A 57,671-nucleotide genomic window follows, 5' to 3' on the forward strand; every position below is an offset into this window, starting at 1 on the left:
AAGTTCGCTGGTCTATTCTGGCCGCATAAGCAATCCGGAAAAATGAAATCAGACAATACCTATCTCGCCAAAAGGGGTAACCGCTACTTACGTTATTACTTAGTTGAAGCCGCCAACTCCGTAAGACGTTATGAGTCCGATTATCGGGCATACTATCAAAAGAAATACGATGAAACCCCTAAACATAAACACAAACGTGCCATTGTCTTAACCGCAAGAAAACTTGTGCGTCTGGTGGATGTCCTACTACGCAACCACCAACTTTATACGCCACCAAAGGAGCGGATAAAGTAAATAACACGAATGTTATTTGACGACTTCCTTTGAACGTTCCTAAAAAAATTGCTTTTTTAGGGGCTTAGTTCAGTGCGCTCAAAATTCACTTTTCTTGGCAAATATTTATTGTTTTTCCACTTGACTATATACCACTAGACTTATACTACTTTAATTCATTATACAAACCCCCTCTCGTATTCACAAATACTTTACTCTCTTTAAGTCAAGAATTGAAAAAATGACAAACTCCTCACTATATAAGTTGAAGTTATAGAAGCATTAACTTTTATTAAGTAGTATTTATCAAATATACCCTTTACAATATAAATGTAGGAAGCGTTTACAGCTTCGCATTCGTTTAAAATTAATTAAAAATGGAGGAATTGATGCATGAGTCAAAAGAAAGAAGAAATTTTAAGAGAATTATATCCAGAAGATATGTTTGAGTATGGAAAAGGTTTAACAGAAGGAGAAGTTGAAGTCTTACAACATACTCGTCAAATTATTGAAAAAGAAATTCGTCCAGTAATAAATGAACATTGGGAAGCAGCGACTTTCCCATTTGATGAATTTTATAAATTAGCTGATGCTGGTATAATGAATCATCCAAAATTATTTGAAGGAAGAGAAGACGCTAGAAAACCTAGTCAATTATACAACTTCTTTTTATATTACGAACTTGCTCGTTTTGATGCTTCGATTGCTACCTTCTATACGGTTCATGGTGGATTAGGTTACAATACCATTTTAATCGGTGGAGATGAACGTCAAATCAAAGAATTTGCACCAAAAGTGGCTAACTTTGAATGGCAAACCTGTTTTGCTTTAACAGAACCGGATCATGGATCAGATATTGCAGGTGGTTTAGCAACAACCGCTAAACGCGATGGAGATCACTGGATTATCAATGGTGAAAAACGTTGGATTGGCGGAGCAGACACTGCAGATATTGTACCTGTTTTTGCGAGAGACGTTGAAGATGGAAAAATTAAATGTTTTATTATTCGTAAAGGTGCTGAAGGATATGATGCGAAACCAATCCCTCAAAAAGTATCTCTACGTGCCGTTCAAAATGGCCATATCACTATGAAAGATGTCGTTGTTCCAGAAGCAGATCGTTTACAAAATATTAATGGTTTCTCTGATGTTGCAAAAATTTTAGTAAATACTCGTGCAGATGTTGCACATATCGCAACAGGCGTTACAGGCGGAGCATTTGTAGCTGCTCTAGATTATGTGAAAGAACGTGATCAATTCAGCAAGAAATTAGGTCAATTCCAAATCATTCAAGAAAAATTAGCTCGTATGCAAGCCAATACGGTTGCCGCTATTGGTTACTCAGCCCGTCTGGCAGAAATGTTAGAAGAAGGCAATTTCGATATGACGAACTCTTCTCTATCTAAGATGCATAATTCTCTAGTGATGAGAGAAACGGTGGCACTCGCTCGTGAAGTTGTTGGAGGTAATGGCATTACTCTGGCTACAGATGTTGCGCGGTTCTTTGCGGACGCAGAATCGATTTATACTTACGAAGGAACACATGAAGTGAATGCATTAATTGTTGGCCGTGAAATTACAGGTTCCAGTGCTTTTGTTTAATTCATTTATACATCTTAGTTATTTATACGATTTTAATATTGCTTTCTTTACAGACAATGAAAGGCATAGTACTCTATTGTTAAACCTTTTATGCAGCACAGCTTTTTGTATAAAATACTGAGTGACAGTCACGGTTTATTATAAAGATAAAAAAGAGCAGGTAAAATGGTTGATCAATATATTTTTCATAATATGACCTTTTCATGGCTAGATGGTCCCATGCTAAACACAGACGGTGGAACTTTATTTGGACCCGTCCCTCGAGCGTTATGGGGACGATATTATCCATATAACGAGTATAATCAAATGCCGTCAACTGTAGATCCTATTTTAGTTCAATATGAAAACAAGAATTACTTAATTGATGCGAGTTTAGGGGTAGACAAATTAACAGATAAAATGAAAAAAATAGCAGGAATGCAATCAGAAGGTAATATTAAAGGAAGCCTTCAATCTCTAGGACTAACCAGAGAAGATATTGATGTCGTGATGATGACACATATGCATAATGATCATGCGGGCGGCTTAACCTATTTAGATGGTGAAGAAATAAAATCAACTTATCCAAACGCGGTTATCTATGTCAATGAAAAAGAATGGAACGATGTAAGAAAGCCAACAGCTCGAACAAAGAATACTTACTTAAAAGAAAATTGGGAACCGGTTAAAAATCAAGTCCAAACATTTACTAAACGACTGGAAGTGGCTCCAGGAATGACTATGGAACATACGGGCGGACATAGCCGAGGGCATTCTATTATTCGTTTTGAACAAAACGGTGAAACTCTGTTGCATATGGCCGATATTTTACTCTCCTTTGTACATACAAACCCTCTATGGGTTGGTGGTGTAGATGATTATCCGATGGACTCTATTTATGCCAAGGAAAAATTAATGAAGGAAGCTTTGGCAAATAATTATCGTTTTCTTTTTTACCACGACCCTTTTTATCGTGTTGTAGAATACACGGAGGATGGGAGAAATATTCAGTATGCTTTAAAATGTTCAAAGGAATCCCCCATCCCAATGACGGAAAAACAAGATAAAACACATCAAGTTGTGGGCAAATTGGAAACATCCACTTGAGCATTTTAAATGCAAAAACCACGGAAAACCTGTAATCGATAGGTTTCTCCGTGGTTTTTATTTTAACTATATAAAAAATGTTTATTCAGTAACTGGAACCACTGATCCTTTCCAAGTTTCTAAAATGAAATCTTGAGTTTCGTCTGATCGAAGAGCTTCTATTAGATTGGCAATAGCTGGATTGTCGGCATCTTCAGAACGTACGGCAATGATATTTGCATAAGGAGAAGAAGAACTTTCAATCGCCAGGGAGTCTTCTAGTGGATTTAAATCATGATCAACCGCAAAATTTGAGTTAATAAATACCACATCACCTTCGTCATTTTCTAAAAGTGTTGGCATTAAGGCCGGATCATATTCATATTCAAACTGTAAATCAAGGGGATTTTCTGCAATGTCATCGAAAGAGGCGGTGGTTAAATCTACGCCATCAGCTACAGTGATTAAATCTGCTTCTTCTAAAATAGCTAATACACGCCCATAATCCGGCGCATTGCTACTGACAAGAATCTTTGCTCCTTCTTGTAAATCTTCTAAACTTTCATGACGATCAGAATACGCAGCAATTGGCTCTATATGGATGCCTCCTGCATTCACAAAATCATAGTGATTCTCTGCAATAGCGTCTTCAAAGAAAGGACCATGTTGAAAGTAATTAGCATCAATATCGCCTTCTTCAAGGGCAACGTTTGGAATTACATAATCGTTATAGCGTTCAATTTCTAAAGTAATTCCCTCTTCTTCCAATTTAGGAGTTACAAATTCTAAAATTTCTGCATGTGGGACATTTGAGGCACCAATCCGTAGCGTAGTCTCTTCAGAAGTTGCTGCATCCGTTTCTGTTTCTTGGTCATTTCCACAGGCAGCTAGTAAAAAGCCAGCTCCTAATACAACCGTTCCTTTAATCCAATTTTTATAATTCATCATCATTTCCTCCTATACAATTTTCCTTCTATTAAGATCTTTTATCTACATTTTTTACTAGAATATCTCCTGTTATTTGAATAATAAATACTATAATTAAAATGAAGACTGTCGCAACTAATGTAACGGTCGGTTGACTTCTTTGAAAACCTTCCAGATAAGCAAGATTTCCAAGTCCTCCTGCCCCAATCACTCCAGCCATTGCTGTATAACCCACAAGAGAAATCGCTGTGGTCGTTATCCCCGCTACAATCGAAGGCAAGCTTTCAGGAAGCAATACTTTAAAAATAATTTCTAATTTACTGGCTCCCATCGATTCGGCAGCCTCAAGCACTCCTCGATCAATTTCACGAAAACCCGTCTCTACTAATCGTCCAAAGAAAGGAGCAGCTGCTATAATAAGAGCGGGTATCCCGGCGACTGGTCCGGTGATTCGACCCACAATTTCTTTTGTGAACGGAAGAAGCAAAACAATCAAGATAATAAACGGGATGGACCGAAAGACATTCACAAAAAAAGCCACAAGACGATTAATGATTTTCGAAAATAGACTTTTCTGTTCCTGCGTTTCAAACAATAAAAGCCCAATAACAAGGCCTAAGAAAAATACCGCAACCACCGAAGCAAAGGACATAAACACTGTCTCTTTTGTCGCAGCCCACACTCTGAGCCAATTTACTTCAGAAAATTCCGTATATTGTTCGAAAATATTCTGCCCTACATTAACGTTCCAAATCATGTTCAATCACCTCTACTTCTACTTTCATTTGTTTGAATTTTTCAATCGCTTGTTCAATCGCTGTTTTATCTCCCAATAATTGAACATATAAAGAGCCCAACATCACGTCCTGCGTAGTTTGAATATTTCCTTGAATAATATTAATATCAATCTCAAATTCTCGAATAATTTTTGAAAGAATCGGCGACTGCGCATCCCCATTATGAAATTTTAACTGCAACAACTTTCCGTTCGGATATTGCTCAATCAGCTGCTCCAATATTTTATCCGTATTTTCGTTTTTTGGATCCGTATCTTGGCGAATAAAACGCTTCGTAATCGCCTGCTCAGGATGCTTAAAAACCGTGACAACTTCCCCTTCTTCGACAACACGACCATGATCCATTACCGCAACGCGATGGCATATTTTTCGAATCACATTCATCTCATGAGTAATCATTACAATCGTTAGATTGAGTCGACGATTTATATCAAGCAGTAATTCTAAGATGTTATCCGTAGTTTGTGGGTCCAATGAGCTTGTCGCCTCATCGCAAAGGAGAACTTTTGGGTCATTTGCGAGTGCTCTGGCGATTCCTACTCGCTGTTTTTGTCCCCCAGATAACTGAGAAGGATACGCCTCCTCTCTGCCTTCCAAACCTACCAATTGAATTAATTCTTCTGCTTTCTTTAGCCGTTCTTCTTTTGGAACATTCGCAATCTCTAAAGGAAAAAGAACATTTTCTTTTACCGTTCGGCTCCATAATAGATTAAAGTGTTGAAAAATCATCCCAATTTCTTGTCGGGTAGTTCGTAATTCACGATTCGTCAATTTATTTATATTTTGCTTGCCTATAAAAACATCCCCTGAAGAGGGCAACTCCAGACCATTAAGCATTCGAATTAATGTACTTTTTCCTGCTCCCGAATAACCAATGATTCCATAAATTTCTCCTGTTTGGATAGATAAAGAGACATCATCAACGGCTTTAATCGTATCTTCTTTATTTGAAAAGACTTTATTTACATTTTTTAGATTGATCATCCTTTTATTCCTTCCTTTAAACTTAAAAACAAAAAAAGCTTCCGTCCCCGAGATTTCTCTATAAAATCTCAAAGGACGAAAGCCTGTCTTCCGTGTTACCACCTTTATACGTTGCCTCATTACTAAAACAACCTCTACCAGTACGTAAATAATTTATTATTTAGATACCGAGGCACGTTATCGGGTGCTGCCGGGATTAGCTTGCGACAAATCGTTCACCAATCCTTCTCAAAGACCATTTTCCATTCCTTCCCCATAACCTCTCTCACCAAACAAGGCTCTCTGTGTATAGTTTCAAAATGTACTTTTCTTCTCAATGTGTTTAAATGATTTAATTATACGTTAATTTATTTCAATTCCTGTAAGTTGAAAGTATCTTATCAAAGATACAAATAGCTGTCAACTTCTTTTTGCGTTATCCTTTTAAATTGTATAGAGGACGAATATATTCTAAAACTTCAATTGTCGGTTCGGCAAGTTCCAGAATCTTTTTCTGTTCATTGTATGCTGAAGGGGCTTCATCCAAGGTCCTCTTCGAGACAGAGGTTGAATATACATCTTTCATCATTTCTTGATATTTTTGATAAGGAATTCTTTTTCTGGCTTGTGTTCTTGACATGGTTCGACCTGCCCCATGAGGAGCTGAATGATTCCAATCTTCATTTCCTTTTCCTTTGGCAATTACTGAGCCATCTCTAGAGTTAAAAGGAATAACTAGCCTCTCATCTTCCTTGGCTGAAATAGCACCTTTTCGGGCAATCATAGTATCTAAATCTATATAATTATGAACGGAATCAAAGCGGCTTCTTTGTTTTAACTGGTTACTTTCTAAAATCGCATCCGCCATCGCGTTACGATTCTGTAAAGCATATTTTTGAGCTAAACCTAGATCATGTAAATATTCTTCCATTGCTTCGCCTTCTAGATGTCCTTCCCCTTTTCGCTCTGAAGGATTCAAATCATCCGCTAAATCTTGATAGATAGTGGCAACGGTGTGTCCAATATTTCGACTACCGGAATGAATGAGTAAATAAACTTTCCCATCATCTGTAGCTTCTAAACTAATAAAATGGTTTCCGCCTCCTAAAGAACCAATCGAAGTGTAAAAGGCTTCTCTATCTAACTGATCTGAAACAATAAAATCTTCCAATTTTAGATCCGGCGAGTCTTTATAGCGACCATGTCGATTGAAGCCTAAGGGAACTTGCTGTCTCGCATTACGATCAAATTTTTTGAGAAACTTTGGATCTGAAGCTTCTTTTTTATTTAACTCTAATTCGGTTACTGAAACACCACAACCGATATCCACGCCGATAAAAGACGGAACGATTTTATCCTCCACGGTCATTGTTGTACCTACTGTAGAACCTTTTCCATAATGAACATCCGGCATAAAGCGAAATTTACTTTCTTCAAATTCTTCTCGGTTCATCATGTCTTCAATTTGACGGTAAGATGACTCATCAATATCTGGGTTAAAAACTTTGGCTGAGTTATATTCACCACGAATATTTATTGATTTCGACATCTATATTTTTCTCCTCCTTGTTTCTCTATAATTCTTCTCTCATCTCTTATTGTAGCCTATTTGAGTCGACGTTTGAAATATTATCCTTTAAAAGCCTATTATCACTTTGTTTAAATCATCTGAAGTTCTCTATCTATTTCCTAACTCTTCTAGAAAATAGATTAAAGCTTTATTACTTAAAACCGAGTCTAATTTTAGAAAATAGACGATTTTTTCTAAATCATGTACACTATAAAGTAAGTGGAAATAGAAAGGAAGATTTTAATGAAGCCGATTGTTGGAGTTTCTGGATATGTTATGACAAAAGTTTCAAATAATTTATTGAACTTCGATATGAATATTGTCCCAAAAGAACTTACAGATGCATTGAAAAAGGCTGGAGTGACACCGATTGTTTTACCTTTATCGAAAGCTGAAGAGGCAAAAGAGTATATAGATCAAATAGATGCTTTGGTTTTAGCAGGCGGTGAAGATGTAGATCCCCTGCTTTTTTATGAAGAACCTCATCCTAAAATTGGAGAAATTGAACCGGAAAGAGATGACTTTGAACTTGCTTTGATCGAGGAAGCTTGGAAGCAAAAGAAACCTATTTTTGGTATTTGCCGTGGATTGCAGCTGTTAAATGTCGCCTCAAAGGGAACTTTATATCAGGATGTTTCAAGTTATGAGAAATTAGAAGTAAATCATATTCAAAAAACACCTTGGAAACATGCAACACATTCTATTCTGATTGAAGAAAATTCTTGGCTGAGTGAAGCTTTAGGCACAGAACAAGTCGTTAATTCTTATCATCATCAAGCGATTAAAGATATTGGGGATGCTTTCCGTCCAGTTGCTTGGTCAAAAGATGGACTGATAGAAGCGATTGAAAGTATTGACCGGAATCAAAAAGTGATGGCTGTCCAGTGGCATCCGGAACTTTTAGTGAAAACCATTCCTGAAACGATGAAGGTCTTTAAGCAATTTGTAGATTTGATTAATATTAAATAACCGCTAAGGGTCATCAACAAAAAGCTGAGAATCGAATGCTTATGCATCCATTCTCAGCTTCTTTTTTTAATCTGTTTTATCCTTCTTATAGTTTTTCTTCACCAAACCACGGATCATCGCTCAAATCTTCAGAATCATAACCTGCAACATCTGTTAATTCGACAATCCAATTTTCTGCACGATCGGTTGAATTTAATAATTCTGTATCGTCTTCTACTTCTTTATGGACATCTTTAACCGTTCCGGAAAGAGGGGAAACAATTTCTGTCACTGCTTTTGCGCCCTCTACACTTAATAAATTTTCATCTTTTGTTAAGTGACTGTCACGCTCAATGTCAGGAAGTTCTGCATACATAACGTCCCCTACATCATCTTGGCCTTTGACAGATAAACCTAGACAATAAGAATCTTCCAATTTTTCTACCCATAATCCACTTTTCGTATATTTTATTGTCATTCAAATTCTTCCTTTCAGAATAGAATAGAGTGATTCATCCATTAATTAACTTTATAAATTTTTCGCTTTAGAAGAATGGTGTCAGATTCATTTGGATAACCAGGCCACTTTCTTTTGGCTCTTTCTTCTTTTTCATGGACTTGCATTTCATAATCAGGTACCGATATATTATTCTTTAGTTCAAAAATGAGGGTATTGATTAATGCCCCAAATAAAATCACGGTGTTTGCCAAGAATAAAAAGAGCATTAAGACGATAAATCCACCTAATGTTTGATTTGTAATCGCATCCCCACCCATCAATCGACTAATTAAAGTAAAGGTTTGCGAAAGAATCATCAAACCAACAGACGCAAAAACAGCTCCTGGAATAGAATATTTTATTTTTAAATGATGATTCGGTAAGAATTGGTAAATAATGATCGTTACAATAATTAAAATAAGCGGTAATGTAATCCATCGTGCATGTAATAAACCTTGTAGAAAAGGGATTTCAATCTCAAAGTAATCCCGCACAAAATTTAAAATCTGTTCGCCAAAGACAAAGACAACTAATGCACTTCCAACAAGGAGTAAAATAGCAATCATAATGACTAAAGATAAGATCCGGGCAATAATAAAGTTGTTTTTAAGTTTAACGCCATAAACCTCATCTAAAACCCTGCGCAATGTAGAGAAAACATTACTCGCTGACCAAATGGACGCTAACAACCCAATTGAAATCGCTCCACCACTTGCACTTGCTAGATAATCTTTGACAATCGGAACAAGCATCGTCGTCACATCCGGTGGGAATGAGCTTTCAATAAATGAAATGGCTTGATCCGGGCTGAAAGGCAACAAGGGAATAAGATTCGCTAAGACTAATAATAAAGGAATTAAAGATAACAACAAATAATAAGCCATAGCCGCCGCACCTTGCATGACATTGGCTCGCTTCCAATTTTCCATTATAATTTTTGTAGCATGAACGATACTTCCTAATTTGCCGTTAGAAAGAACCTTTTGGTCGTGTTTCATAGAAAATAGCCTCCTTTAACTGTTTCATAAAGAATACTTTCTCACACATAAAATTATTTATGTAAGTTATATTCAGCAATAATTGAACGCACAGCATCTTCGATGGACACGGCGGTTCCTTTACGGCCATTTTCGTAAACGACTTGATAATGGCGATCTTCTTCTCCTCGAAGGACCTCACCAATTTTTTGGTCTTTAGCCAGAACTTCTAGTTCTGTAACCGTATCACTGTCATTTTTTCCAGCAATAATACTGATTTCTTCTTCTTTTTTCTTACGAGCCACTAGACTCCCTACTCTCTATTTATAAATCTATAGTATAACAATACGGCAAAGTTTGATTTGAAGCAAGAAAAAAAGCCCTCTAAAAATTTAATTTTAAAAAGGCTTTTTCTTAATCGAACTAAAATGATGGTTTATTCTGTTGCTTCAACAATTTCTAAAATTTCTTCTGCATCTAATGAACTATCACATTTGACGACCATCCCTGCAGTCTCTGACGAATATAGAAGGCCCGGAACGGTGGGAACATCATATTTTTCACGTAATTCATTCACTTCTTGTTCATACTCTGGATGTTGGGCATGCACATAATGGATCTTTAGGTGATGTTCCTTGGCTAAAGGGCCTAATGTTTTTACAAAACGACGACAATAAGGGCAAGTTTCTCGACCTATATAAACGATATTCCCCTCTTTTGCTTCTAGTAATTCATCTGCTTCTTTAGGTGTCGTTTCTTCAAATGATTTGGCTTCACCTAAATATTGATCAATTTCTATCTCAAGATCTTTATCTTCCATTTGTATAACCTCCTAAATGTATTTCTATTTTTATTATAATACAAGTAGGATTCAGATATAAGTATTTCGTTTCAAATCTATTTTTTAGTCAGTCAACGTCCAATGTTCCTTAAATAAATTCGAATCCATCTCTTTTAATGAATCAGAAATCACTGGTTTAAATTCCATCCATTTTAAAACATCTTCTTCCAAATCTAAACCAGGAGCAATTTCGATTAAACGCATTTGCCCCTTTTCTGTAAAATCAAAAACAGCGCGATCAGTCACCACCAAAATATCTTTGTCTTTCTCCCGAGCATATTTGGCTGAAAAAGTGACATATGGAAGTTTTTCGACAAATTTTGGTTGAACACCCTCTTCTTCAATAACCAAATGCCCATCTTTTATTATTGTTTTTCCTTTCACAACAAAAGTACCTACAAAAATAATCTTTTTAGCTCCATGAGAAATATCTATCATTCCTCCCGGCCCAAAAATATGATCTCCTAATTTTGTTGTATTCATATCACCCGTTGCATTTAATTGTCCAAAACCTAGAACGGCTACATCTAAACCTTCCCCATGGTAAAAATTAAACATATCTTCCGTATGAATGACCGCATCTGCATTATAATTCGGCGCATAATCAATTCCTGTGGCGGGAAGTCCACCAATAGATCCCATATCTGTATTCAAAGAATATTCCTCAATGACTTTGGATTCTGCTAAAATCTCCCCAACATAAGCAGCAATCCCATTCCCTAAATTTACTATTGCACCTTTAGTAAGCTCTTGACTCGCTCTTCTAACAATTGCTTTTTTAGGAGATAAAGGCATATTTAATTGAGTAACTAAAGGAACTCGTATTTCATTAGATAAGGCGGGGTTATAATAAGTACCAGCCGTCTGCATATGGTATTTTTCTTCAGCAACAACGACATAATTGACAAAAGCACCTGGAACAAAGATGTCTTTTGCGGGAAAGATGTGTTCTTCAACCATTTGTTCAACCTGGGCGATGACGACACCTCCTGCATTATGTGCGGCCATAGCTAATGAGAGAGACTCAAGTTTATGCGTTTCATGTTGAATCGATAGGTTTCCCTTTTTATCTGCATAGGTCGCTTTAATAAACGCTACATTTATAGGTAGAGGTTTATAATGTAACCATTTTTCTCCATTTAATTCAATTTCACTTACGATATCTTCAGCTGCTTCGGCTTTTTGGTTCAACTTTCCTCCTTCATTTTTAGGATCAACGAAAGTATCTAGCCCTACTTGACTGAAAACTCCCGGGCCTTTTCCAGCGGCATTACGATATAACTTTCCAATAATTCCTTGAGGGAGTTGAAACATTTCAAATTGATTCACTTGTGCTGCTTGATTCGCTAATGGAGATGTTGCAATATGAGAGGCTACGACTCTTTTTAGAAGTCCAGGTTCAATCAGGTGATCCAAGCCTCTTCCCTCACCTACTCCAATTCCAGCTGTTGTGCTGAATGTAATGTTTTTAGGCTGCTGATGTTTTTTATAATACTCACCTAAACCAGCCAATAATTGTTCAGGCAGCCCGCCAATTCCAAATGAAGTCGTTCCAATCGTTGCTTCGTCTGGAATATGCTGCATGACTTCGATATATGAGCGTTCCTTACTTTTCATTTTGCACCTCTTAACTTTACTTGGTCTTTTAAATCACTTATTCATTATGAATCATTTATAACGTTTAAGCAAATGCTCCTTTACCCGTTAAATGGCGGCCAATAATTAAACTATTGATTTCATGCGTTCCTTCATATGAATAAATGGCCTCGGCATCTCCAAAGAATTTTGCCACTTTATGTTCTACAGTAATTCCATTTCCTCCGCAAATCTCACGACCTAGAGCTGCTGTCTCTCGTAATAAGCGAGCATTTTGCATTTTGGCTACTGAGGCTGGGACTTCTGCAAATTCTCCAGCAGCTTGTAATGTTGCTAAACGGTAAGATAACCCAATCCCAGTAACTGTGTTTGCTTCCATTCGAGCCAGCTTTTCTTGAATTAATTGAAACTTTGTAATTGAACGACCAAATTGTTCTCTTTCTTTTGCATATTCCAAGGCATATTTTAGTGAACCGGCATGTGTTCCAGATGTAATATGCGTCACATCCGCTCGTGTAGTGTATAAAATTCTAGACACATCTTTGAATGATGTAATATTCGGTAAACGATATTCATTTTTTACTTTTACATGATCTAGAGTAATATGTCCGTTTTGGACGAGACGTAACGCAATCTTGCCATCAATCTTTTCTACGCTTAATCCCTCACTATCTCCCGGAACTAAAAAGCATAGAATCTCATTGGTTTCCGGATTTTTCGCAAATATGGGAAGAATATCAGCTGTTGCTGCTCCACCAATCCAACGTTTTTCGCCATTGATTACCCAAGTATCTCCCTTTTTAACAGCAGTCGTGGCTAAACCACCTGCAATATCGGAACCATGATCGGGCTCTGTTAAACCAAAGCATGTTTGCATTTCAAAAGAAGCAAACTTCGGCCCATAATACGCAATTTGTTCGGGCGAACCTCCTTGTAATAATGTCGTATAGCCAAGGCCTGCATGGACCGCAAAAAAGGTCGCTAGTGATGTATCTGTCCGTGCTAGTTCATACAAGCGAAATAGATTGAAATATTCACTTACCTTATGTTCTCCTTCTCTACCTTCAAATAAATCGGGATGATTCATTAAGCCTAAATCTGTGATAGCTTTAAACTCTTCAAAAGGAAAGGTTTCGTTTTTCCAGTGTTCTTCAATCACCGGTTCAAGTTTTGTTTCTAAAATTTCTCGTAATTTAACGAGTAAATCAACTTCTTTTTCTGTTAGCTTTTCACTATATCTTAACAAGTCTTCAGGATAAAGTTCCTGTAGTATTTCTGCTTTATTCATTTGGTCTCATCCTTTTTGCAGGCTTAATTTATTTACAAGCTGGTTCATATATTCATGTGTTTCATAAAAATCACGAACAATCTGTTCAACAAGTTCTCTAGCCGGAGTAATTTCATGAACACGTCCAATTCCTTGCCCCACACTTAATTGGGCTTCATCATACTTGCCTTCTTTCATTTTTTCATAAGAGCGAATCCCTGATATAAGGGGCATTAATTCTTCTAAAGTAGCTCCTTCTGCTTCTTTTGCTAGAATCTTTTGTGCAAATGGATTATTCGCAACCCGCATCGCATTATTTAGTGATTTCATAGTTAGAACCGTTCCATTTTCTGGAACCGTTAATAACGCTTGGCGATAGGCCTCGGAAGCATTCACTTCTGGTGTAGCTAAAAAGCGAGTTCCCATTAATACCCCATCTACCCCTAGAGACATTGCTGAATACATACTTTTTCCATCAACAATTCCTCCACTCGCAATGACTGGAACGTCCAACTCTTCGACAGCTTTTGCCCAAAGAATCTGACCGGCTACTTGATCAGAACCTGGGTGTCCGCCCCCTTCTGTTCCTACCAAGACAATAATATCCGCCCCATCTTTTTGTGCGGCTTTAGCATGTCGAATCGAAGTGACTTTATGCATAATCGGAATACCCGCTTTTTTAATGGGCTCAATAAATTTTGCCGGTCGCTGTCCAGAGGTTTCAATCACAGGAACTTCTTCTTCGATTAACACATCGATATAATCAAAAATAACCTCTGGAACCACTACTTCCGGAACCAAAGAAATATTAAAACCAAATGGCTTATCCGTTAACGCTTTCATTTTTCTGATTTCTTTACGAAGTTCTTCTGTGTTTGGAAAGGCCATTGAAGGAATCAAGCCTAAACCACCAGCATTTGAAACTTCTGAAGCTAGTTCAGCCAAAGACATATATTGCATGGAGCCTTGAATAATTGGATACTCAATACCGAGCATCTCTGTCAGTCGTGTTTTAATCATTTTATTTCTCCTCTATTTTTTAAATTTTAAATTTCTAGAATTCTTCTAAAAAGTCATATCTTAATGTGTGATCATCAAAATGGAAATTCTCTAAAATTGAATTAAACACAAAAGATTCCACTGGAGCGTAAACTTTCTTTTTCGGGCGAGCGAGTACGGGGATATAAGAGATGGGATCTTCAAATCTTTTTTCGACCACTCCAATATGCTCTACTCTTGAAATAAATTGACTGAAATAAATAGTAGGTAAAATTGCCATGTGTCTGTTATCTACAACAGATTCAATCATGTAATCCCAGGAAGCTGAAGTAAAGAGTAAATTATCTTTTGCTTTTTTAGTTTCTAGTTTTTTATTCACTAGGTGATAGACTTTATCTTTCTCATTATAAGTAGCAAAGGGATAGTCATTGAGATCGCTCCATTTAAGCAAACGTTTCTTTGAAAGTGGGTGGTTAGGATCCATAAAAGCAACAATTTCTGTACGCATTAATTGGTACACTTCAAAGTCTTCTGGTTGTAACTCTGCTGGTTCTACTAATATCGCTGCGTGAATGGTTTGATCCATGAGCATTTCTCTTAATTCAAGCGTCCCTGCTTCGACAATTTCTATATAAGCGTCTGGGTTATCTAAGATAAATCGAGGGATAAACTTCGTAAAAAACAAGCGTAAAATTGTTGGATGCATTCCGATTTTAATGGTCCCTTTTTGTTGGGAAGATTCATCTTTTAACGTGTTTTCTAAATTATAATATTTATCTAAGACGAGTAAGGCTGATTGATAAATTTTTTCTCCAGAAGGCGTTAAGGCAACAATTTTTCCTTTCCTTCGAACAAATAAATCGACTTCATATTGATCTTCAAATCCCTTAACAAATTGACTAATAGCGGATTGGGATACATAGAGTTTTTGGGAAGCAACCGTAATATTATAGTTGGATTGTACAATTTCTACTAGGTATTTCATTTGTGTAATGTTCATTTTTTTATGCCTCCAAGCAAAATAGTTGTATCTCTATTTTAGCATAATTATGGAGAATTATTTTTTAAAGTCCGGTTTTCTCTTACTTAAAAAGGCGGCTACTGCTTCTTTATGTTCTTTACTTTTTGAACTTTTATGCATATATTCTGCTTCTTTTTGATTGAATGCTTCGATTTCAGGATAAAACATTTCTGCCATTAAAGCTTTTTGATAACCTATGGCTTCCGTTGGTGCTTGAACAAGCTTTGTAGCTAGTTGATTTGCCGCTTCCTCAAGGTCTTCATCGAGAACCACGTCATAAGCTATTCCGTACTCTTGTGCAAGAGTTGCCGTAATGGGTTCATTTAACATCACGTGTTTTTTTGTTTGAAAGGTACCAATTGCTTGGTGAAGGGTATAAATTAAAGCCGTATCTCCTGGAAAAGCCATATTAATAAAAGCAGGAATAAGTTGGCTATTTTCTCCCATCAAAATAAAGTCGCAAGCCATGGCTAACCCTAAGCCGGCTCCTGCAGCCACACCGTTAATAGCTGCAATTACGGGTTTTGAATTTTTCTTAATACTTTTAACCATTTGTCCGGTTAAGAGTACATTTTCTTCACTAATATTTTCTTCATTATCAATCATCTTTTGGAAGAAACGGATATCTCCCCCCGAACAAAAATATTTCCCTGTTCCCGTTAAGATAGCGACATCAATTTGTTCATTTTCATTTATTTTATGCATCACATCAATTATCTCTTCATACGTTTCTTCTGAAAAAGCATTTCCATATTCAGGACGGTTAATTGTAACGATCGCTATATGATTTTTTTGTGTATATAATATTGTTTGATACATTTTATTCTCCTTCAATTGATAAAAAACAAAGGCTATTTCATCCTTCTCCAATGAAATAGCCCATCGTTTATTTATTCTTTATGATTCATTGTGAAGATATTCAAATATTCCTGCTGCTCCCATACCTACACCAATACACATTGAAACGAGTCCATATTTTGAATCTGGTCGTCTCGACATTTCATTGAGTAGACGAGCTGTTAAGATAGCTCCAGTTGCGCCCAGCGGATGACCTAAAGAAATCGCTCCACCATTCACATTCGTAATATCTGTATCAATATTCAATTCACGAACAGAAGCTAAAGCTTGTGCAGCAAACGCTTCGTTTAGTTCGATTAAATCCATATCTTTTAGTTCTAAATCAGCTAACTTCAATACTTCAGGAATCGCATAAGCTGGACCAATTCCCATTAGCTTAGGATCTACCCCCACTGCCTTAAATCCGACAAAGCGTGCGATGGGTTTAATGCCAAGCTCTTTTACTTTGTCACCAGACATTAAAATGACAAATCCTGCTCCATCACTAATTTGTGAAGAAGAAGCGGCCGTTACTGTCCCATCCGCTTTAAAAATAGTAGGAAGTTTCGCTAAGGTTTCCATCGACGATTCCGGACGTATTCCTTCATCTTGATCAAACATTTCTTTCGTTATTTTGGGTCCATTCTCTGTATAAGTGACTTTATTAATCTCAACTGGGATAATTTCATCTTTTAAGCGGCCTTCGTCTTGGGCAGCTTGCGCTCTTTGATGACTTTGTACTGCAAAAGCATCTTGATCTTCACGAGAGACCTTGTACTTCTCTGCCACATTTTCTGCCGTTAGTCCCATAGGTTGTGAGACACCTACATCTTCTTTTTGAAGTGTGGGATTATTTGTCGGTTCATTCCCACCCATTGGAACGGCACTCATAAATTCAACGCCACCTGCCGCTACAACTTCCGCTTGTCCAGCCATAATTGAGTTGGCAGCAAGCGCTATCGTCTGTAAGCCTGAGGAACAATAACGGTTAACCGTTTGTCCAGGGACAGTATGTGGAAGACCAGCTAATAAAGCAATCGTTCGTGCAATATTTTGCCCTTGCTCTCCTTCTGGAAAGGAGTTCCCCACAATCACATCCTCAATGGAAGCTGGATCAAAATCACCTTCTACTCGATCAATAACACCTTTTAATACTTGTCCAGCAACATCATCAGCTCTTGTATGAGCATAAGCGCCTTTAGGATTTCCTTTTCCCGTTGCTGCACGTCCATAAGCAATTATATAAGCATCTTGCATATCTATTCATTCCCCTTTTATTTTCTGAATCGTGACTGTTTTATAATTAGTTTCGTAGTGGTTTTTTCTTCGTTAGCATATGAGAAATTCGTTCATAAGTCTTTTGATTTTTACTCAAACGAATAAAGTTTTCTTTTTCTAAATGCTGAATCCAGTCTTGATTGACAGAGGTTCGTTTAGGAACTAGTCCACCCGCTAATATTTCCGCAACCGCTAAGCCAATTTCCATATCATAATCACTAATAAAGTGACCAAGTCTCATGGCCTCTAATTGACCTTCCACTAATGCTTTAAAATCTTCACCTAAAGCTTCAAACGTTACTTTCGGTCTTGGAATATAATTTGTTCGGGATAAAAAGTCCGCTTTTTCTAAAGCAACTTCTACTCGTTTATCGCCATTTGCAATAATGGTATCGGATTCTTTTAAATATAAGTGTCTTTGAGCTTCATAAGCATTCATCGCAACTTCAGCTGAGGCCACTCGGGTAACCACTTCACTCATCGTTTTAATTTTATTGGCTTTTTGATCTGGTCCTGTTGATACACGCTCAGCAAGTTCAGCTAACCCTCCACCACCAGGTACCAATCCAACACCGACTTCCACTAATCCAATATAACTTTCTGCAGCTGCTACGACAGCAGGGGAAGCTAATAAGATCTCTGCTCCTCCACCTAAAGCACGTCCTTGTGTTGCAGTAACAATAGGTTTGGTTGTATAACGAATTCGATTCACTGCTTCGTGCAATTCAGAAATCGTTGCTTCCACAAGCTCATCTACTTTATCTTGTTCGATTGCCATCTTCATCATGTAAAGATTGGCCCCCACACTGAAGTTTGGCCCTGGTGAGTATATAACCATACTGGTATATTCTTTATTTTCTAACTCATCCACTGCATCAATGATGTCTTGTGACAAGCCATCTGTAATGGTGTTATTTGGTGTTTGGAATTTAAATAGCAATTGATTATTTTTTGTTTTACTTAATCTTGAATCTTCTCGGTTCCAAATATCTTCTGCTATAAATTCTTGAATAGGGGTCGTTTTTTCTAAAATTTCACCTTTTTCATAAAATGGTTCTTCACGATTAGCTACCCAATCTGGCAAGTCGCCTAATTCCTCTTGGATACGCTCTTTTACTCGTTCATAACCCATTAAGTCCCATAATTGGAATGGACCTTTTTTCCAATTAAAGCCCCAAACCATTGCACGGTCAATCTCTTTATAATCATCGGTTGCTTTCGGAACATTATGTGCAGCATAATAAAAAGTGCTACGCAATGTTTCCCAAAGAAGCTTTCCAGCTCCCTCTTCCGCATTAAATATGATGTCCATATTTTCTTTAAGATCTCTACCGAATTTTTCTAAGATTTCTAATTCTGGTTTAGAAATTTCAGTATATTCCATAGTTTCTGGGTTGATTACAAGTTTCTTTTTATTTTCTTTCTTATAGAAGCCATGCTTTGTTTTATTTCCTAAAGCACCTTCTTTATATAATTGACCAATTAACTCTGCTTGGTTGAAGAAAGGTTGTTCAGATGGATCACGCATTAACCCACCGACTACAAACATTGCAACATCAAGTCCTACTAAGTCGGCTAGCGCATAAGTACCCATTGGACGACCGATGACTTTACCAGTTAGTGCATCAATTTCAGCAATTGAGTAACCCTCTTTTTCACCGCGGAACATAATATCAGACATAGCATGCGTTCCTGTACGGTTCGCTACAAAAGCTGGTACATCTTTCGCATGAATGACACCTTTTCCTAATGTATCTTCAGTGAATTTAGTTACCTGCTCGATCACTTCTTCGCTCGTTTCAGTATTTGGTATTACTTCAACTAATTTCATAAAGCGTGGTGGGTTAAAGAAGTGTAAACCTACAAAACGCTGTTTATCTTCTTCAGAAAACACTTTCGCAATGACATTAATTGGAATACCTGAAGTGTTAGTAGCTAAAATTGCATTCTCTTTTGCAACTTTTGCAACGGTACTCCAAACTTCATGCTTGATTTCAACATCTTCTTTTACGGCTTCAATGAAAATATCTGAATCCGATTTTTCACTTAATTGCTCCGTATAATTTCCATAAGTTAAGTTTGCCGCATGATCTGAATTAAACAGCATACTTTTCTTTGGGTTCGTTATGCGATCATACCCTGCTTTGGATAATTTATTTGGATTTTCTTGATCAATCACTACATCTAATAATTCGACTTTGAGTCCTGCATTGACTAATAGTGCAGCGATTTGACTTCCCATTACGCCTGCACCTAAAACTGTTGCTTTTCTAATTATCATTCTGATTCCTCCAGAATTTTTTATTTCTTTTCATCTATTGTTTTTGTATGGTTACAGGCGAATCATCATGGCATTAATGATTCGCCAGCAAATTAATCCTTTTTATTCAATTAATTGAATGCTGCTTTTCCAGTTAGCGCACGTCCAATTACTAATGCATTTATTTCATGCGTTCCTTCATAAGTAAAGATAGCTTCCGCATCTGAGAAGAAACGAGCGATATCATAATCTACTACAATCCCATTACCTCCACAAACTCCTCGTCCCATGGCTACAGTTTCTCGTAAACGAAGGGCATTAGACATTTTACCAATCGACGTTACAATCTCATTGTAATCGCCATTCTCTTGCAGTTTTGCGATTTGTGCAGATAAGGCCATCGCATTTGTTAAATTGGCTTGCATCATAGAAAGTTTTTCTTGAACGAGTTGGTAGTTAGCAATGGTTTTTCCAAATTGTTCTCTTTCATTGACATATTTTAAGGTCGCTTGTAAAGCACCCGCCATAGCTCCGGTGGCCATAAAGGCTACGCCTGCTCGCGTTGAATAAAGTACTTTCGCGATATCTCTAAAGCTATTAATGTTTTGCAGACGATTTTCTTCTTTTACTTCTACATCTTTTAAGTGGATGTTACAGTTTGGTACAATTCGAAGAGCGATTTTGTTGTCGATGACATCAATGTCTACCCCTGCTTGTTCTCTTTCAACAATAAATGCTTTTGGTTTATTGGTTTCTACATCTCGTGCAAATATTGGAATGACATCTGCTACATTCGCGCCACCAATCCAACGTTTTTCACCATTTAAGATCCATTTATCTCCTTCACGTCTAGCTTCTGTTTCTAAGCCCCACGCTACGTCAGATCCATGGTCTGGTTCGGTTAATGCAAAGCAAGTACGTAATTCGTGTGACGCTAATTTCGGTATATATTTAGCTTTTTGTTCATCACTTCCACCAAATAGGAAAGTATTAAAGCCTAATCCTGAATGAACCCCTAATAAAGTATTTAGTGACACATCGAAACGTGCTAAGGTATACGCAAAGAAGAATTGGAATAATTGACTTGTTTGTTTGCTATCTTCTCTACCTTCAAATAATAATGGATTGGTGTAATAACCTAATTTCCCCATGTCTTCGAAGAATCCTTCAGGTACTGTCGCATTTGACCAGTGTTTATTTAAATCTTTACGGTATTTTGTTTCTAGTAACTCAACCATTTGACTTAAAAATTTAACTTCTCCATCGGTAAGTCCTTCACTAATCTTTAAAACATCTTCTGGGTATAATTTCTCAAGTATTTCTTTTCTGTTTTCCATGTTTAAACCTCCATTTAATTCGTGTTTGTGACCGCTTACAAATATAGCATAAGCGAAGTTTTTCTATTTGACCAATAACGGTTCCTTATGTTCATCATTATGTGAGTTAATTCTATTGGTTTAAATCGTTTCTTCTTTTACTTCAGCGGCTTTTTTATTCATCATCCGTTGAATTTCTAATTGATCTGGTTTCCCTACTGAATTAACAGGTATTTCTTCTAACACTAAATATAATTTAGGTGTTTTATAGCCCGCTAAATTTTTCACCATATATTCGTCAAGGACCTCTTCATAATTTTCAATTCCTTGAGCTTGTTCATTTAAGACGATGGCTGCCGAGACAGATTCGCCAAATCTAGGGTTATCATAACCAACAATTACACCAGAATGAACGAGTGGATGTTTATTTAAAATAGCTTCTACTTCAGAAGGCAATACATTCTCTCCACCTGTAATAATTAACTCTTTTAGTCGATTGACAATGGTTAATTCTCCTGCTTCGTTTTCAATAGCCATATCGCCTGTTCTGAAATAACCATCATAAAATACTTCATCATCTTCTTCGGGTAAATTCCAATAACCAGGTGTGACATTGAGCCCTCTGATTAGCAGTTCTCCCATTTCACCTATTGGTACTTCATTCATTTCTTCATCCACAATTTTATGTGCTAAGTTAAGAACTGGTCGTCCAATCGAGCTTGGGTTTCTCTTCGCTAATTCATTGTTGTTGTATGTTACTAGTGGGGCTTCCGTTAGACCATAAGCATTTACAAGTACTTTACCCATCTTTAGAAAAGCTTCTTGTACAGCTGGCAGAGGGGCAGAACCACCGGATACAAATTTTTCCACACTTGCGATCATTTCAGGTGAAAATTCTGGGTCTGCAATAATACCGTAATACATCGTTGGAATCATGACGAGGATGTTTGGTTTATATTTAGAAATCCAATCGTTAATGGTTTCAGGATTAAAGTATCTTTCTAGAACCGTTTGTCCTCCCACCATTAACATCGGCAAGACAATATCCACAAAGCCTACAACATGAAACATCGGAGCACTTGCAATTGTTACGTATTCATCATGCATATTCCAAGACAATACTTCGTTGAAAATATTATTTGTGTAAGATTGATGGGTATGAATAACCCCTTTGGGTGTTCCAGTTGTACCACTTGTATAAATTAACATCGCAATATCTTCTGGTTCGATATCTATACTTTCAAAAGGTTCATGGTGATTAGGATCAACAATTTCGTGATATTCTGCTTCATCAATATTATATTTGATATATTCTTTGGGAATATGATCTAAGCGGTCTAAATGATTGGTCCCGTATACAATATATTCCATTCCTGAGTCTTCCACGACTTTTTTTATTTCTCTTGGCTTCAAACGCCAATTCATCGGTACAAAAATTGCACCTATTTTGATTGCCGCAAATAAATGATCCAGAACTCCTACATCATTTGGCGCAAAGACACCAATGCGGTCTCCTTTTTTTACCCCTTGTTCAACTAAATGGTGCGCAAGGTTTTCTGCCCGAATATTTAAATCTTCGTATGTCCATTCTGTTTTTTTCAATGGATCTATAATCGCTACTTTGTCTGCATGAGAGACGGCTCTACTCTTAATCCAATCAAAATTCATTTCTTTGTCTCCTCCAATATTTTATTGTAAGCGTTATCATTTATTTCGACTTAAGTATAGCTAGTCAATAAATTTTTGTCTAATAAGTATTTGTTGATGCTCACATTAGAAGAACTTATCTTATTTTTTTAAACAAATTAGCGAATTTTTAAAAATAAAAAATGCCTACAGATCAAAATAGATCCATAGACACTAAAATTAGAACTATTCATTTTTCTTAATCGTATTGTCTGGCCCGTTTCATAAATAAACGAAGGAAGCGATACAAAGTGAGTACCAGTGCAATAATCGACATTATCATTTGGAAAGTATTAAGTTTACTTTTATTTTTCTTATTTCTCATTTTCACGTAGTTTCCATAGCTCAAATAGGAAAACTACTCCCTCCTTTAAATGACTTTTATTTATTTTATCATAAAGCCAAGCTTTTTGTTCTGCGACAGCTTTTATTAACTGTACTATTTTCATTTACGGGACATTTTCTGGAAAAATGTCTCGTATTTATTTTTTATTGGATATTTTCTGGAAAAATGTCTCGTATTTCTACTTTCTTGGTGTTTTTAACAAAAAGAAAGCTGTGTTCTTGAAATTTTTCTAGTTTTAACTTGGGATTTGAGTCGTGTTTATGAAAAAAAGGTGCGGATGAATCTGAGGAGATTCAACCACACCATGATTTTCGTTTTTTTGATTAGTCAATCACTAAACGGTTTAAGTAATCCATGTCTGCTACGGAAAGCTCAAAATCAATCTCAGCATTTTGAGCAATATATTCTTCGTGAACGGATTTTGGCAAGACAACGAGCCCTTTTTGGAAGGCATAACGAATAGAAACTTGTGCAGTCGTTTTACCATATTTGTCTGCAATTTTTTTAATGTTTTCGTTGTTTAATAATTTTCCTGTACCAATTGGTGAGTAGGCTTCAACGACCATGTCGTTTTCTTGACAGAATTGAACTAATTCTTCATCTCTGTGACCGATGTGGTATTTTATTTGATTTAACATTGGTTTTACTTTTGAATGTTCTAGTAAGTTCTTTAAATCATCAATCTCAAAATTGGAGACACCAATGGCTTTAATTTTGCCTTCTTCATACAGCTCTTCCATTGCTTTCCAAGCTTCTTGATTTTCTTCGTAATAGTAGTTATCAATGGAATCTACGCGCATTTCATTCCAAGGTCTTGGCGCATGGATGATTACTAAATCAATATAAGGGGTGTCGAGGGCTTTCAAGGAATCTTCAATATCTTTTTTTGCTTCGTCGTATGATTTTGCTTCTCCTCTAACCTTTGTGGTCAAGAAATAATCTTCACGAGCTAGACCGGAAGCTTTCATTCCTCGGCCAACACCTTCTTCATTTCCGTAAGAACGAGCGGTATCGATATGAATATAATCATTTTTTAAAGCATATTCAACCATTTTTTCTGCTTCTTCTGGCGACATTTGCCAAGTTCCGAGACCTATTAATGGAATCTCGTTACCATTTGCTAAAGGTAGTGTTTCTTTCAATATTGACATATGTTATTTCTCTCCTTTTAATAATATTTTCTAAATTTTTGATAACCAATTTAATTCTTCCTGTATCTTTTGAGCAACTTCTTTTCGTTCTTCAATAAATTTCTTATCCCCTGTAAATCGTATAGGCTTCCCGCTATGTACTTCTCTTTTTTCCTTATTTGAATAAACAGGAACAAAAGCAAGATGTTTTTTCGTTTCCCGATAATAATATTTTTCTAGATGTAAAAAACCTTCATAAATATCTGAAACTTCAGTTGAATCATCTGAATAATCAATATCTGGAAATATAAGAATATCTTCATTATTTAATAAAGCATCTACACTTATTTTAAAAGTATCCATTATTTTACGAGAACCTCTATACACTGGAATCGCACGAGCAGATTTCATCATCCATGGAACGATGTATGAAAGTGGCCAAGCCACAATTTTTGCAATTGGTGAAGGCCAGTTATAACGCTTCGTAAAGGTATAATTTATATAATGTTCATAGCAGTCTTTTTGTGAAGTAAAGGCACTTAGAACCCACGTCCGAAAATAATATTTGATCCACACTAAAATACTCACAGGTCCTATCATATTTTGATGATGTGCGATATAAACCGCTGGCTCATTGGTGATGAGGATATCTTTGAATCGAAAGCGCGGCAATATGACACGAGCAAGTGCTCGAGCAATTTCAAAAAATAGTCCGTATCTCCTCTTTTTCATTAATCCTGCTCCTTCATCAAGTTTATATCATTTCTAAACTTTTTTGAAGTTATTGACTTTCTGTTTGTTTAAAATATTGACTAAATATGGCTCTTGCAATTAATTTAGTATCTTTAAATGTTTCAAAATGCGAAGTATGTACTTTTTTATAAAGTGTCGCGATATCGACGCTAATGATTCTTTTGTTTTTTGAAACCATATGAATCAACATAATCATCTCGTAATCAAAGTTATCCCCACTTAGCTGAGTAACCCAACCTAATTCTGGGGTAGTGATGCCTCGCAGGCCTGTCTGCGTGTCACGGATAAACTGACCAAAGAAAATTTTAAATACAAGACTTGTCAACCGATTTCCAATCCAGCTTCGTAAAGGCATACGTTTGATATTAAATGCACGTGAACCTAAAATAAAACCCTCTTCAATCGTATCCAATCTCTTCCCTACTTGTAAAACATCCTCTGTGGAGTGTTGTCCATCAGCATCCGCGGTCACCACGCCATTTAAATACGAAAACTGATTTAAAAAACAAGTAAAGCCAGCTTTTAAGGCAGCACCTTTTCCCCTATTTGTTGAATGCGTAATAAGAGTACATTCTTTAAAGGTTTCAATCTGCGAGAAAACATCTCTATATGGTTCTCCACTTCCATCATCCACAACAATTATTTGTGGAACGCCATTTTGAATCAGATTATGAATATACTCCGGCAAACTTCTCATCGGACGATACGCCGGAATAATCACCGCAAATTTTTTCATATTATGGTCTCCTACTACATATTATATGACGATAAATAATGCACACAGATTTTTTAATTCATTCCGTTGCATTGTTTCATCTAAATGAACACTCTTTGTCATCATACCATTTTATTTTCTTTTAGAACATGATTTTCCCTTATACATGAAATTACTAACTCTATGTATTCAAAAGAATCTGTGCTTATTTCATTCTTTTCTTAAAATACCTGAGACAATCTTTTCTAAATCTTGCCCTCTTGCATAGGATGTTTGCGTTCCTAATTTTTGGACACTATCACTTGCAATCGCATTCGCTAATTCGATGGCAACCCTAGGATTTAATCCGATCGATAACCCATAGGCAAAGGTCCCACAAAAAGCGTCACCCGCTCCCGTTGAATCTTTTACAGCAACTTGGGTAGTTTCAATATGATGAACATCTTTATCTATTTTTGGTCGATAAAGCAAAGCACCATTTTTACCTACTGTTACTACTAAATTCGTATTCGTTTGTGTGGCGAATGCTTTAATCGCAACAATTAATTGAGTAATTGGTAAATCATGCTTTTCTCCTGTAAGAAAAGCAAATTCCGTTTCATTTGGGAGGAGCCAGTCTGTATACTCCAGTATATCATCCAATAAAACATCGGCAGGTGCTGGATTTAACAAAGTAATGGCTCCAGATTCTTTTCCTCGCTTAAATCCTTCCAATATTGCTTGTTGTGGATTTTCTAATTGAGAGAGAACAATATCTGCTTGAGGCAATGTTTCAAACGCTTGACTTACAAATTCAGCATCCAACGCCTCATTTGCTCCAGGTGTAATCACAATACGATTATCTCCATCTTCTTCCACCCAGATAGCCGCCGTCCCACTGTTCATATCTTCGACGACTTTCACAAAATCCGTATTGATTTTTTCATTTTGATAATGACTAAGCCACTCTCTGCCGTAAGCATCATCTCCAACCGTTGTGACCATCGAAACATTCGCCCCTAATAAGGAAGCGATGACGCCTTGGTTGGATCCTTTTCCTCCAAATCCTTGCTGAAAATCTCTACCGTATACGGTTTCCCCTTTTTTAGGAAATCTATTTAAAAATGACGTTAAATCAATCATATTACTACCTACAATTGTAAGGTTTCCTTGTTTAACCAATTGAAATATCCTCCTTGAAACATTCTCACTGATTCTTTTAGAAATCTTTTGCTTCATTTTACAGGAAAAAGAAGCAAAAGAATAATTATAAATGACGAGCTCCTATTTATTTTAGAGGAGGCTGCTTAAAGTTTCAAAGATTTTTCGATTCACTTCTATAGATTGCTGCAAGGTAGCTTGCATCGTAAACTGGTTTAATGTCTGATAATCCCAAACGATATCCCCACATACATCGGCTCCAACGAGTTTGTGATTTTGAGCGAGTAATTCGACAGCAAAAAGCAAATCAGAAAGTTGATTGTTTCCTTGATCCCAATTTGTTTGAACCACTTCCTCTGACAAATAATCTCGATCAATGCTTATATAAATATTCTTTGTTTGAATGAAAGAAGAAATTTTTTGAATACTTTTAGTCGAATGATCGATAGGATTTGCGAAAAACAATTTATTAAATGTCTGTTTTTCTGTTTTTTTCCCATTCTCTCGGTCTGCTCCAATTACAATCACTCGTTTCATCAAAGGAAGTGTTTCGATGGCCGTTTGTATCCAAGAACCACAACTAATCGTATCCGGAAAGGGAAAATCACCTGCGTCATTATGATGATCAAACGTGACTAAAGTGAAAGGTTCGCTCATCCGTTTGAGGAGGACTAGCGTTAAGTAATGATAATTTCCATTTCCTAAATAATAAAGACAATCTTTTCGATGAACAGGTAAGCGCTTACTAATTTCTTCTAAAACATCTAAATGACACATGATATAAGTTTCTCTCAAATCAAACAAATCAATTCTTTTCGTATATAACTCTTTATAAATTTTATTTGAGAAATCTTTCTCATTCATGTGAAAGAACGTAATATTCTCCATAAATATCACCATTTTCCTTTTCTTATCCTTCTATTATACTCTTTTATTTAGGATTAGTGAAAGAAAATCTCAATTGCTTTAACTGGATTTTTATTTATAGATTAATTATGGATATGAAAACTTTAGAAGGGCTCTGAGAATAGAATAAAGCCTACTCCCCTCGTTTCATATAGACACATATGAAGAATGGAATAGGCTATTATTTTCTCATTTATTCAGTTGAAACTAACTTTTTGAATCCTCATCTTCGATTCCTAAGAGCTCATCTGTAGTCACTTTAAAAAACTTCGCTAGTTTAATCAAGTTTTCTCCGCCAATAGATAATTGATTTTGTTCCCATCTACTGATTGATGCTTGAGTAACGTTGAGACTATCGGCTAATTCCCGTTGTGTTAAATTTCCATGCTGGGCACGTAATTCTGAGATTTTTTTCATCAAAACCACCTTCTCTATCTCGAATAGGTATTTGTATATTTATATTATACACGAAAAATATTCACGTTCAATAATTTTATGATTTTTTTTCATTAATATATTCATTTTTAACGAAAAAAGTTGCTTAATGTCTTAAAAAACATTAAAATGACAATATGTGAAAATTATAGTTTAGAAAGGATATAGTAAATGACAACTTCCGGTGAGCGTATTAGACAACTTCGAGTACTAAAAAATTTAAGCCAACAAGAATTATCTCATGATTTAGGTTATAAAACATACACAACCGTTTCTAAATGGGAATCAAATGCTAGCTTGCCTCCAGGAAAAGAGCTAAAAAAATTAGCGACTTATTTTCAAGTATCCACCGATTTTATTTTGGGATTAGACAACTATCCTTCAAGCTACGTCCTCAATGAAATGCAAAACACAGTCGAAATTAACTTTATTGAATCCATTAGTGCAGGGTATCTTTATACCAATGGTTATGACGAGGACACAAAAGAACTACCAACAGTTCAAGTTCCCAATCATATATTAACTGAAGATCCCGACAAATATTTTGTCATAAAAGTTCGTACAGACTCGATGAATCGTATGATAAATAGTGGAGATAGTATCGTCGTTTTAAATTATAATATGCTTGAACATCCTATACATAATACAGGAGATATTATCATCGTTAAAATCGACAACGAATACAAATTAGAATATCTAAGGATGACCGATTCAACGGTACATCTAGAACCTTTTTCATACTTAGACGGTTTCGAAACCCTCACATATTCCAAAAAAGAATTTGAAGATCTTGAAGTTATTGGGAAAGTTATCTATGCTTTTAGGATATTCAATTAATATCCTAACATTCCAAATCATTCTAACATAATAAAAAGGCTCTTAGATTAACTTTAGGAGCCTTTTTGTGTAAAATAAAATACATTATAGAAATATTTGTAAACAAATATTAATAGCCACTTCAAAGATGGTCGACATTATCGTTACCTAAAACATTCAAAACAATTTACAATATCTTAACATATAGAATAAGTTAGAATATGGGGATTGTAGAACATCGATAATATTGGACCAACAGGAATATTTTTTATTCTATTTTATTTTCTGAATATAGCCAAACAAATAGCCCTGCAGTCCAACAACTACAGGGCTTATAACTTAAAATTTATTCTTTGTAAGGGATAATATTTAAAGACACATCAATATGGCCATTTTGTATTGCTCTTGAATAAGGACAAATTTCATTCGCTTTTTCAACCAATTTCATAGCTTCATCGTCATTAAGTCCTTCAATCCCCACTTTGATATCCACCTGTAATTTAATATCTAAATTGTTCTCTGGGTCATGCAAATAGCTCACAGTATGACGAACAATCGATGGGTTCTCTACATTTTCTTCATCTTTTACTGCCTGCAAAGCCGCGTGGAAGCAGGCACTATAACCTAATGCAAATAATTTTTTTGACTCAAAGAGTAACCACTGAAAGATGTGTTCAGGAGTTTCTCTATATCCTGTAAAATTTAATTTTTAATTCAGTTTTCCTAAATCTACAATTTCTCCACTTGACAAATAAATAATCCCTTCACCAATATTCGTTACATAATCCCCTATAGGCTCTAAATCTCTTCCTATAAACGAATAGTCAGAAACGGAAAAAGCTGTATCAGGATTTTCTTTCATAATATCAATCGCCGTTAAACGAAGAAGATTGTAGTGTTTATCGACTTCTTCATCCCGTAAGGCAATTTCTCTAGCGGCCTCTACATTAAAATCAACAAAGGCATCGATAATATCTGTAGACATTTTCATAATCTTATTCCCCATGGATTGAATAATGGGTTCTAATTCTGGAACGTGCTTTTCATTTTTAAGATTAATAGTCACTTCAGCAATGTTTTGAGCATGATCGCCCATTCTTTCAAGGTCTGAAGAAGCACGTATTACAGCAATGATTCGTCGTAAGTCCGTAGCTAGTGGCTGTTGAAGAGCAATCGTTTCTGTACATTTTTTATCGATTTCATTTTCTTTATCGTTAATTTTTAAATCATTTTCAATGATTTCTTCAGCTAAATTGACATCCTTTGTTACAAAGGCTTGAATCGCTTTATTGATGGCTTCATTTACCACAATCCCTAATTGTAATAAATCTCGATGTATTTCAGCTAATCTTTCATCAAAAATCGTTCTCATTGATTAGCCACCTCCCATAAATTAATAAATAAAGGATCAACTATGATTAGTATACACTTTTTGGCTTAAAAATGTTATTAGAAAGGTTATATAATATCGCCACTAAAAAAACTTCCAAAAATATTTATTTTGGAAGCTTTTCTTTAATTTTAGATTTATAAGTGATGGATAAAGTAAGTAGCTAGACTAAAGTAAACAACTAAAGCAAAGGTATCATTAATTGTTGTGATAAAAGGACCAGAAGCAACCGCTGGATCGATCCCTACTTTATCAAAGAGTGTGGGGACAACAGAGCCTATCACAGTGGATAAGCTTAGTGTCATAAGTAATGCGGAACCAATAATGATTGAAAGTGTGACACTCCCATAGAGAAAGTAAGATAAAACTCCGATAGTTATAGCAGAAGCTAGGCCAATTAAAACCCCTGAACCGAATTCTTTCCCTAGCATCTTCCAAAAGCTTTCTTCATTCTCTTCGTTTAAAGTCAGGCGTCGAACAGACACTGCTAACGATTGTGTCCCGACATTTCCTGCCGAGTCCAAAATTATCGGCATAAAAGCAGCTAAAGCGACAACCTGTGCCAAAGTATCTTCAAAAGCACTGATTAAGTTCGCCGAAATAAGACCTAAGAAAATTAAAATAATTATCCATGGAAGACGTTTGCGCGTCATTTGTAAAATTGTTTCGCCTTCTGGACCTTCCTCTTCATCTATAGAAGAAATCCCCCCAAAACGATGGAAATCTTCGGTCATTTCATCATGAATAACATCCAAAACATCATCAACCGTCACAATTCCAAGTAAAATATTATCGTCATTTACAACAGGAACGGCCAATAAATCATATTCTTGAATAATTCGAGCGACGTCTTCTTGATCCATTTCTTGTGAAACGTATATAGTCTGCGTATTCATAATCTCTTTTACTTTCGTGTCCCCCGGTGAAAGAAGCAAATCTCGCAATGAAAGAACACCAGTCAATTGATTACTCGGGTTGACCACGTAAATATAATAAATAGTCTCGGCTTGTGCACCAATCAACCGCATATCCGCAATCACATCATCCGCCGTATCTTCTGTCGTAACACGAATTAATTCGGTGGTCATCAACGCTCCAGCCGTACCCAGTTTTTGCTTCAATAAAGATTCAATAGCTTGGAGGTCTTCTGGTTTCATGATATCCAAAGCTTGCTGGCGCTTTTCTTCGTCCAACTGACTAATAAATTGCACCACATTATCATCCGCAATGAAAGAAAAAACATTTTGTAAATACGTACTGGGCAAATAATAAAAAGCGGCTAATTGATCATCAAAATCCATATCATCAAATAACTCTGCAAATTCAACCGGCATTAAAAATTCAGTGATTTTAACTTTCTTCTCGGGATAGAGCAAATGAAACACTTCAACTTGATCGCGTTCATGTAACTTTAAAAATAAATCACGAAATTCTTCGCGTTCTTCTCTTTTAATGGCTTTATAAATTTGATCATAATACTCTTCTCTATTCATTCTACTCATCCTTTTATCATTAGTGGTTTCAATTAAATCATATGAACACTCCATACAATGAATTAATCATTTTCGTCTTCATTAATTTATCAAAACAGAGGGATAATTACAACTTAGAGAGAGTGAAAAAATAAATTTCTCTTATTTCGGACATTTATTAACCAACTTTTAATATGTACTTCATTCTACTGTAAGAATAATTCTTCTTGTTATTACACATATATGTTATTATTAATTAAAATATACGTTTTCTTCCAACACCTATGGAGGTTATTATGACAAAATTTATCATTACGACAGAGAGCGGCTCTGACTTACCTAAAGAAATCATTGATCGCTACAATATCTATGTTATTCCGATGCATGTAACGATGGGCGATCAAACTTACGATGATGGTAAGTTTGATGTTGAAAAAGTTTTTAATTATTATGAAGAACATGAAGTCTTACCTAAAACTTCAGGAACAACCCCACAAGATAACACAAAAGTTTTCCAACAAATTTTTAATGAGCATCCGGATGCACATATTATTCATGTCGCTTATTCAGCAGTCACCACCGTATCCTTTAATGCAGCGAATATTGCAGCGGAAGAGTTTGAAAATATTCATTTGGTGGATGCCAAGCATGTGAGTATGGGCTTAACAGCAATCGTAAAAGCAACCGCTCAATTTATTGAAAACCACCCTGACATAACTCCAGAAGAGATTATTGCTTTTGTTGAAGAAGTTCGCGAACGTACTCGTATGGTCTTTTTACCAAAAACATTACTTTATTTACGAGCAGGTGGTCGTGTTTCAAACTTAGCTTTTCATGGCGCAAATTTATTAAGGCTCCATCCGACGATTGTATTAGAGAATGGGTATCTGGTCTCTGGGAAAAAATACCGAGGCTCCTTTGAGCGTTGCTTGAAAAAAATGATAGATGATTTTTTCAAAAACTATAATATTGATCCCGAAACGGTGCTTGTCGGAGGCGCTCCAGATATAGACAATCAACAAAAAGAAAGCCTGTTTGATTTATTAAAAAATAATGGTGTTTCGACAATGGAATGGGTAGATGCAGGTGCTGTCATTTCAAGCCACGGTGGACCCGGTGCTGTAGGAATAACAGGAATTGAAAAAGCTAATTAATTTACTTTTAGAAAGTTAAACTATTTAAATTCGAAAAATAGAGCTTAAAAATCTTCGCTGATTCTTAAGCTCTATTTTATGATGTCCAGAGTTTTATTTTGTCATTTATAGGGTAGTCCAAATCATTTTTAGAAAACGATGAAATTAAATTTTTCCTATCGGACATTTTCTGCTTTTTTGTCCAATAGACCTCTTAAAAATAGACAAGCTGAAAAGTACAGTTAAACAAAATTAACCAGTACCGTAGTATGTTAGCTGATTCCATAAAAAAGGGAATACAGCTTTTACGCTGCATCCCCTAAGTTCAATTTATTCATTAATAATTCGATAATACGTACGTGAAGTTAATTTGTAGAAAATCCAGTAAACAGCGGCGAAAATGACGAGTACACCAAAGTAACTTGTTCCAAAAATTGATAGATCTCTGACCCCAAATAAACCAACGAGTGTGTAGACGATTTTTGAAACGAATAAATTGTGTAGGACGGCGACTGCTAAAGGGAGTCCGAATACCCAAACAATTTGTGACTGAATCGTTTTTTCGATCATGGATTTTTCCAAGCCGACTTGTTTCATAATACGATAATTTTCGCGATCTTGGTGTCCTTCAGTAATTTGTTTGAAGTAAAGCATTAAGATAATCCCTACAATTAATACGACACTTACAATCACACCGATAAAGAGTAAGCCTCCATATAAGGTATACAAGTTTTGACTTGTTTCTTCAATAGTAGTGACACGAATAGGATCCTCTTCTTGCCGCTCATTTAAATAGTTTTGAATCTCATCTTCATTTTCTGCGATATTAAAATTCAAAACATATTGATAAGCAGATGGTGCATAATCTCCATTAGGTCCCATATAATTTTCAAAAGCGATTCTAAATTCTTCCAACTGATTTTCGTCAGGAAAAGCTAAATAAAGAACTTCAATTCCATATTCGGCTGGAATGGCCTCATTGGACACTACTTTTGTTTGCATCTCTTTTCCATTAATTTCAATGGTAGAAAAGTCTTCTAGATCTAGTAAATTTGAAGTAATAGCCACTTCATTTTCAGACAGAGTGAGTGTTTCATCCTGCATCTCATTATAAGTGTCTACTGTTTCTCCAATTAAGACCACCGACTGGCTCGTGTTTAATGTTTCGTTGACTGAGGACCCAGTGGTTAAAGGAATAAGTTTTCGATCAACGAAATAACCATTAGTATTTACGCTTGAATGAAGATATGCGTCTTCGAGTTGACCCCGTTTTTCTAATTCATTTTCTAAATTTATTAAATACGTTTCATCTTCTTCTTTATCGAATAAAAAAGATTGAACGGTGTAATCGGTTGGCATGCTACTTGCGATTTGAGTTTCCATCACGCGATAGAGTGTTGTGGTTAAACCTAAAACCAAAATAATCCCGCTACATAAAATTGCGATACTGGCTAAACTGACCGCATTATTGTTCATCCGGTGCAACATTCCGGAAATCGACAAAAAGTTGTTTTTCTTGTAATAGATTCTTTTATTCTTTTGCAAAGCTTTTAAAATAAAGATAGAAAGAGATAGAAATAAAAGATAGGTGCCAATCACAATTAAAAAGATGGCGATAAAAATATTCATTAAAGAGCCTAAGACATCATTCGTCGTTAAGGCAATATAATAGCCACTTCCTAAAGTTGCGAGACCTAAAACAGTCACCAGCCAATTGCCTTTCGGTTCTCGTTGTCCCTTGTGAGCACTGACAAAAAGTTCCGTTGGGTTTAAGCGACTAATCTTAATACTATGAAAAATAAAGCTGACTAAAAAAGTGCCGAGTAAAAGAGCCACTATACCCAAAGCCGTTTGGATTTGAAAAGGATAATCCATCAAGCCCGCTCCAGTATCTTTCATTAATCGGTTCAGTCCAACAAACATTAAGTTTCCCGTTAAATAACCAATCACCACGCTGAAAATTGAAGTGACAATCCAATTAAAGAGCATTTGGACGAAGGTAATCCAACGAATATGTTTCTTTTCTAACCCTAAAACTGTATACAAGCCAAACTCTTTGGTTTGATTTTTTTGAATAAAATTACTGGTATATAAAGAAATAATTACCATTAACAAAGTGGAGAAAAAGATTCCCATTCCCACAAATATTTTTAAATCTGGGTGAAATTCTAGAACATATTCATTTTGCATCAGGGACAACAAGATATATTCTAAAGAAAACAACAAGGAAACAGCCAATAAAAAGGGAAAGTATAATTGTTTATGTGAAAAAATACTTCGAAAAGCTAATTTATTTAAAATTGATGTTTTCATTATTTTTCACCTCGGTCATTTAATACCGATAGACTTTCTGCAATGCGTTCTTGAAATGCTTGACTGTCTGCTTTACCGCGATACACTTCATGGAAAATCTTACCGTCTTTAATAAACAACACACGGGCAGCTTCCGAAGCAGCTTTTACAGAGTGAGTGACCATCATAATCGTATTCCCTGCTTCGTTGACACTTCGTAAAACATCTAAAATTTGTGAAGAGGTCGCAGAGTCTAAGTTTCCGGTTGGCTCATCCGCTAATAACAATTTCGGTTGATTAATAAGCGCCCGCGCGATCGCGATCCGTTGTCTTTGTCCGCCTGAAATCTCGTAAGGATACTTATTCAACAAAGACTCAATGCCTACAAATGCACTGACTTCATCCAATCGCTTTTCCATTTCGTGTTTTGGAACGTCGGAGAGGACCAAGGGCAATAGGATATTATCTTTGTTATTGAAAGTATCCAAAACGTTAAAATCTTGGAAAACAAAGCCCAGTTCTTCGCGTCGGAATTGCGCAATTTGCTTACTTGGAATTTTGCTTAGATCTTGGCCGTTGAGTTCGATTTTTCCTTCGGTGGGTTCGTCAAATGTCGCGGTAATATTAAGCAAGGTCGTTTTTCCCGAACCAGATTCCCCCATAATGGCGACAAATTCGCCTTCTTTCACACCAAAATCAACATCTCTCAACGCAATCGTTTCATTTCCTCGTGTTCGATAAACTTTTTTTATATGTTTTACATCTAATAACATTTTATTTCCTCCTTTGAATCTTACAAACCTAGTTTACCGAACCGCCGCACTGCTTGCCTGTATCTATTCTTACAGATTGTCAAAATAAACTTACAACTTTGTAAGTTACGCATCAAATAGCTGCAAAGTAAAGGTCGTCCCCTTACCCAGCTCCGATTCCACATGCACCGGTTGCTCCAGCCTTTTTGAAATCAGCTGAACCAAATACAAACCAATCCCACTCGATTTCGTTTCCAGCTGGCCATTCATGCCCGCATACCCTTTATCAAAAATCTTCGGCAAATCCTCTTCACAAATCCCAATCCCATTATCTTTAATGGTTAATTGCTTCGTCTTTTCGTCAAACGCGACCCAGATGTCGCCTTTTTTCGTATATTTCAAGGCATTACTTAAAAGCTGCTCAATCATTAAGCTTGTTAAGTTCGGTTCTGTTAAAATTTTATGAGACTCCTTCGTATAATGAAGGGTAATTTTTGAGTAAATAAACTGAACTCGGTATTTTTTCAATAATGGACTAATAATTTCATCCACAGTAACATAGCGAAAATCCATATCATTGGCTGGATTTTGAACTTTCAAATAATTCAAAGCCAAGCTGACATAATTTTCAATTTTTAAAATTTCTTGTTGTAAGAACGGCTTATTTTTAAAATCGTCATCTTCTAATAATAAATAACTAGCAGTGATCGGTGTTTTAATTTGATGCACCCATAATAAAAAATATTCTTCAATATCCTGACGCATCAACCGATTGGTATTCCGCTCCTCTTCCAATGTTTCCGTTAGTTCGTTAATCTTTTCTTCTAACGCTTGTTTTTTCTGAAACTGTATGGCTTGATAAACAAGATCCAAAACTAAAATACATAAAATAAGAGCGGCGCTCACCCAGTAAATCGCCCAGTCCATTTGAAACAGCCCAAAAACAAGTGCAAAAATCGTTAGCGAGCTAAACACAAGTCCTAGCGTATGCGCATTCTTTTTTAAAAATTCTTTCGTCATCTTAATCTTGCACCGCCTCTTTGGCCAAACGATAACCAACTTTTTTCTTGGTCTCAATAAAGTTGTCCAGTCCTATTTCTTTTAGTTTTTTTCGTAAACGCGAAATATTGACTGCTAATGTATTGTCGTCAATAAATTGATCATTTTGCCAGCAATAATCTAGAATCTCTTCTCTCTTTGCATACGCTTCTCCATGTTCGAATAAACAAGACAAAATTTGTAATTCCGTGTACGTTAAGGAAACTTTTTTATCTTGGTAACTGATTGCTGCTTTTTGACGATCTAACTGTACCCCATGAAAAGATAACCCCTGACTCTGCGCCATTTGAAAATCATACGTTCGACGCAAAAGGGCTTGGACTTTTGCTACAGTTAGCTGTAAATCAATGGGCTTTGGTAGATAATCATCACCGCCCATTTGAATGGCCATCATTTGGTCCATCTTATCGGTGAGCGAAGAAATAAAAATAATGGGGACGTTTGAATGGGCACGAATTTGACTGCACCAATAATACCCATTGTGATGCGGCAAATTAACATCTAGCAAGACTAAATGCGGTTCTATCTTTTGAAAAGTTTCCATAATTTCCGCAAAATCTTCCATTAAAGTAATCTCATATTCATATTTTTCAAGTTCTTTTTTTAAGGCGTTGGCGATAATGAAATCATCTTCAATAATTAAAATTTTCATTGGCTTCAACCTTTCTGTATTTTCTGTTCTGATTGTAACAATAAATTGCATGATATGAGACTTTGAGAATAACTTTTAAATAAAAACGCCTAAAAAGTTCGCATTTTATGAAATAAGCGGTATAATGAAAAATTGTAGGAAGGAAGGATTTAACAAATGGATCAGATTGAACAATTTAAAAAGGACAACCAAAAGTGTCTTCCAGGCGTTTTACTTACTTTAGTTCTTGCTATTGTAGCGAAGGGATTAGAATTTATTTTGCCTGTTGACTACATAGGAGCTTCTGTCATTGCATTATTTTTAGGCATGATTTTTAATTATTTTAAACCGATTGAAAGCTCTCAAATGGAGAGCGGCGTGATGTTTGCTTCTAAGCGTATTTTGAAATTCGCAATTATTTTACTAGGTGCTAGCTTAAACATTACGACCATTCTAGAGGCCGGTAAATTTTCATTAATTGTGATGGTCTTTACCTTGATTGTTGCTTTTGGCGGTGGCTACTTATTAGGAAAATTATTAGGACTTGATTGGCGTCTTTCTAGTCTAATTTCTTCAGGGACAGGAATTTGTGGGGGTTCTGCGATTGCGGCTGTTTCTCCAATCATTGAAGCAGAAGATCATCAAATTTCTTATGCAATTTCTTCTACTTTTATTTTTGATATTTTAATGATTATTTTATTCCCTTTATTTGGTCGCTGGCTTTCATTGTCAGATGTTGCTTACGGGTTGTGGACAGGAACCGCAGTAAATGATACCTCAAGTGTGGTCGCCGCAGGTTATGCTTTCAGTGAAGCTGCCGGAGATTTTGCGACGATGGTAAAACTTACTCGGACGCTATCTATTATTCCGGTCGCAATTATCTTTTCGCTTATTCAAGTTCATTTAACAAAGAAAAAAGCCGCAACAACAGAAGGTCATTCAACGGATGTCATGGGGAGTTTAAAAAATGTGTTCCCTTGGTTTATTTTAGGCTTTCTAGCGATGGCTTTGTTGAACAGTGTAGGTTTTATTCCAGGAGTTGTTTCCGTCATCTTTAAAGATGCTAGTAAATTTTTAATGATCATGGCACTGGGAGCTATCGGACTAAAAACCGACTTAAATGAAATGAAACAGTCTGGAATTGCACCCATGGTTCATGGCTTTTTAATTTCTCTCCTAGTCGTTATCGTTTCATTAATCGTACAGTCTTTCTTAGGCATAGTTTAAGAAAAACAATTATAAATTAAATCCTAGTATTGAGCATCTAATGTTCAATACTAGGATTTTTAGATTTTTCAAATATTCTAAAGTATAGTGACAAGTGACCCTCATTTTCGGACTCACTTGTAAGGATAGAAAGGTTATCCTAACAAGTGGGATAGTTTTTCTAGCTCACTCGTAAGGATAGACCGATTATCCTAACAAGTGGAGATCTTTTTCGGGCTCACTTGTAACGATAGAATGGTTACCGGGACAAGTGAGGCTAGTTTTTTCGCTCACTTGGGCAGATACAAAGGTTATCCGTCCAAGTGAACGAATTTTTGAAGTTCACTTGGACGGATATAATTTTTATTCGAGTTCTGCTAGACTGATGCGATATAATTTGTCATCCGCTTCTTCAGGGTTTCCACGCCCGTCTGTATTGTTTGTAATAAAGTATAAATGGTCTTCTTCAATATACACATCGCGGATGCGACCAAAATCTGTCAGTGTTTCTTGCACCTCTCCCGTTGCTAAATCAAAAACAAATACGGCATTTCCTCTAAGGCCCGCCACATATAGTTTATTCTCAGACTGAGTCATTCCCGAAGGTGCCCAGGTTTGGTCTGAGCCTGAAGTAAATTCTGGTGAAATGAGTTCTTTTTGTTCCTGCGTTCCTTCGATGAGTGGCCACCCGTAATTTTCGCCTGCTTTGATTAAATTTATTTCGTCATTAGCTTGGTTGCCGTGTTCACTCGCATACATTGTGTCGTCTGGTAGCCAGACTAACCCTTGAGCATTTCGGTGACCGTAACTATATACATAAGAATTTTCAAAAGGGTTGTCTTCTGGAATTGAGCCGTCTAGATTCATGCGTAAAATTTTTCCGGCAAGCGAGTCTACTTGTTGCGCTAAATTTTCGTTTAACGCATCGCCGATTGTTACATATAGTTTATTGTCGGGTCCGATTTTGATCCGACCGCCATGGTGGTAAGGCCCGCTTGGAATTTGATCGAATAAAACGGACGCTTCTGTCCACTGATCACCTTCAAGGGTGAGTGTGACGATTTTATTAAATTGGCCATTTTCATTTGTATAAGTGTAGTACGCATAAGCTTGCTTCGTTTTTTCGAAATCTGGTGCTAATACAAAGCCCATAAAACCTGCTTCTTCAGCGGTTGCTAAGTCATTCGATAATTCTACTTCTTGACGTGTTTCTTCTTCATCTTCTACTTTTACAATCACCCCCGGTCTTTCTGTAATATAAAAGGTGTTTTCTATTTTTTCAATCGACCAAGGGGCATTCAAATTTTCTGCGAGGACTGTCAGCTCATCGGGAAGGGGTTCTTCGGAAGCTGTATCGTTTTCTTCATTCTCTTCAGGTTCTTTTTCATCTACTTCTTGTTCGCCTATCGGTTCTTCTGTCAACGTTTCTGGGACTTCTTCCATTGGTTGATTGTCAGTCGTACACCCTACTATAAGCATCAGGAATAATAAAAAGACAAAAAAGAACTTCTTCATAAAAATCAACCTTTTTATAAAATTTATTTCTTATAATTATTCTACCATGAGAGCGGTTTATTTTAATAGAATAGAAACTTCGCTTAAATAGTTAATCTTCCTTGTATCCCTATTTAAATCATGAAATTATATATTTTATTTTTAAATTGTTGTATACTTCTACTAATTAAAAAGAAAGCGGTGATCTTATTAAAAAGAAAATACTTTTTTCATCGGTTGTTGGTTTAATATTGCTCACTTTAATTTTACCGAAAATTATGAAACCTGAAAAAGTACTGCTGGTTGGAACCCAAATAAATGAAGCTTCTTATCAATTTACTCAAGAAATTAAAGATAAAGAAAAGATTGCTGAATTTGAAAACTGGTTTGATGAGATTGATTTTTCAAAGGATATAGAAATTCAAAAAGGTTATGCAGATATGGTTTTGCAAATTGTCCATCACAAGGAAGGTACATCAACCCATCCCGTTAGTTTATGGATTAATGGAAATAACATAACGGTAACCAATGACATAGGAGCCGATACTAAAGGTGGTAAGATCACAAAAGCGCAACTCGATGAATTACAGGATATTCTCGAATGATTGTTTTTAAATCGAACAGGAATTTGTTCAAGGTTAGAGTCAATAGAGTGGCTTCATTTTTAATCTTCTAAATCTTTGTTATATCGTTTGATTTCATTTTCATTCCAATAGTATGTAACTGTTAGATAGATTCCAAAATAAAAAATATATAAAATAAGAGTTGGAAGAATCCCATTATAGCCACTATTAAGATACGAGCCAAGGGATAAACCAACTGCCGCAATTAAGCTTTCAGGAATATATGACTGATAAAATCGTTCTCTCTTAGCTCTTTTTGAAAAGCCCGTTGTTAATGAACGTCCAAATAACGTTTTAGGAGTATCGATTGTCTTAGAACGATAAAGACTAATCAACATAACAACGTTCATAATAATTAATACAGCGATATCCCATCCTGTTGTAGCTAAGGTTGCTTTGTCAGTAAAAATTTCGAAAATAATTTTTACAAGAAGAAGGATTTCTCCAATAATAGCCGCATTTGCTAGAGCTTTCGTTTTGTTTTGTTTAACTCTCTCATCTTGTATTTTATTATTCATCTTCATTCTCTCCTATCCAAAATACTTCGTCCAACGTTTTATCTAAAGCATAACAAATAGCTAAGCACAATTTCAGCGAAGGATTATACTTGCCCTTTTCGATTAAACTCATTGTTTGTCTTGTGACTCCCACTTTTTCAGCAAGCTCATGCTGCTTCATTGCTTGCTGGAAGCGAAATTCTTTTACTCTATTTTTCACTAGTTCACCTCTTATTTATAAAGTAACATATATATTACTTGAAGTAAAATATATGTTACCTTTTGCCTAAAAAAAACAACGCCTGTTATTTTTAGCGTTGTTTCTTTAGATATCAGAAATTATGAGACTATTTTTAATAGAGACTATTCTACGAATTTTATTTGTGGATAAAAAGAGGAATTTTTATTCCATAAAAATATAAAAACAGTTTTGATGGACATTTTTTAATATAATGTCCAGGTGCAACCTCTTTGATGGACATTTTTTGAGATAATGTCCAGGTGCACCCTTTTATTCGACTCTTTCCGATAATTTCTTCTAATACACGTACTTTTGTTAAGGATTTTTACGTTTTACAGTAGTAAGTAAAAATCCATTTGCATATAATTTCCGCTTATATTTAAATAACGGATAATAATCTGTACTTGATAGTCATCGATTTCCTCAGTAAAAGTAAGCTTTTCTCTAGGTAAAGAGAGACTGCCTCTACCTTTAAAATCTTCTAAAACATAACTAAAATCAAATTCGAGCGGTTCTTCTAAACGATCAGCATCCATCTCAATAATAAATTCCTCATCTAATTGAACATTAATGACATGCGCTTCTCCTTTTAAGTCCACGCTTTCTGAAAAATCATCAAAGTTATCACCTAAAGATAAATCAAAGATTTGTTCAAACTCACTTATCGGAATATTCGGATGTTCTTCATCTAAAGAGACGTTCGCTTGATTAATTTCTTCGCGGTAATTTCCATCCTGTCCCCAAGAATTGTGCTCTGTCACAAATCCTAAATATTCGTCTTCTCGATAATAATATTTCTCAGGTAACCATTCTAACTGATTGAGTGCACGAATTTCGGACAAATAATTCAGCGATTCTTGAATCGTTTCTTGATCATTGATCGATACGTCTGGATTCGGCGTAACATGATTTGAATCGATTAACATATCATATTTATTTAATACGTCGTTAATACGACCCCGTTGTTGATTGACTGAAATAGTTAGTGCGTCGATAGGCGGTGTCAGTGAAATTAATCCAGCTATAATAGCTACTATCGGCAAAAGTTGGAGATGATTCTTTTTAAAAATATACCAAACACCACTAATCACCGAGCCCACACCAAACATTAAGATAATATAGCGTCCATGCGTCACTCCTACTTCTCGTATTTGCAGGAAAGTTGAAATCATTTGAAAAATAAGCACAAATATTAGAGCGATTGGAAAAATCTTTTTGAACCAGAGAGCCATTTTATTTTCAATAGAATCGGCTAAAATTAATAAAATCCATCCATTAATAGCATAACTTAATAACAGACCTTCCAGGATATTTTCCGTAAAAAATTTTCCTCTTAAGTTTATTAAAATATAAACAACAATAATCCCTGTAAGAATGGCCATCACAGGTATTAAAATATAACTAATTAAGTGATGTAAAAACTTCGGCATATGAACTGACTGCTCGACCGTTCGCTCTTCATTTATTGATTCAGGTTCTATTGAAAAGTAATCTGGAATGAATGTTAAAAATAAAATAGGAGCGAATAAACAAAAGATAAAGACAGAGCTATAGAAAAACCAATCCATCTTTATAGTGAAAAATAGAAATTCAAATAATGAAAAGGTAAAAATGACACCTAAAAATAGAATTATTGAGAAAAAACTTGTTATAAAATAGGTTTTAAAAGTGACAAGGAAGCTATCTGAAAATTTGATTTTGGATTTTATTGTAGGGGCCCAGATAAATAAAATAACCGCAACAAAGTATAAAATCATTGTACGAATCCCTGGAATCGAATAAAAATTCCATGAATCATCAATTAATGAATGGCTTGACGACAAATAAAAACGATACAATAAAACAAAAATAATCACAAGACCATACAGAATCCAGCGCATTTGCACACGCTGTTTAAAAAATCGTTCATAAAATAATTGACTTGTAGCAGAAAAAATAATTCCTATAATTAAAAGCAAGAATGTAGGCTCAAACGTTCCTACAGATTCTTTCGTATAAATCTGCCAAGCCGTTAGCAATAGAATAAATACAACAGTTAAGGGAAAACGAAAAATAATTTGCTTTAATTCACTGACAATTTTTTCTGAGCTTATTCGTTTCATATTCCTCATCTCCATCTCTAATATATGATTTTCTTTATTGTACTATGAATTTAGATAAATGCACAAAAAGATCAATTCTGTTATTTCTCATGAGTCAAATTTCATTTGACTACACTGGTCAATTTATATAAAATATATTTGACCATGATGGTCATTTTAGAACGGAGGTTTAACTATTGATAGAAAAATTTGAAAAATTAGATGAAGAAAAACGTCAAAATATATTGCGAGCTGCATTAAATATATTTGCCGTTAAAGGTTATAAAGATGCTTCGACGAACAAAATTGTCAAAGAAGCGGGTATCAGTAAAGGTACGCTTTTCTATTACTTTAAAAATAAAGAAGGTTTGTATCATTATTTGATTGATTATTCTCTAGAGGTTATTAAAAAAGAATATATTCGTCACATTGATTATACAACGCTGGATATCATAAAACGTATGGAGAATAATTCAAAGATTAAGTATCAGTATTTTCAAAAATATCCAGAAGTTAATTATTTTTTATCAACTGTTTTATATTCAGAACTTGAACATTTACCGACTAGTTACCAAGAAAAATTTCAGGACTTAATCCAGACCTCTCTCGGAAAAATGAGTAAACAAGAAAAAACTCAAGAAAATTTGTTTAAAGAACATATAAATCCAGAAAAAGCAGCCCGAATTATTGAATTATCCATTGAAGGCTATTTTGCTGAATTAGCGGAAACATTTAAACAAAATCAAGTAAAGGCTATTAATTTTGATACTCTTTGGGAAGAATTTGATGAGTATTTAGATACGTTACGTGAAATTTTTTATAAACCATTTGAGGAGGAATAAAATTGAGTATTATTCAGATAGAAAATTTAACCAAATCTTTTGGCCAATTTAAAGCTTTAGAGGATGTCAATTTAGAAGTTAAACAAGGAGAAATTCATGGCTTTATTGGACCAAATGGCGCTGGAAAATCGACCACTATTCGAGTATTGCTTGGTATGCTAAAAGCTGATACTGGAAATATTACAATTTTTGGAAAAGATACTTGGCAAGAGGCAGTATCCATTCATAGCCGTATAGCTTATGTTCCAGGCGATGCCAATTTATGGCCAAATTTAACAGGCGGACAAATTATTGATCTATTTTTAAATATGCGAAATTCGACAATTGACAACAAGCGTCGAGATGAGCTAATTAAATATTTTGAATTAGACCCTACAAAAAAATGCCGTACTTATTCAAAAGGAAATTTACAAAAAGTTCTTATTATATCTGCTTTAGCTTCGGATGCAGATATTTATATACTCGACGAACCAACTTCTGGTTTAGATCCACTAATGGAACGGAAATTTCAAAATTATTTATTAGATTTAAAAGCTCAAGGAAAAACGATCTTGCTATCAAGTCATATTTTATCCGAGGTAGAAAAGCTTTGCGATCATGTGTCAATTATTCGAAAAGGTAAAATCATTGAAGAAGGAACTTTAGAGGAATTGAGACATCTTACTCGCACTAATTTTGAGGTGACCTCGTCTGAAAATTTAGAAGGACTTGAAAATATAGAAGGTATTCATCAAGTTGAACGTGAAAATACGACTACAACTTTTCAAGTGGACAGTGAAAATGTTAATGAAGTTATACAATTGCTTAGTCAATATAAAATTACCCACTTAACGAGCGCCCCTCCAAGACTGGAAGATTTGTTTATACGATACTATGACGATCAAGAGGATGAACAGTATGATTAGAGAAAACTTTAAAGGGACTAGTCAATTGATTAAATTGTTATTTAAACAACATCGTCTAAAAATTTTTCTGTGGGTAATTGGTATTGTAGGAATTTCTATTGTAGTCGCTCTAGCCTATCCAGAAATTTATACGTCTAAAGAAGATATTATGGGCTTTGCAATAACGATGGATAATCCTGCAATGATTGCAATGTTGGGTTCTGGGTATGAGACTGAATCTTTTAATTTAGGTGCAATATTTGCTAATGAGATGTTGATGTTTACTTCAATTGCTCTTGCAACAATGAATATACTACTGATGAGTAACAGCACCCGAGATGATGAGCAAGCTGGACGTTTAGAGATTATTCAATCTTTGCCTGTTGGAAAGGTTTCCTATCTCACTGCAGGTGTTATTTTATTATTTTTAGTTAATTTATCCATTAATCTTTTACTTACTATTGGGTTAGCTACTTTAGGTGAATCCGTATTTACTTGGGAGAGTTCCTTACTATATAGCTCAATTCTTACTTTGACGGGTCTATTTTTCGCAGGTATTACTGCAGTTATTGCTCAACTATCTGAAACCGCTCATGGCACGAAGCAACTTGCTTTTGGTACATTGATTTTTTCTTATGTGATTCGAATGATCGGTGATGTTCAAAGTGAAACATTATCTCTTTTTTCTCCATTAGGCTGGACGACACGAACGGAAGTCTTTGTAGAAAACTACTGGTTACCTGTTTTTGTATTAAGTATAGGAGTTATCATTTTAACAAGTCTCGCATTTTATCTTCGAACTAAACGTGATATGTTTGCAGGTATTTTGCCTTCTCGAAGCGGAAAGAGTCACGCTTCAACATTTTTAAAAACAACGCCTGGTTTCATCTGGCATTTACAAAAAACAAAAATCATTAGTTGGTTTATTTTACTATTTGCACTGTGTGCAGCATTTGGCGCGATTTTAGGCGAGTTAGAAGCCTATTTTTCAGATATCAATATCTTACAACAATTTCTTGCAGGTAGTGCGGGCGATGGAATGATGGAACAATTTATCACTTATTTATTTGCAATTATGTCAATATTTTCAGTCTTTCCAGTACTTTCTATCATGATTAGTCTGAAATCTGAAGAAGATGCCAATCGAACAGAGCATTTTTATACACGAGCTGTATCTAGAAGTAAAATCTTCCTCACTTACTGTATTTTTTCAGTTTTAACGAGTTTGCTCATGCAATTTGCGATTGCTGGTGGTATTTATATGACCTCTAAAAATGTTTTAGAAGAAACCATTTCTTTACAAAGCTATGTTGAAATGAGTTTTGTATATTTACCCGCTATCTTTGTTTTTATTGGACTAATCACTTTACTCATTGGAATAGTTCCTAAATTAACTCATACCATATGGTTATATGTTACTTATGTATTTGTTGTATTATACATTGGAAACCTTTTAGAGTTTCCAAAATGGGCAAATAACTTGTCAGCTTTTCATCATATTTCCGAATATCCTCATGAAGCAATTGAATGGAAAACGATGTTAGTCCTTACTTCCATTGGTTTTATATTAACTATTATAGGATTAGTTGGTTATACCAATCGTGATATTGAAGCATAGAAATTAAAGGCAATATAAAACACAGCGACTCTTTCAGTAGAAGTTCGCTGTGTTTTGAATTTTATTTTATTTAGAGAATCCTTTTAGATACTATTATAGAACTTCTCCATTGGTTTCGATTACTTTCTTATACCAATCAAAGGAAGCTTTTTTTCTACGTTCGAGAGTGCCTTCGCCTTTGTTGTCTTTATCGACATGAATGAAGCCGTATCGTTTTTCCATTTCGCCGGTACCAAAGCTGACAATGTCAATACAACCCCATGGCGTATAACCCATTAAATCCACGCCATCCTCTTCAACTGCTTTTTTCATTTCAAGGATATGTTCTCTTAAATAATCGATACGATAATCATCTTGAATCGTCCCATCTTCTTCTACTGTATCATAAGCACCAAAACCATTTTCGACAATGAACAATGGTAAATCATAGCGTTGAGTCAAGACATTTAAAATATAACGTAGACCCACTGGATCAATTGGCCATCCCCAATCACTGGCTTGAATATAAGGGTTTTGTGTAAAGCTCAATTGATCAACCGCGTGATCCGAATATGTATTCACTTCATTAATTTCAGTGACTGTATTGGACATGTAATAACTAAAGCCAATGTAGTCAACGGTTCCTTCTCGAAGGGCTTGGAGATCTTCTTGGGTATATTCAATATAAAATCCTTCTCGTTCCCATTCCTTTAACACGTATCCAGGAATCTCACCTTTCGCATGCACATCATTATAGAAAAATCGGCGATTCATTGCTTTTACAGAAGCCATTACATCATCGGGATTCGACGAAAAAGGATAGACAGGAACATAGGCCATCATACAACCAATCTCAAAATCAGGATTAATTTCATGTCCTAACTTCACAACTTTTGCACTTGCGATTAATTCATTAATTGACGCTTGATAGATTACTTCTGCCTTGTTATCCCCTTCTTCAAAAATGATCGCTGAATTTGTGAAAGCATGCAAATCTTGATAACCATCCGCTTGATTATTAATTTCGTTAAAAGTCATCCAGTACTTTACTTTATCTTTGTAGCGCTCCATCACAACTTGCGAGTACTTTACAAAAAAATCAATCAGCTTTCGGTTACGGAAGCCACCATATTCTTTATATAAGTGATACGGAATCTCAAAATGCGACAAAGTAACTACGGGCTCAATGTCGTGTTTTAATAATTCATCAAATAGATCATCATAAAATTGCAAACCCGCTTCATTCGGTTCCGCGTCATCCCCATTCGGGAAAATACGACTCCAAGCGATGGAGGTACGGAAAGCTTTAAAACCCATCTCAGCAAATAAGGCGATATCTTCTTTATAGCGATGGTAAAAATCAATGGCTTCGTGATTGGGATAATTTTTTCCTGGAATAACACCATCTGTAATTTCTCGGGCAACGCCATTCGCGCCAGCAGTCATGACATCAGCAATCGATACACCTTTGCTCCCTTCGTTCCACCCACCTTCAATTTGATGGGCTGCGACGGCTCCACCCCATAAAAAATCTTCTTTAAATCCAGTCATTTTTTTAACTCCTTTTATCCGATAACTTTTTTTGTTTTAAATATTACTTGACAAATTTTCTTTTACTAAATTATAAGCGCCTACAACCCCAGCGGCATTGTAAAATTTACAGGCAACGATCGGTACTTTAAAATCATCCCAAGCAAATATTTCTGTCATTCGTTCATTGATTAAGGGTAAATATTTAGGATTGGCACTCACTCCGCCACCAATTAGTATTTTTTGTGGATTTAACGTTACTGCTATATTAAAAATACCAATACATAAGGTATCCACCCAATCGACAATTAACTGTTGGACTTCTTTGTTCTGTTCGGCTTGTTCAAAAATGTATTCGCCGGTGACCCTTTCTGGTGTGTCTGGTAGATTTAAAGCTTTAAAATTGCGAATAAGCGGAGGCATTGCGGCAAACTCATGCAAAGTTTTATTCGGATGTGTATCATAGTTAATACGCATCGTTCCTAATTCTCCGGCTTTAAATTGACCCCCTGTATATAACTTATTGTCTAAGTAGAGTGCGCCTCCAATCCCTGTTCCTACAGTCAATAATAAAAAGTCACTCACTCCAACCGCATGACCAAATCCACTTTCTGCTAAAGCCGCACAATTCGCATCATTTTCAATAAATATAGGAAGTGAAAGGTCTTCTTTTAGTAACTCAATAATATTTGTTTGGTCTAGGAACATTAAGGCTCCGCCTCTTTCAGCGAAACCAGTCTTCGAATTTATATAACCAGGTAAACTAAGGCCTAAACCATCTAGCGAATAATTTTCTTCAAAGGCTTGGACAATCTGAATGATAACCGTTTTAAATTTTTCTTTCCCATAAGGTGTAGGAACTTTTGACTGTTCTATAATTTCTGCATCTTCAGAAAATAAAGCATATTTTATTTCAGTTCCACCTACGTCAATTGCCACTGTATACATAAAACTCTCCTTTATCTGCATGATTAAATTTTTTTATATTCTATCTTTGAATGCCTGTCCGGACACTTGTTGAATCTCGACCGATTATTTTCCCTGGTAATTTATATACTTTACCCTCTGATTCATTATTTATTAACTCTATGGCATGTTGAACTGCTAAAATTCCTTGTCTTGAAATTTGATTACGAACGGTGGTCAATTTTGGGTTATAATACTGAGCAATTTCTATATCATCAAAACCCATCACACTAATATCTTTTGGTACTCGTAATCCTTCAGCCTCTAACGCTTCTATCGCACCTATTGCACTTAAATCATTTCCGGCTAAAAACGCATCAGGAATTTCTCGAGGATGTTGGTTAATAAATGACCTAACAGCATTATACCCCGCTTCTTTTTCATAAAAACCTCGAATGATGTATTCAGATTTTGGTTCTACTCCATATTCTTTTAATGCAGTTAGATAACCTGCTTTTCGTTGTTCACTATCATAGGTTGATCCTCTTCCTGAAATATATACAATTTTTTTATGACCTAAATTTAATAAATAAGAAGTAGCCTCATATCCTGAATTATAAGAATCAAACAAGACGCTTCCCATATTCTTATTATATATTTCTCGGTCAAAAAAAACGGTTTTAATATTATGTTGATTTATTAGTTCCATTTCTTTTTCTTTTATATATTCATGGGAAAATATAATAGCCCCATCAATGGCTCCTCCAAATATGTTTTTTAATATTATTTGTTTATCTTTAGAAAAAAATATATTTAAACCGTACCCATTTCTATCACACTCATTTGACATGGCCTCTACTAAATTATGGAAATATGCTCCTCCTACACTTGTAGTGAAGAAACCAATCATTTTAGTTTTTTTGGCTTTTAAATTTTTCCCCCTTAAATCCGGAATATAATCTAGCTTTTCTGCCACTTCTAATATATGTTTCTTCGTTTCAGGTGCTAAAACATTTACTCCATTTAAAGCATTAGAAACAGTTGAAATAGATACTCCTGCTTCTTTTGCTACATCTTTAATTGTAATCTTTGTCATTAGTTCACCTACTTTCATTTACATTTTTTCTTACTTGTTATCATAGTTTATATCAAATAAATTTTGTCCAGATTATAAAGTAAAATTAAAAAAATTATTACTTAAATGAAATTAAAAACTCTAAACCTCTTATCTTGTTTATATAGTACGTAAAATAAAGAATAATAAATTGATAAACTTATATCAATTTATTATGTAGCTGTTTATTTTTGTTCGTATTTGTTTCTTTAAGAATGAAAAAGCAACGTTAATAGTAATGTACTGAATTCAATTCCTGTAGAATTATTTAGTAATATACATGTACACTAGTATTACTGTTACTTTTTTAGTAAATATCTTTTAAAAGATATTGTATTTGATTAATGAAACATTGTCTGTTTTACCACCGAATTAAACTAAAAATTTGTTGTGAGATTTGTTTCGTAATCCAACGAGTAAAAATTTCAGGGTTTTTAGAAAACATGTTGTATAGTATATATTCCTTCAAAATTAACTAACAGTTTTTTTTGCTATCGTTTTTTTCTTAAAAATATTATAAAAAGAATCAGTAATATTAAAATTATTTAGAATCATTGAATAATTTATTTGGCTTCATTTTATGGTCAATAATATTATATTTAAATCAATCCTGTGTCCACTTATAGTATCTCGTTTTCTATTCTATTTGCAATTACGTCTCCTTAAGAAAATACTAAAATTCACTCGAATATTACTTGGAATATCTGTTCTTTTATCAAAGTTTTATTAGTAATTATTCTTTTGCATAATATATAGATTATGATGTACAAGTCAAATTGAATTTGGTAGCTGATTACTGTTATTATTGAAAGGTTAAATCAGCAAATTTACTCTCTTTCAGTCATTTCAAATCTTAACTTCACTAAAACTATGGATCAGCATGATATCAAATTCGCCACCTACTTATCAAACTCTATAAAATTAAAACTACCTAATTATAGTATATAAAGAAATAAATTAGGTAGTTTCTCATTAGTTTAAATAAATTTTAATAGGAATATTAATTAACCGCTGGATCTGTTTCTGCAATGGCTTCGTCGTCTCTTTCCTTGGCTTCAGCATTTGCCATAATAACAAATGGTGAATACATTGCAACAGATACAACTAAACAGAAGAGACCAACAACTAACCCCATAATATCTCCACCAGATCCAATGTAAGGGATCAATGGTCCAGGAGTTGTCCAAGGTACTCCATATCCTATTGGATCCATAAATCCTGTACTGATAGCAAAGTATCCAATTACAATGTTAACGACAGGTGTTAATACAAATGGTACAATCATGAGTGGATTTAATACAATAGGTAGTCCAAAAATAATTGGCTCATTTATATTAAATAAACCTGGTAGTATTGATAATTTGCCTAATGATTTATACTCTTCACGTTTTGAGAATAAGAAAATTGCTATAATTAAACCTAAAGTCATTCCACTACCACCATAGTTAGCAAACCCATCGTTTAATGCTCCCCAGTTGAAAGGGTAAGGAATTCCTACAGTTGTTCCATTTTCAGCTATAAACGCAGTATTTGCATTTCCTAGTGGTGCAAATATTGGATCTCGTACACCACCTAAAGTGTTTGGTCCATGAATTCCTAAGAACCATAGTAGATTCGAGAGCATCGCGAAAACAATAACCGCAAATACGTTACCAACCATTCCAGACAACGGAGCTTGAATAATGTCAAAAACTAAACCATTAAGTCCAGCATCAGAGAATAAGCTTAAAGTAAAGTTTAATAGGGCAAATACTACTAAAACAATACCAATAGGTATCATTCCGCTAAAAGATCTTGCAACGTTCGGTGGAACTTGTTCTGGCATTTTAATTTCTAATCTTTCAATTTGAGTTAAACGAAATAATAGTTCAGTTGAAATCAACCCTATTATCATAGCAACAAAAAGCCCTTCAGCTCCTAAAAAGTTCGTTTGCATTACAGTTCCATATTCTTCAGTATTAATTGTAGGCGGATACATAATAAAAAAAACGGCGATTGATGTTATTCCTGCAAATGTGGAATCCCCACCTAAAATTTTCATTAAGTTACTTGCTACCAGATATGCAATAATAATAGCAAAAATATTATTCGTTCCATCTACTACACTTACTAATAATTGCTGAGAATCTGCTAAATTAGGGAAAATAGCTTGTAAATTTAGCAGGTCTGCGATAAAGCCATCTGGATTAAGCAAGGTATTATTAATTAGTAATATAATAGATCCTGCCATCGTTAGCGGGAAAGCAGTAATGAATCCATCTCTAACAGCGGCAATATGCCTTTGATTATTTAATCTTGCTGCAAATGGAATTATATGTTCTTCTAAAAAATTTCCAAATTTATTCATTTGATTTTTTTTCCTCCTAATTTTTGAATCTTTTACATTTTTCAACTTGTATATTTATGCAGTCCTCCTTCGGTGCATATAAATTTTATTAAAAACGTTTTTATTTTATTGTTAAAATACAACAATTACTTTTCAATTATTATAAACTCTATTTATAGATTTGGTTTAAACGTTTTCAATATTAACTGTATTATATAAAAACGTTTTTATAATGTCAACCATAAAATGTAATACCTACACTTTTAAAACGAAGAATTAAGGTTTGAAAGTATAAATTATCTATTTAAAAGGTTTATAATACAATATTCTTTATTTTAATTTGATAATCACATTTTCCGTGGTTTCATTAATTATCAAAGTTTATTTTCTCTCTAAATATCTTTCACTCTCTTGAACTGCACTGATATTTATCAATCTTTTTCAATTCTCAAACCAAATATAAATATTTACTTTTCTCTTCACTAAAATATATAAATAATTGTGATTTCCTCTGAATACTTATTTTTAAAGTCAATTAAGTATAATTTCTAATACTTTTCTTGACTTACCTCATTTCGAATTTGATAACCGTATTCTGATAAATATAAAATTTGTTTCTCGGCTAAATTAATTATTGTTTTTTATATTTATTATTAAATATAGAAGATAACCTCTCTTTATCTACCAGAATTGACCATATAACTTATAAAACAATGTGAGCAACGGTTGAATAAATATTAAATTCTTCCTTGACTTAAGTTAGTTTAAATTCTTTCTCTGTATTTTATTCGTTGAAATTGTAAGTACATGTCATAAAATGTATAATCAAGAAGAAATCATTACGAGGAGATCTGCAGATGAAAACAAAAGATATAACATTTACAGCAATAATGCTTTCCATTTTAATAGTATGCTCGCAAATATCTATTCCAATTGGGCCGGTGCCTATTACATCACAGACCTTAGCCATTCTGCTGATTGGATATTTCTTGAGTCCCAAAAAATCTGCCCTTGCAACAACTTTATATTTAATCATGGGGTTGGCTGGTTTACCTATTTTTTCTGCTTTTTCAGGAGGTTCTCAATCTATTTTGATGCCTTCATTTGGTTTTATCCTTGGCTTTATCCCCGCTTCTTACGTGCACTCAAAGTATTTAGAAAAATATTCTAATTTAGAAATAAAACATCTTGTTATTTCCGGAATATTAAGTTTTTCAATCACATATATTATTGGTTTAACTTATATGGCCGCAATTTTAAATTTATATTTGAATAGCGGTCTAACTTTGACAGGTATTTTAATGGCTGGCTTCATTCCCTTTATTCCTGGAGATATTCTTAAATTAATCGTAGGAATACTTTTAGCCAAACAAGTATTACCAATTATTCGATATAAATTTTCATTAACAGAATAAATGATTTATATTTTGAAAAGCATCTATTTCAAGACCACTTATGTTATAATTATAAAGATCGATTTCATTTCGAAATGGATCTTTTATTTTGAACCATGTTTCTAATCATTAAATTAAAAAGAAACTTGTTTATAATAAAATATAAATCTCAATAAACGGAGGTGATACAACCAATGAGTAAAGAACAACAATATGCTGTTTTGGTAGATGCAGAAAATGTTTCTCCCAAGTATATCAATATTATTTTCAGCGAGGCGTCCAATTATGGAGTGACAACATACCGCCGGATTTACGGAGACTGGACAAGTACGCGAAATAATGGATGGAAAGAGATTTTATTAGATAATTCGATCACACCAATCCAACAATATAGTTATACTGATGGAAAAAACTCTTCTGATAGTGCAATGATTATTGATGCCATGGATATTCTTTATGGTGAAAGTGTAGATGGATTTATTCTTGTTTCTTCGGATAGCGACTTTACTCGCTTAGCTTCTCGCTTACGAGAATCCGGGATGAATGTTATTGGAATGGGTGAAAGTAAAACACCGAATGCTTTTATTTCAGCTTGTAATAGTTTTAAGTATTTAGATATTCTCTATCAAAGCTTCGAAAATGAAGAGAAAGAAGAAGCTTCTACTATTGAAGCAAATAATCAAGCAAATTTTAACATTTCCCCTAAAGAAGCAAAAAAGAGCACTGAAAATGATCGCAAACGATATAACTACTCAAAGAAAAATAAACGACGTAGTTCTACCGAGCCTTCTTCTCAACCAAAACTGCAACCCCAAACCAAATTAACCACCATTCGGAAAGCTCTAAAAACAATTATTTTAGAAAATTCCGACGATGATAGCTGGATTTCTTTAGCGAATTTAGGAAACCATTTATCCAAACGTTTCCCAGACTTCGACGTTCGCAATTATGGACATAAAAAATTAGTTACATTTGTAGAATCATTAGATGATTTTGATATTGAGCGCCGTTCCATTTCACCTGATGGTAAAACAAAACAATTATTTGTCCGAATCAAATAAGAAACCAATGATTTATTATCATGCAAAATAATCTCCCCTATGAAAATTCATAGAGGAGATTATTTTTTACCTTTTTGACTGTTTCGAGACATTTTCTGAGAAAATGTCTCATATTTCTAATTTATTGGACATTTTCTAGGAAAGTGTCTCGTATTTCTAATTTATTGGACATTTTCTGAGAAAATGTCTCGTATTTACTACTTATTAAATATTTTACGAAATATTCATCGGATTTTTCGAAGTTATCGGATTTTAAGATATTTACTTTCCTTTAAATCGAAATTTTGACAAACATCAGCGATACTTTTTTTCTTATTGAGATATTCAGCGCCTTTGTAGGAACCGACTCGTTCAAAATATTTATTTAAATAACGTGAAATGGTTTTTCTAGTGATAAACCCATCGAAAAAGTCAGTTAATCCGGTTGTCGTCAAATTTTTCTCATGATAAATAATGCCATATTCACAGATCGTGCGCAGAATGGCTTCAGTTTTTGGTTCGTGCATGCCGCACGAGCAAATAACATATCCATTCTTGGCTTTCACATCAAAACTTCCACAATAACAACAACAGACACCTTTTCGAAGATACTCTTTTGCGGTCTGTGGAATTTCTTTTTCCTTACTTGGTTTCCCGATTTCATAGGAACGCAAAGCCGCTAGTACTGTATCGACTTCTACTGGGTAGCCCAAATAATTCCGCTCTTGTCGCGCAATCTGCCAAATATAATGCATCAACTCATTTCGACAAAGAACTTGAATACCCGATACTTGATCCTGAATGGTCACATGATTATTCTCACCAATAAATACTAAGACCCCCTGAATCTCTGGATGTCTCGATTGATGCTTGAACATCTCTTTCAACTGCACCGGCACTTTTTGTGCTTGGCTAAATGGATTTTGACCAATCGAATGCCCGTTCATCCGACATTGACTATCGATCAACTCTAAGTTTCCCGAATAATTTTTCACTTCAAAACTATACAAGCCCCCTCTCGTAATCAGCAACAAATCAATCTCAAATTCCCCATAGAAATCCAGCCAAACATTCCGCAAAATCACCCAATGCGCCTCCCCATATTTTTCCAAATAATTTACAAGGTCCTGCTCCCCTTCCGCTCCTTTTTCTAAACGAAGGTAGTCTTCCCGCAAATTTTTATCTTGCTCCAATCCCTCACGTTTAAGCAGCTCACGCAAAACTTCCAACCTCGTCGGATATTTGTCAAAAGCCTTTTGAACAGCAGTTTCAATTTTCTCCATAAAATCCCCCCTACTATATATATTGTCCAAAAAAGCGTAATTTCTTGAAAAAACTTTAATGTTTTTTAAAACAAGGTTTTCTTCGAAAACACGACTGATTTAAGGTTATTTTAGGAATAATACCTACTCATTCGACTTTCTTTTCTAATTCATTGACAAGGCGTGTGAAAAAAGGTAGATTGGTGGTAGTAAAAAACACTAGGGGAGCCAAAAAGGCTGAGATGCGACATGCGGACCCTTGAACTTGATCTAGTTCATACTAGCGAAAGAAAGTGTCTTGAATGATTTAAATTTGCTTCATTCATTTGAAGCGAGCGAATAATCGGTCAGATAATTTTATCAAGTAAACTCCGCATAACCATTGTGCGGTTTTTTTGTCTTTCCTAAGCGAAAGGGATATTAAAAAATGACCAAAAGAGAAAATCTCGTGGTATCGATTGAAGCCGCAATTTTTGCGGTGATGGCTTTTACGATTGCTTTTATGCCTTTAGATGTGGGGCCATTTGAAATAGAACTAGGCATGGTTCCGATTATTGTGTTTAGCTACCGTCGGGGATGGAAGGCAGGAATTTCCAGTGGATTTTTATGGGGACTGATCAAATTAACCTCAGGAAATATTACGGTGTTATCTGTTTTACAAGTCTTTATTGAATATGTTTTTGCGTTTGCGGTTTCTGGATTAGCCGGAGTGGCTTGGAAAAAACTAAAAGAAGATGTTTCTTTAGAAAAATGGTCCCATGCGTTTATCACCGTTGCTTGGAGTGTTTTCTTAGCGGCCTTTGTAAAATATGGGATTCACTTTATCGCGGGTGTTATTTATTGGCACTTATATGCACCTGAGGGGATGAGTCCATTTATCTACTCGCTCATTGTGAACGGTTCAAGTGGAATAGCTAGTTTTATTGTAGTTACACTGATTAC

General features: G+C 35.1%; 53 protein-coding genes, 1 riboswitch and 1 other annotated feature (1 of these 55 running past the window's edge). Of the genes, 14 read left to right on the forward strand and 39 right to left on the reverse strand.

From position 1 onward, the window contains the following. The 3 genes from BUB96_RS00725 to BUB96_RS00735 all read left to right on the forward strand — a co-directional run. A partial coding sequence (locus BUB96_RS00725) for a transposase (RefSeq protein ID WP_143274243.1) occupies positions 1-294 on the forward strand: 294 nt, incomplete at its 5' end. 372 nt (positions 295-666) lie between these two features. Then, positions 667-1,875 carry an acyl-CoA dehydrogenase FadE gene (fadE, locus tag BUB96_RS00730; RefSeq protein WP_073294696.1) on the forward strand — a complete coding sequence of 403 codons (1,209 nt, stop codon included), beginning with the start codon at positions 667-669 and terminating at the stop codon, positions 1,873-1,875. A gap of 165 nt (positions 1,876-2,040) precedes the next feature. After that, positions 2,041-2,961, forward strand: a complete 921-nt coding sequence (locus tag BUB96_RS00735) for an MBL fold metallo-hydrolase (RefSeq protein WP_073294700.1) — start codon at positions 2,041-2,043, stop codon at positions 2,959-2,961. An 81-nt stretch (positions 2,962-3,042) separates the two neighbouring features. On the opposite strand, the gene BUB96_RS00740 is transcribed toward BUB96_RS00735, so the two are convergent. The 4 genes from BUB96_RS00740 to BUB96_RS00755 all read right to left on the reverse strand — a co-directional run bounded on the left by BUB96_RS00740 (position 3,043) and on the right by BUB96_RS00755 (position 7,176). Beyond that, positions 3,043-3,885: a MetQ/NlpA family ABC transporter substrate-binding protein gene (locus tag BUB96_RS00740; RefSeq protein ID WP_073294703.1), complete on the reverse strand. Its 843-nt coding sequence runs from the start codon at positions 3,883-3,885 to the stop codon at positions 3,043-3,045. A 31-nt stretch (positions 3,886-3,916) separates the two neighbouring features. Continuing rightward, positions 3,917-4,624 carry a methionine ABC transporter permease gene (locus tag BUB96_RS00745; RefSeq protein WP_073294706.1) on the reverse strand — a complete coding sequence of 236 codons (708 nt, stop codon included), beginning with the start codon at positions 4,622-4,624 and terminating at the stop codon, positions 3,917-3,919. Beyond that, positions 4,608-5,648 carry a methionine ABC transporter ATP-binding protein gene (locus BUB96_RS00750; protein ID WP_073294709.1) on the reverse strand — a complete coding sequence of 347 codons (1,041 nt, stop codon included), beginning with the start codon at positions 5,646-5,648 and terminating at the stop codon, positions 4,608-4,610. Before BUB96_RS00750 ends, BUB96_RS00745 begins: the two co-directional genes overlap by 17 nt. A 68-nt stretch (positions 5,649-5,716) precedes the next feature. After that, positions 5,717-5,974 (reverse strand) — a binding site (T-box leader). A gap of 89 nt (positions 5,975-6,063) precedes the next feature. Then, positions 6,064-7,176, reverse strand: a complete 1,113-nt coding sequence (locus BUB96_RS00755) for an RtcB family protein (RefSeq protein WP_073294712.1) — start codon at positions 7,174-7,176, stop codon at positions 6,064-6,066. Between the two features lie 264 nt (positions 7,177-7,440). Between BUB96_RS00755 and BUB96_RS00760 the strand changes: the two genes are divergently transcribed. Next, the gene (locus tag BUB96_RS00760; RefSeq protein ID WP_073294715.1) at positions 7,441-8,166 is read left to right on the forward strand and encodes a gamma-glutamyl-gamma-aminobutyrate hydrolase family protein; all 726 of its coding nucleotides are present in this window, start codon (positions 7,441-7,443) and stop codon (positions 8,164-8,166) included. Between the two features lie 85 nt (positions 8,167-8,251). Here the strand turns inward: BUB96_RS00760 and BUB96_RS00765 are convergent, their stop codons facing one another. The 19 genes from BUB96_RS00765 to BUB96_RS00855 form a co-directional block, all read right to left on the reverse strand. Beyond that, positions 8,252-8,623, reverse strand: coding sequence for a glycine cleavage system H family protein (locus BUB96_RS00765; RefSeq protein WP_073294718.1), 372 nt, complete (start codon positions 8,621-8,623; stop codon positions 8,252-8,254). A 41-nt stretch (positions 8,624-8,664) separates the two neighbouring features. Beyond that, on the reverse strand, positions 8,665-9,642 hold the full coding sequence (locus BUB96_RS00770; protein ID WP_073294721.1) for a YihY/virulence factor BrkB family protein: 978 nt from the start codon (positions 9,640-9,642) through the stop codon (positions 8,665-8,667). A gap of 53 nt (positions 9,643-9,695) precedes the next feature. Beyond that, the gene (locus tag BUB96_RS00775; RefSeq protein WP_073294724.1) at positions 9,696-9,926 is read right to left on the reverse strand and encodes a DUF2969 family protein; all 231 of its coding nucleotides are present in this window, start codon (positions 9,924-9,926) and stop codon (positions 9,696-9,698) included. Positions 9,927-10,057: 131 nt separating this feature from the next. Then, on the reverse strand, positions 10,058-10,441 hold the full coding sequence (locus BUB96_RS00780) for a DUF6568 family protein (protein ID WP_073294728.1): 384 nt from the start codon (positions 10,439-10,441) through the stop codon (positions 10,058-10,060). A gap of 84 nt (positions 10,442-10,525) precedes the next feature. Beyond that, positions 10,526-12,079, reverse strand: coding sequence for an acyl CoA:acetate/3-ketoacid CoA transferase (locus tag BUB96_RS00785; protein WP_084136590.1), 1,554 nt, complete (start codon positions 12,077-12,079; stop codon positions 10,526-10,528). Positions 12,080-12,143: 64 nt separating this feature from the next. Then, the gene (gene fadE / locus BUB96_RS10230; RefSeq protein ID WP_073294731.1) at positions 12,144-13,346 is read right to left on the reverse strand and encodes an acyl-CoA dehydrogenase FadE; all 1,203 of its coding nucleotides are present in this window, start codon (positions 13,344-13,346) and stop codon (positions 12,144-12,146) included. 6 nt (positions 13,347-13,352) lie between these two features. Beyond that, positions 13,353-14,345 (reverse strand): NAD(P)H-dependent flavin oxidoreductase, encoded by a 993-nt coding sequence (locus BUB96_RS10235; protein ID WP_234945764.1) that lies wholly within the window; start codon positions 14,343-14,345, stop codon positions 13,353-13,355. A 34-nt stretch (positions 14,346-14,379) separates the two neighbouring features. After that, the gene (locus BUB96_RS00800) at positions 14,380-15,324 is read right to left on the reverse strand and encodes a LysR family transcriptional regulator (RefSeq protein WP_073294734.1); all 945 of its coding nucleotides are present in this window, start codon (positions 15,322-15,324) and stop codon (positions 14,380-14,382) included. A 57-nt stretch (positions 15,325-15,381) separates the two neighbouring features. Continuing rightward, positions 15,382-16,164 carry an enoyl-CoA hydratase/isomerase family protein gene (locus BUB96_RS00805; RefSeq protein ID WP_073294738.1) on the reverse strand — a complete coding sequence of 261 codons (783 nt, stop codon included), beginning with the start codon at positions 16,162-16,164 and terminating at the stop codon, positions 15,382-15,384. A gap of 78 nt (positions 16,165-16,242) precedes the next feature. Continuing rightward, positions 16,243-17,439, reverse strand: a complete 1,197-nt coding sequence (locus BUB96_RS00810; protein ID WP_073294741.1) for a thiolase family protein — start codon at positions 17,437-17,439, stop codon at positions 16,243-16,245. A gap of 46 nt (positions 17,440-17,485) precedes the next feature. Continuing rightward, entirely contained in the window at positions 17,486-19,741 is a 2,256-nt protein-coding gene (gene fadB / locus BUB96_RS00815; RefSeq protein ID WP_073294744.1) for a 3-hydroxyacyl-CoA dehydrogenase/crotonase FadB, read from the reverse strand. 110 nt (positions 19,742-19,851) lie between these two features. Next, the gene (gene fadE, locus BUB96_RS00820; protein WP_073294748.1) at positions 19,852-21,057 is read right to left on the reverse strand and encodes an acyl-CoA dehydrogenase FadE; all 1,206 of its coding nucleotides are present in this window, start codon (positions 21,055-21,057) and stop codon (positions 19,852-19,854) included. A gap of 120 nt (positions 21,058-21,177) precedes the next feature. Next, a complete protein-coding gene (fadD, locus tag BUB96_RS00825; RefSeq protein WP_073294751.1) occupies positions 21,178-22,704 on the reverse strand; it encodes a long-chain-fatty-acid--CoA ligase FadD in 1,527 nt (508 codons plus the stop codon). Between the two features lie 687 nt (positions 22,705-23,391). Continuing rightward, entirely contained in the window at positions 23,392-24,219 is an 828-nt protein-coding gene (locus BUB96_RS00830) for an aldo/keto reductase (protein ID WP_073294754.1), read from the reverse strand. Between the two features lie 30 nt (positions 24,220-24,249). After that, entirely contained in the window at positions 24,250-24,930 is a 681-nt protein-coding gene (locus BUB96_RS00835) for a lysophospholipid acyltransferase family protein (RefSeq protein ID WP_073294759.1), read from the reverse strand. A gap of 49 nt (positions 24,931-24,979) precedes the next feature. Continuing rightward, positions 24,980-25,687, reverse strand: coding sequence for a glycosyltransferase family 2 protein (locus BUB96_RS00840; RefSeq protein WP_073294762.1), 708 nt, complete (start codon positions 25,685-25,687; stop codon positions 24,980-24,982). Between the two features lie 189 nt (positions 25,688-25,876). Beyond that, positions 25,877-26,827, reverse strand: a complete 951-nt coding sequence (locus BUB96_RS00845) for a ribokinase (protein WP_159431712.1) — start codon at positions 26,825-26,827, stop codon at positions 25,877-25,879. 111 nt (positions 26,828-26,938) lie between these two features. After that, positions 26,939-27,694 carry an arginase family protein gene (locus tag BUB96_RS00850; RefSeq protein ID WP_073294766.1) on the reverse strand — a complete coding sequence of 252 codons (756 nt, stop codon included), beginning with the start codon at positions 27,692-27,694 and terminating at the stop codon, positions 26,939-26,941. A 225-nt stretch (positions 27,695-27,919) separates the two neighbouring features. After that, positions 27,920-28,129, reverse strand: a complete 210-nt coding sequence (locus BUB96_RS00855) for a helix-turn-helix domain-containing protein (RefSeq protein ID WP_073294769.1) — start codon at positions 28,127-28,129, stop codon at positions 27,920-27,922. A 189-nt stretch (positions 28,130-28,318) separates the two neighbouring features. On the opposite strand from BUB96_RS00855, the gene BUB96_RS00860 reads away from it, so the two are divergent. After that, a complete protein-coding gene (locus tag BUB96_RS00860; RefSeq protein WP_073294772.1) occupies positions 28,319-28,984 on the forward strand; it encodes a LexA family protein in 666 nt (221 codons plus the stop codon). Positions 28,985-29,309: 325 nt separating this feature from the next. Here the strand turns inward: BUB96_RS00860 and BUB96_RS00865 are convergent, their stop codons facing one another. From BUB96_RS00865 to mgtE, 3 genes are all read right to left on the reverse strand, one after another. Beyond that, positions 29,310-29,633 (reverse strand): OsmC family protein, encoded by a 324-nt coding sequence (locus BUB96_RS00865; protein ID WP_084136598.1) that lies wholly within the window; start codon positions 29,631-29,633, stop codon positions 29,310-29,312. Between the two features lie 39 nt (positions 29,634-29,672). Next, the gene (gene phoU / locus BUB96_RS00870; protein WP_073294777.1) at positions 29,673-30,335 is read right to left on the reverse strand and encodes a phosphate signaling complex protein PhoU; all 663 of its coding nucleotides are present in this window, start codon (positions 30,333-30,335) and stop codon (positions 29,673-29,675) included. A gap of 155 nt (positions 30,336-30,490) precedes the next feature. After that, positions 30,491-31,846 (reverse strand): magnesium transporter, encoded by a 1,356-nt coding sequence (mgtE, locus tag BUB96_RS00875; RefSeq protein ID WP_234945765.1) that lies wholly within the window; start codon positions 31,844-31,846, stop codon positions 30,491-30,493. A gap of 275 nt (positions 31,847-32,121) precedes the next feature. Here mgtE and BUB96_RS00880 point away from each other — a divergent pair, with 275 nt between their 5' ends. Beyond that, the gene (locus tag BUB96_RS00880) at positions 32,122-32,979 is read left to right on the forward strand and encodes a DegV family protein (RefSeq protein WP_073294781.1); all 858 of its coding nucleotides are present in this window, start codon (positions 32,122-32,124) and stop codon (positions 32,977-32,979) included. A gap of 309 nt (positions 32,980-33,288) precedes the next feature. On the opposite strand, the gene BUB96_RS00885 is transcribed toward BUB96_RS00880, so the two are convergent. From BUB96_RS00885 to BUB96_RS00900, 4 genes are all read right to left on the reverse strand, one after another. Further along, positions 33,289-35,271, reverse strand: coding sequence for an FtsX-like permease family protein (locus BUB96_RS00885; RefSeq protein WP_073294784.1), 1,983 nt, complete (start codon positions 35,269-35,271; stop codon positions 33,289-33,291). Further along, the gene (locus BUB96_RS00890) at positions 35,271-36,023 is read right to left on the reverse strand and encodes an ABC transporter ATP-binding protein (RefSeq protein WP_073294787.1); all 753 of its coding nucleotides are present in this window, start codon (positions 36,021-36,023) and stop codon (positions 35,271-35,273) included. Before BUB96_RS00890 ends, BUB96_RS00885 begins: the two co-directional genes overlap by 1 nt. A gap of 105 nt (positions 36,024-36,128) precedes the next feature. Then, entirely contained in the window at positions 36,129-37,022 is an 894-nt protein-coding gene (locus BUB96_RS00895) for a sensor histidine kinase (RefSeq protein ID WP_073294791.1), read from the reverse strand. Between the two features lies 1 nt (position 37,023). Then, positions 37,024-37,713, reverse strand: a complete 690-nt coding sequence (locus tag BUB96_RS00900) for a response regulator transcription factor (protein ID WP_073294794.1) — start codon at positions 37,711-37,713, stop codon at positions 37,024-37,026. 156 nt (positions 37,714-37,869) lie between these two features. Between BUB96_RS00900 and BUB96_RS00905 the strand changes: the two genes are divergently transcribed. Then, positions 37,870-38,919: a YeiH family protein gene (locus BUB96_RS00905; protein WP_073294798.1), complete on the forward strand. Its 1,050-nt coding sequence runs from the start codon at positions 37,870-37,872 to the stop codon at positions 38,917-38,919. Between the two features lie 342 nt (positions 38,920-39,261). Here the strand turns inward: BUB96_RS00905 and BUB96_RS00910 are convergent, their stop codons facing one another. Further along, positions 39,262-40,413, reverse strand: a complete 1,152-nt coding sequence (locus tag BUB96_RS00910; protein ID WP_073294801.1) for a PQQ-dependent sugar dehydrogenase — start codon at positions 40,411-40,413, stop codon at positions 39,262-39,264. 230 nt (positions 40,414-40,643) lie between these two features. On the opposite strand from BUB96_RS00910, the gene BUB96_RS00915 reads away from it, so the two are divergent. After that, entirely contained in the window at positions 40,644-40,997 is a 354-nt protein-coding gene (locus BUB96_RS00915; RefSeq protein WP_073294805.1) for a hypothetical protein, read from the forward strand. A gap of 59 nt (positions 40,998-41,056) precedes the next feature. On the opposite strand, the gene BUB96_RS00920 is transcribed toward BUB96_RS00915, so the two are convergent. The 3 genes from BUB96_RS00920 to BUB96_RS00930 form a co-directional block, all read right to left on the reverse strand. Further along, complete coding sequence (locus BUB96_RS00920) at positions 41,057-41,533, reverse strand: DUF6773 family protein (RefSeq protein ID WP_073294810.1); 477 nt, start codon at positions 41,531-41,533, stop codon at positions 41,057-41,059. Next, positions 41,526-41,732: a helix-turn-helix transcriptional regulator gene (locus BUB96_RS00925; protein WP_073294813.1), complete on the reverse strand. Its 207-nt coding sequence runs from the start codon at positions 41,730-41,732 to the stop codon at positions 41,526-41,528. The genes BUB96_RS00920 and BUB96_RS00925 overlap by 8 nt, the downstream gene beginning before the upstream one ends. Positions 41,733-42,085: 353 nt before the next feature. Next, positions 42,086-43,855 carry a DUF4153 domain-containing protein gene (locus BUB96_RS00930; RefSeq protein ID WP_073294816.1) on the reverse strand — a complete coding sequence of 590 codons (1,770 nt, stop codon included), beginning with the start codon at positions 43,853-43,855 and terminating at the stop codon, positions 42,086-42,088. Positions 43,856-44,031: 176 nt separating this feature from the next. Here BUB96_RS00930 and BUB96_RS00935 point away from each other — a divergent pair, with 176 nt between their 5' ends. Genes BUB96_RS00935 through BUB96_RS00945 form a run of 3 tightly spaced genes read left to right on the forward strand, consistent with a single transcriptional unit; the run spans position 44,032 to position 47,178 of the window. Next, positions 44,032-44,676 (forward strand): TetR/AcrR family transcriptional regulator, encoded by a 645-nt coding sequence (locus BUB96_RS00935; protein ID WP_073294821.1) that lies wholly within the window; start codon positions 44,032-44,034, stop codon positions 44,674-44,676. A gap of 2 nt (positions 44,677-44,678) precedes the next feature. Next, positions 44,679-45,581, forward strand: a complete 903-nt coding sequence (locus tag BUB96_RS00940) for an ABC transporter ATP-binding protein (protein WP_073294825.1) — start codon at positions 44,679-44,681, stop codon at positions 45,579-45,581. Beyond that, positions 45,574-47,178 carry an ABC transporter permease gene (locus BUB96_RS00945; protein ID WP_073294829.1) on the forward strand — a complete coding sequence of 535 codons (1,605 nt, stop codon included), beginning with the start codon at positions 45,574-45,576 and terminating at the stop codon, positions 47,176-47,178. Before BUB96_RS00940 ends, BUB96_RS00945 begins: the two co-directional genes overlap by 8 nt. A 93-nt stretch (positions 47,179-47,271) precedes the next feature. Here the strand turns inward: BUB96_RS00945 and BUB96_RS00950 are convergent, their stop codons facing one another. The 4 genes from BUB96_RS00950 to BUB96_RS00965 all read right to left on the reverse strand — a co-directional run bounded on the left by BUB96_RS00950 (position 47,272) and on the right by BUB96_RS00965 (position 53,054). Further along, positions 47,272-48,708 carry a 6-phospho-beta-glucosidase gene (locus tag BUB96_RS00950; RefSeq protein WP_073294833.1) on the reverse strand — a complete coding sequence of 479 codons (1,437 nt, stop codon included), beginning with the start codon at positions 48,706-48,708 and terminating at the stop codon, positions 47,272-47,274. A gap of 36 nt (positions 48,709-48,744) precedes the next feature. After that, positions 48,745-49,635 (reverse strand): ROK family protein, encoded by an 891-nt coding sequence (locus BUB96_RS00955; protein WP_073294836.1) that lies wholly within the window; start codon positions 49,633-49,635, stop codon positions 48,745-48,747. A gap of 40 nt (positions 49,636-49,675) precedes the next feature. After that, on the reverse strand, positions 49,676-50,689 hold the full coding sequence (locus BUB96_RS00960; RefSeq protein WP_073295048.1) for a LacI family DNA-binding transcriptional regulator: 1,014 nt from the start codon (positions 50,687-50,689) through the stop codon (positions 49,676-49,678). 1,018 nt (positions 50,690-51,707) lie between these two features. After that, positions 51,708-53,054 (reverse strand): PTS sugar transporter subunit IIC, encoded by a 1,347-nt coding sequence (locus tag BUB96_RS00965; protein WP_073294840.1) that lies wholly within the window; start codon positions 53,052-53,054, stop codon positions 51,708-51,710. An 836-nt stretch (positions 53,055-53,890) separates the two neighbouring features. Here BUB96_RS00965 and BUB96_RS00970 point away from each other — a divergent pair. Both BUB96_RS00970 and BUB96_RS00975 read left to right on the forward strand, forming a co-directional pair. Then, positions 53,891-54,448, forward strand: coding sequence for a biotin transporter BioY (locus BUB96_RS00970; RefSeq protein ID WP_084136607.1), 558 nt, complete (start codon positions 53,891-53,893; stop codon positions 54,446-54,448). A gap of 173 nt (positions 54,449-54,621) precedes the next feature. Beyond that, the gene (locus BUB96_RS00975; RefSeq protein ID WP_073294846.1) at positions 54,622-55,488 is read left to right on the forward strand and encodes an NYN domain-containing protein; all 867 of its coding nucleotides are present in this window, start codon (positions 54,622-54,624) and stop codon (positions 55,486-55,488) included. A 242-nt stretch (positions 55,489-55,730) separates the two neighbouring features. Here the strand turns inward: BUB96_RS00975 and BUB96_RS00980 are convergent, their stop codons facing one another. Beyond that, on the reverse strand, positions 55,731-56,750 hold the full coding sequence (locus BUB96_RS00980; protein ID WP_073294849.1) for a nuclease-related domain-containing protein: 1,020 nt from the start codon (positions 56,748-56,750) through the stop codon (positions 55,731-55,733). 190 nt (positions 56,751-56,940) lie between these two features. Next, positions 56,941-57,038: riboswitch (TPP riboswitch) on the forward strand. 118 nt (positions 57,039-57,156) lie between these two features. Between BUB96_RS00980 and thiT the strand changes: the two genes are divergently transcribed. Continuing rightward, a protein-coding gene (gene thiT / locus BUB96_RS00985; protein ID WP_073294851.1) for an energy-coupled thiamine transporter ThiT crosses the window boundary here: on the forward strand, positions 57,157-57,671 show its 5' portion. Its footprint extends 49 nt past the window's final position; 515 of the gene's 564 nt are visible here — the first part of the coding sequence; the start codon lies at positions 57,157-57,159; its stop codon lies beyond the right edge, outside the window.

This window comes from Atopostipes suicloacalis DSM 15692 (genome assembly GCF_900129085.1).
Taxonomy (GTDB): domain Bacteria; phylum Bacillota; class Bacilli; order Lactobacillales; family Carnobacteriaceae_A; genus Atopostipes; species Atopostipes suicloacalis.

What these genes read in the sequence shown, in the direction of transcription:
- BUB96_RS00945 (WP_073294829.1), top strand. Translation starts at nt 45,574, where the DNA reads ATGATTAGAGAAAACTTTAAAGGGACTAGTCAATTGATTAAATTGTTA.
- BUB96_RS00850 (WP_073294766.1), bottom strand. Translation starts at nt 27,694, where the DNA reads ATGGAGAATATTACGTTCTTTCACATGAATGAGAAAGATTTCTCAAAT.
- BUB96_RS00810 (WP_073294741.1), bottom strand. Translation starts at nt 17,439, where the DNA reads ATGCAAGATGCTTATATAATTGCTTATGGACGTGCAGCAACGGGAAAA.
- fadE (WP_073294748.1), bottom strand. Translation starts at nt 21,057, where the DNA reads ATGGAAAACAGAAAAGAAATACTTGAGAAATTATACCCAGAAGATGTT.
- BUB96_RS00950 (WP_073294833.1), bottom strand. Translation starts at nt 48,708, where the DNA reads ATGACTGGATTTAAAGAAGATTTTTTATGGGGTGGAGCCGTCGCAGCC.
- fadD (WP_073294751.1), bottom strand. Translation starts at nt 22,704, where the DNA reads ATGAATTTTGATTGGATTAAGAGTAGAGCCGTCTCTCATGCAGACAAA.
- BUB96_RS00840 (WP_073294762.1), bottom strand. Translation starts at nt 25,687, where the DNA reads ATGAAAAAATTTGCGGTGATTATTCCGGCGTATCGTCCGATGAGAAGT.
- BUB96_RS00755 (WP_073294712.1), bottom strand. Translation starts at nt 7,176, where the DNA reads ATGTCGAAATCAATAAATATTCGTGGTGAATATAACTCAGCCAAAGTT.
- BUB96_RS00895 (WP_073294791.1), bottom strand. Translation starts at nt 37,022, where the DNA reads ATGACGAAAGAATTTTTAAAAAAGAATGCGCATACGCTAGGACTTGTG.
- BUB96_RS00735 (WP_073294700.1), top strand. Translation starts at nt 2,041, where the DNA reads ATGGTTGATCAATATATTTTTCATAATATGACCTTTTCATGGCTAGAT.
- BUB96_RS00975 (WP_073294846.1), top strand. Translation starts at nt 54,622, where the DNA reads ATGAGTAAAGAACAACAATATGCTGTTTTGGTAGATGCAGAAAATGTT.
- BUB96_RS00800 (WP_073294734.1), bottom strand. Translation starts at nt 15,324, where the DNA reads ATGAACATTACACAAATGAAATACCTAGTAGAAATTGTACAATCCAAC.
- BUB96_RS00900 (WP_073294794.1), bottom strand. Translation starts at nt 37,713, where the DNA reads ATGAAAATTTTAATTATTGAAGATGATTTCATTATCGCCAACGCCTTA.
- BUB96_RS00885 (WP_073294784.1), bottom strand. Translation starts at nt 35,271, where the DNA reads ATGAAAACATCAATTTTAAATAAATTAGCTTTTCGAAGTATTTTTTCA.
- BUB96_RS00955 (WP_073294836.1), bottom strand. Translation starts at nt 49,635, where the DNA reads ATGTATACAGTGGCAATTGACGTAGGTGGAACTGAAATAAAATATGCT.
- BUB96_RS10235 (WP_234945764.1), bottom strand. Translation starts at nt 14,345, where the DNA reads ATGATTAAAACACGACTGACAGAGATGCTCGGTATTGAGTATCCAATT.
- BUB96_RS00835 (WP_073294759.1), bottom strand. Translation starts at nt 24,930, where the DNA reads ATGAAAAAGAGGAGATACGGACTATTTTTTGAAATTGCTCGAGCACTT.
- BUB96_RS00970 (WP_084136607.1), top strand. Translation starts at nt 53,891, where the DNA reads ATGAAAACAAAAGATATAACATTTACAGCAATAATGCTTTCCATTTTA.
- fadB (WP_073294744.1), bottom strand. Translation starts at nt 19,741, where the DNA reads ATGATAATTAGAAAAGCAACAGTTTTAGGTGCAGGCGTAATGGGAAGT.
- BUB96_RS00920 (WP_073294810.1), bottom strand. Translation starts at nt 41,533, where the DNA reads ATGAATAATAAAATACAAGATGAGAGAGTTAAACAAAACAAAACGAAA.
- BUB96_RS00910 (WP_073294801.1), bottom strand. Translation starts at nt 40,413, where the DNA reads ATGAAGAAGTTCTTTTTTGTCTTTTTATTATTCCTGATGCTTATAGTA.
- mgtE (WP_234945765.1), bottom strand. Translation starts at nt 31,846, where the DNA reads ATGAATAGAGAAGAGTATTATGATCAAATTTATAAAGCCATTAAAAGA.
- BUB96_RS00890 (WP_073294787.1), bottom strand. Translation starts at nt 36,023, where the DNA reads ATGTTATTAGATGTAAAACATATAAAAAAAGTTTATCGAACACGAGGA.
- BUB96_RS00860 (WP_073294772.1), top strand. Translation starts at nt 28,319, where the DNA reads ATGACAACTTCCGGTGAGCGTATTAGACAACTTCGAGTACTAAAAAAT.
- BUB96_RS00750 (WP_073294709.1), bottom strand. Translation starts at nt 5,648, where the DNA reads ATGATCAATCTAAAAAATGTAAATAAAGTCTTTTCAAATAAAGAAGAT.
- BUB96_RS00785 (WP_084136590.1), bottom strand. Translation starts at nt 12,079, where the DNA reads ATGAAAAGTAAGGAACGCTCATATATCGAAGTCATGCAGCATATTCCA.
- BUB96_RS00805 (WP_073294738.1), bottom strand. Translation starts at nt 16,164, where the DNA reads ATGTATCAAACAATATTATATACACAAAAAAATCATATAGCGATCGTT.
- BUB96_RS00905 (WP_073294798.1), top strand. Translation starts at nt 37,870, where the DNA reads ATGGATCAGATTGAACAATTTAAAAAGGACAACCAAAAGTGTCTTCCA.
- BUB96_RS00980 (WP_073294849.1), bottom strand. Translation starts at nt 56,750, where the DNA reads ATGGAGAAAATTGAAACTGCTGTTCAAAAGGCTTTTGACAAATATCCG.
- BUB96_RS00880 (WP_073294781.1), top strand. Translation starts at nt 32,122, where the DNA reads ATGACAAAATTTATCATTACGACAGAGAGCGGCTCTGACTTACCTAAA.
- phoU (WP_073294777.1), bottom strand. Translation starts at nt 30,335, where the DNA reads ATGAGAACGATTTTTGATGAAAGATTAGCTGAAATACATCGAGATTTA.
- BUB96_RS00855 (WP_073294769.1), bottom strand. Translation starts at nt 28,129, where the DNA reads ATGAAAAAAATCTCAGAATTACGTGCCCAGCATGGAAATTTAACACAA.
- BUB96_RS00930 (WP_073294816.1), bottom strand. Translation starts at nt 43,855, where the DNA reads ATGAAACGAATAAGCTCAGAAAAAATTGTCAGTGAATTAAAGCAAATT.
- BUB96_RS00960 (WP_073295048.1), bottom strand. Translation starts at nt 50,689, where the DNA reads ATGACAAAGATTACAATTAAAGATGTAGCAAAAGAAGCAGGAGTATCT.
- BUB96_RS00765 (WP_073294718.1), bottom strand. Translation starts at nt 8,623, where the DNA reads ATGACAATAAAATATACGAAAAGTGGATTATGGGTAGAAAAATTGGAA.
- BUB96_RS00830 (WP_073294754.1), bottom strand. Translation starts at nt 24,219, where the DNA reads ATGTCAATATTGAAAGAAACACTACCTTTAGCAAATGGTAACGAGATT.
- BUB96_RS00965 (WP_073294840.1), bottom strand. Translation starts at nt 53,054, where the DNA reads ATGAATAAATTTGGAAATTTTTTAGAAGAACATATAATTCCATTTGCA.
- BUB96_RS00745 (WP_073294706.1), bottom strand. Translation starts at nt 4,624, where the DNA reads ATGATTTGGAACGTTAATGTAGGGCAGAATATTTTCGAACAATATACG.
- fadE (WP_073294696.1), top strand. Translation starts at nt 667, where the DNA reads ATGAGTCAAAAGAAAGAAGAAATTTTAAGAGAATTATATCCAGAAGAT.
- fadE (WP_073294731.1), bottom strand. Translation starts at nt 13,346, where the DNA reads ATGAATAAAGCAGAAATACTACAGGAACTTTATCCTGAAGACTTGTTA.
- BUB96_RS00740 (WP_073294703.1), bottom strand. Translation starts at nt 3,885, where the DNA reads ATGAATTATAAAAATTGGATTAAAGGAACGGTTGTATTAGGAGCTGGC.
- BUB96_RS00760 (WP_073294715.1), top strand. Translation starts at nt 7,441, where the DNA reads ATGAAGCCGATTGTTGGAGTTTCTGGATATGTTATGACAAAAGTTTCA.
- BUB96_RS00770 (WP_073294721.1), bottom strand. Translation starts at nt 9,642, where the DNA reads ATGAAACACGACCAAAAGGTTCTTTCTAACGGCAAATTAGGAAGTATC.
- BUB96_RS00780 (WP_073294728.1), bottom strand. Translation starts at nt 10,441, where the DNA reads ATGGAAGATAAAGATCTTGAGATAGAAATTGATCAATATTTAGGTGAA.